Below are 57,671 nucleotides of genomic sequence, written 5' to 3'. Positions count from 1 at the left end.
ACTCGACACAGAACGCACAAATTAAACGTGGCAAAGCGCCAATGGCGGTCATTCCTCGCAGCATCGCAGGACCAACTGTGTTGGCGAAATTAATTTATGATAAGTTCATTCAATATTTACCACTATATCGCCAAGTAAAAGAATGGGAGCGTTCAGGGTTACTAACGAATGATAAAAACTTATCCAACTGGGTAATTCGTGTAGCAGAAGAATGGCTTTTACCAATCTATGACCGGATGAAGGAGGTACTCCTTTCCAAGTCGATTCTCCATATTGATGAAACTTACGCCCAAATCTTAAATAGATCGGACGGGAAACCAGGTCAATCGAATGCATACAACTGGGTATTTAAAACCGTTCCATCACAAGGTCCGGTTATTGTACTTTTCCAAAGTGCATTATCTAGAGGTCGTACTGTGTTGGAAGAATTCACAACAAACTTCAGAGGAACCGTCATTTGCGATGGCTATTCGGCATACGGTAAATTACCAAATATCACATTCGCAAACTGTTGGGCTCATGTTCGGCGATACTGGTTAAAAGCTGACAGTAAGAATGGACGGATTGGCGTTGGTTATTGTGATCAGTTGTATAAGTTAGAGAGCCAATTTAAAAAGTGTTCATCAAGCAAACGCCGAAAATTGCGAAACAAATATTCAAAACCCATAGTTGAGAAATTCCTGAAATGGGTTGAAGAATCGCCATTCTATGGGAAGAATGCTCTGGCAAAAGCAGCGGAATATACGTTGAATCGAGTGCAGGAATTAAAAGCATTCCTACAGGATGGGCGCATTGAAATAGATAATAACCCAGCTGAAAATGCAATTCGGCCAACTGTAATTGGGAGAAAAAATTGGCTTTTCTCTGTCAGTGAGGCTGGCGCAAAGGCAAATGCGGTCTGTTTAAGTTTAGCGGAAACTGCTAAAGCAAACGGCATTGATTTTTATCAATACCTAGTGAAGGTATTGACAGATCTCCCAAACTTACCGATTCATAATCAACCGGAAATTTTACATAACTACATGCCTTGGTCAAAAGCGATCCAATCTACATGTGTAAAATAATGCCTACAATCCAAAAATGAGTTAGATTGTAGGCTATTCGTCATGCATACCTTTCGGTATGCATTTTTATCTATTTCGGGCTTACGATCAATCCACTGATTGTATGAACTAATCCAAATGTATAAAAATTAAAGAATACATGATTCGTATATTGATTCAGTAGGGGGAATCCATAAATTTTTGAATTTGGATCTGTCGTTGGCCCACCTAAAGATTCAATAATGTCATTCTTATATCCATTGGCGAAATAGATAAAAATTCCGATCAAAATAATACCACTTACCAATGCAAAAATGCGATTCAGTTTGTCCTTTGCATTTCGTGAAAGCTCGGAGAAATATCGATATGTTGTAAATAAGCTTAGTAACAAGAAGGGAAGAACTAGTGCTATTCCAATTGCTCCAGAATTCCCACTACCAGATACGCCCTCAGGTTGAATTGTGAAAAAATGCTCTATAATAATAAATCCCAAAAGAGAGATTCCTAAACTAATTAGCCAACTTAATCTTAACAAAAAATTCACCCTTTCTACCCTTTAACTATACATGTCAAAAACTATCGATTCAATGAACAGTTTAACTTATAGATGAAGTTCTAATAATTGACATATATAATGAAGGAGACGATCCAATTCAATTTACATGAAAAGGGGAAATGAGTATGTTACACAAAGAGGATACAGTATTAGTATTGATTGATATTCAAGGGAAACTTGCACGAATAGTTGATAAGAGTGAATTTGTCATTCAAAACATCGCAAATGTAGTGCAAGGAGCGAAAGTGTTAGGATTACCGATTTTATGGCTAGAGCAGTATCCAAAAGGGCTTGGTCCAACTGTTGAGGAAATTGCACAACATTTAGATGGTCAACAACCAATTGAAAAAATTACGTTTAGTGCATATGATACGCCTGAATTTGTAGAACAACTCGAAGCAACAGGACGTAAAAAAGTATTGCTTGCAGGAATTGAAACACATATTTGCGTATATCAAACAGCAGCTCAATTACTTTTTAAAGGTTACGAAGTTGAAGTGTTAGCTGATTGTGTATCATCTAGGACTTCTTTAAGTAGTGAAATTGGTCTTCAAAAGATGGTGCAGATTGGAGCAAAAGTGTCAACAGTAGAAATGGCACTATTTGAAATGCAACAAATTGCTAAAGGTGATGAATTTAAATCCATTAGTAAAATTATTAAGTAATATAATTGAAAAATAGACTTGTATTTGTTAAAGAGAAAGCGAAATTTACTTGCTTTCTCTCTTTTTTTTCCAAAAAATTTATATAAAACATGGAAAATAGTATTGTGTTTTGGAAAAAACAAAAAATATTTTTATGTATTTTCAAATTCTATTTTACAAAGATGACAACTAAAGAACTATTGATGCGGCAAATTTTAAGACTGAAAGTAATTTTTATGTAATGATTACGCAACAATCGTGCCAAAATTTTTGCAATGAATTCAGTAGTAGACTGCTATTATCATAGAACTATACCAAATAGAGAGGATTGATTAGATGTTTAAGAACTTGAAAAAAGGAGCAATTGCTTCTGTTTTATCGTTATCATTACTTATTCCAGTAACAGCTTTAGCAGCTGGTTCATCATATACAGTAGTAAAAGGTGATTCACTTTGGAAAATCGCAGTAAAAACAGAAACAGGTGTACAAGAATTAATTAATTCAAATCCACAATTACAAAATCCGAATTTAATTTATCCAGGACAAAAAATTAACATTCCAACACAAGAAGGAGTGGCTTATGAACAAGAAGTTATTCGTCTTGTAAACGTTGAGCGTGCAAATGCAGGGTTATCAGCATTAAAATATGATTGGGAGCTATCAAGAGTAGCTGAGCATAAATCTCAGGATATGGCTAACAAAAATTACTTCAGTCACACAAGTCCGACGTATGGATCTCCATTCGACATGATGAAAGCATATGGAATTAACTACAGTGCTGCTGGAGAAAATATTGCAAAAGGGCAAAGATCTCCTCAAGAAGTAGTCAATGCATGGATGAATAGTTCAGGTCACCGCGCAAATATTTTAAACTCTAGCTATACGCATATTGGTGTAGGTTTTGTTGAGGACGGTAACATCTGGACACAAATGTTTATAAAAAAATAATAAGTAATGATCAAAGTCGGAGGGTATGAGATATATGCTTTCCGGCTTTTTAGGTGCATGAATTGCATGCGCGGTTATGGGATATTTTTTAGAATAATGGAGTATGTGAAATTGTCATGGACGATGTATTCTATTCTTTCGAGTATTGCGTTTCCGAATGAAAAATGCTGCAATTGTTATGGAAGCACCTCCAAATACAGAGTAAAATGTAAATTGCTCCATTAAATTGTGATGACCTTGGCTCCTTAGATAACCATTTGTGAAAACGGAACCCACACAAATTATAAAACCTAGCCATTCAATAATTTTTAACATTGAATTCCCCTCCTCTATAACTATATACAATTATCAAAACATATTGGATATTAGTAAATTCAAAAACATAATCAGTTTTGAGTATATAACAAATTAGCTTTAAATGGCTAATTTACTTTAAATAGGAAACTAAAGGGTGCTATAATTAATATGAGAAGTAAATTTTCTTTGAAAATCTATTATAAAGAAAAATATTTAGGAGAATTAAAATGTCTGGTACGCGGTTTAATGTAGGAGATATAATTGCAACTTCGATTACTTTAGGATTAGTAGTTGTTCTTATTGTATTAATTATTAAAATTTATAGTTATTTCAAACTAACTAAACAAAATAACGTAGAAAGATTGCAACTAGAAAAAGAAAGAACACAAATTTTGCAAAATGGAATGGACGAGATGAAAGAACGTTTAGAAACTATTGAAAGAAAATTAAATAATAAATCATAAAAAAGCTTCAAAGTCTATTTTCAACTGACTTTGAAGCTTTTCACAATGTTATCCTCGCTTTATTTTCACTAATACTTTAGCCTTCTCAGTATTGGCAAAGTGCCATTTTGAAATTGAACGTAAATATTCTTCTCCTCGTTCAATCCAAATACGGGCTGCCATTTCATCGACTTTTCCACTAGCACCCTTTTGAAGGGGATACCCGATTTCTTTGCTTAAACGATCCATTTCCTTTAAAAATGCATATCGGGCTAAAATCGAGGCTGCGGCAACAGAGACATGCAGCTGTTCGGCTTTAGTTGAGAACAATACCTTTTCACGAACAATGGTTTTTGTATTTTGCAAATATTTATAATAAGTATTCCGCTCTGCAAATTGATCAATGAGAATAAAGTCAGGATTTTCAGGTGCGATTTTATCTAAAACATGTTTTAATGCTTGGTTGTGTAGCATCGCTTTAATCTTCCCTTGAGAATAGCCGGAACCTTGAATCTCATTATATTTTTCATTGCGTAAAGTTAAAATACTATGAATACAAGAATTCATTATATCTGGTGCGATCTCCATCATTTTCGCATCCGTTAACATTTTTGAATCTTTTGCACCTAGTTCATTGATTAAATCAATTTTATCCTTCGGAACATAAACTGCTGCAACTGTAACAGGTCCGAAATAATCTCCTGTGCCTGTTTCATCTGAACCGATAACCGACATTTGCTGAAAGTTATCTGGAAGTTTATCTCCCTTTGTTTTGATTGAAGTAGCTCCATTTTGATTTGTGGACGATTTATCGACAACTGTACCGAACCGGCTCGCTTCACGGCTTGCACCATCCCCTTGAAACATAACCTTTCCCGATGAATAAACTGTAATTGCAGCATCTGGAAGCTTTGCTGCAAAGACAACGCCGGGCGCTTTTCTTTCAACTTTATTGGAAGCATAATGAGACTTTACTTTATTTTGGTCTTCAGCAGAAAGCTTTAACACGATATTATTCGACATAGCTCTATTTCCTTTCATGAAAGACATACCTTTCAAACAATGCGATCAATCTATTTTATCTTATTGTAATCAACAACCCTTCGTTATGGAAGAAAAGTGTGCAGTGGGCTCATTCTTCATATGTATTACAATATTAATAGTAGAATCCATGACAGCCTACTAGTATTGTTGCTATTATTAGCTATAAAGAATAGCGAAGTTGCTAGCTACCTATTGGAAATGTTATGATATGTATTATAAATTTTTCTAATAATTTTACTAGAAAAAGATTCATGTTAAGCTTTGTGATAATTAGTTTATGCTTAACGGTACGCAATGTATCTCAAATTCATCATGGATAGCTTTATTTCTTTATAAATACTGTAGTTGCTTACGCTTTGTGGGAGGTATCTCTTTTGGCTGAACAGGAAAAAAATCGAATATCGGTGGAAATATATGGTCATACTTATAAAATGGTAGGAACTGAGTCTACTGGGCATATGCGATTAGTAGCGTCAATAGTAGATGATAAAATGCGAGAAATTAGTGTTCTTAATCCAACGCTTGACAGTGGCAAGCTTGCGGTACTAACAGCAGTAAACACTGTTAATGAAATGCTTAAGCTAAGAGAAGAAGTTGAGAGGTTAGAAAACGAATTAAGAAAACTAAAGGATTGAATGGTATGCTAGATTTAATTTTAATAATTATATTTATTGCTAGTTTAATGGTTGGAATAAGACGAGGATTTGTCGTTGAAGCAATTCATCTTGCAAGCTTTTTTATTGCACTTTTAGTAGCTTATATTTTTTATAAACCGCTTGCAGATAACTTTGTTTTTTGGATTCCGTATCCAGGAATAAGTGCTGATAGTTCCACAACCCTAATGCTAGATATGATCGATGTTGATCAAACCTTCTATCGAATTGTTGCATTTGCGGTAATTTTCTTTGCTACAAAGATACTTTTACAAATTGTTGCAACTATATTTGACTTTTTAACATATCTACCTATTTTAAAATCGGTTAACCGACTTTTAGGTGCAGCGCTATGTTTTGTTGAATTTTATCTTGTGACGTTTATTGTGCTGTATGTATTAGCATTGTTACCAATTGATACGATTCAAAATCTTTTAGGTGGATCGTTTATTTCTGGATTAATGCTAGAACATACGCCGATTGTAACAAGCATATTCCAAAACTGGTGGTATATTTACACAAACTAATCATGAAATAATTACTTCTCTCACCATTGGGAGAAGTTTTTTCAATGAAGACGGCTAATTACTATAATCCATTCAAGTGGAGGTTTATTATGAATAAAAAAATTATTATTAAAACGTTAGAAAAAATAGCATTATACCTAGAACTTCAAGGGGAGAATCCTTTTAAAGTTTCAGCATTTCGAAAGGCGGCTGCAGCATTAGAGGGAGATCAAAGAAGTCTAAATGAAATGGAAGATATTACGCAAATTAAAGGGATTGGTAAAGGAACAGCAGCTGTTATAAACGAGCTTATAGAAACAGGTGAATCGACTCAATTAAAAGAGTTGGAAGAAAAGACACCAAAAGGACTAGTGCCGCTTATGAAACTACCTGGACTAGGCGGAAAAAAACTTGCAAAACTTTATCAAGAACTAGGGATTGATAGCGTTGAAAGCTTGCGTGCCGCATGTTTAGCGAAAGAGGTCCAAAAATTAGCTGGCTTTGGTGCAAAAACAGAAGAAAAGATTTTAAAAGAGCTTGAGCACTTAGGTGAACGTAGTGAAAGACATCCAATCTGGCAACTTGAGATGATAGTAATTGAAATCAATGAACTACTAAGTAATATAAAAGAAGTGCAAAAATACTCTGTTGCAGGTAGCTTCCGTCGAGTAAATGAGACAAGCAAGGATTTAGATTTCATCGTAGCGACAGATTTAAGGGAAAAAGTAAAAGAACGATTATTAACAGACCTAGCTATTCAGGAAGTTGTTGCTGATGGAGATACAAAGGTTTCTATCGTTCTTGATATAGACGATCCAGTTAACGTAGATTTTCGACTTGTTACCCTTGATGAATATGCAACATGTTTACACCATTTTACAGGGTCCAAAGATCATAACGTAAAAATGAGACAGCTAGCAAAACAACAAGGTAAAAAAATTAGTGAGTATGGTGTGGAGCAGCCAGATGGTACTGTGCAAACATTTAAATCTGAAGAAGAGTTTTTTGCCCATTTCGACTTACCATTTATTCCACCGACCATTCGGGAAAATGGTCAAGAGCTAGAACGACTTGATGAAATATCACAATTAGTTACTTTAGATGATATTGTGACAGACCTCCATATGCATACGACTTGGTCTGACGGTGCACACTCAATTCAAGAGATGGGAAAAGCTCTCATTGAACGTGGATATACTCATGGCGTCATTACGGATCATTCGCAATTTTTAAAGGTGGCAAATGGTTTAACACCAGAGCGACTTTTAAGACAACGACAAGAGATTTATGCATTCAATGATGATCATCCACAATTTAGATTATATGCAGGAACTGAAATGGACATATTGCCAAATGGATCATTAGATTTTGATAATGATGTTTTAAAATCGCTTGATTTCGTCATTGCATCCATCCATTCAAGCTTTACACAATCACAAGACAAAATTATGGAACGATTATGGACAGCGATTCAAAATCCATACGTTCATATGATTGCCCATCCTACAGGAAGAGTGATTGGGGAACGTGATGGGTATAATCCAGATATCCCTCAATTAATTAAATGGGCATCGGAATATGGTAAAATTTTAGAATTGAATGCTAATCCATATCGCCTTGACCTATGTGTTGAACATTTAAAGCTGGCGATGGAATACAATGTTCCTATTGCGATTAATACAGATGCCCATGCAATTGATCAATTACGTTTTATGGATGTAGGCACAAAATATGCCCAAAAAGCTTGGGTGAAAAAGGAATTAGTTGTTAATACATGGTCAACAGAAAAATTTGAAACCTTTATCCGCAAAAACAAGTAGATGAAATTGTGGAATTTGAAACTAGACAGGAGAGTGTTTGCTAGTGATCGCACAACGAGCATTGAAAACACTAGAATATGATAAAATTAGGGAACAAGTTGCTAATTTCTGTACTTCTTCTATTGGGAAGACACAAATTGAGCAACTCATTCCGGAAACTGATTATGAAAAGGTAGTAGAACTACTAGAAGAAATGGATGAAGGCCTATCAATCCTCCGTGTTAAAGGGAATGTTCCGATGGGCGGAATATTTGATATTCGCGCTTCTGCCAAAAGATCGCAAATTGGTGGAATGCTAAGTAGTAGCGAATTAATGGAAATTGCTAGCACAATACGAGCAAGTCGGATTCTTCGAAATTTTATTGAATCAATTGAAGAAGAAGAGGATATTAAAATTCCACATTTCATTGAAAGAAAAGAGCAAATGCCTATCCTAACGGCATTGCAACATGAAATCAATGATTGTATTGATGACAATGGAGCCGTATTAGATTCGGCTAGTGTTACATTACGCTCGATTCGTCAATCTCTTCGTTCAGAGGAAGCAAAGGTTCGTTCTAAGCTAGAAAGCCTTATACGAGGATCAAATGCATCGAAAATGCTATCAGATGCAATCATCACAATTCGTAACGAACGATTCGTAATACCAGTTAAACAAGAATACCGTGCTCATTATGGTGGAATTGTTCATGATCAGTCATCATCAGGTCAAACATTATTTATTGAACCTGAGTCAATTGTTCAATTAAATAATGAAATTGGCCGTTTGAAAGTGAAGGAACAGGTTGAAATCGAACGTATTTTATTAGAGCTATCTTCAAAAGTCCAAGAAGTAAGCCATGAATTATTCATCCTAATTCATATATTAGGGGACATTGATGTCATATTAGCAAAAGCAAAATATGGTCAAGCAAATAAATGTACAAAGCCAAAAATGAACGATGAAGGTTATATTCGACTAGTCCGAGCGAGACATCCATTAATTTCAATCGATGAAGCAGTACCAAATACGATTGAATTTGGTCATGATATTACGGCAATTGTTATTACTGGACCGAATACAGGTGGTAAAACGGTTACTTTAAAAACGGTCGGACTATGTACATTAATGGCACAGGCAGGAATTCCTGTACCAGCATTAGATGGTTCAGAGCTTGCTGTTTTTGACCAGTTGTTTGCAGATATTGGTGATGAACAATCGATCGAGCAATCATTATCAACCTTTTCGTCCCACATGGTGAATATTGTTGATATTCTAAGTAAAGTTGATGAACATTCCCTTGTGTTATTTGATGAATTAGGTGCAGGAACCGATCCACAGGAAGGAGCGGCTCTTGCCATTTCAATACTGGATGAAGTCATCGATTGTGGTGCGCGTGTTATGGCTACAACCCATTACCCAGAATTAAAAGCATATGGCTATAATCGCCCTAGTGTTGTAAATGCAAGTGTAGAGTTTGATGTGGAGACACTTAGTCCTACATACCGATTACTAATCGGAGTACCGGGTCGTTCTAACGCGTTTGAAATATCAAAACGCCTTGGCTTAAAAGAATCCATTATCAATAAGGCTCGAGGTTATACGGGAACTGACCGTCATGAAGTAGAGTCAATGATTGCTTCCTTAGAAGAATCAAGACTACGCTCTGAGAGAGAAGCTGATGAAGCCCATACGTTATTAGAAGAAGCCAATCATCTTCATAAAGAGCTAGAAGAAAAGCTCAAAACTTATGACGAGAAAAAAGAAAATCTAGAGAAAAAGGCAAAAGAAAAAGCAAGGAAAATTGTAGATGAAGCAAAAGCAGAAGCAGAAAAAATCATTGCTGAACTTCGTAAAATGAGAGAGGATGCTAGTCATGCGGTGAAAGAGCATGAATTAATTGAGGCGAGAAAACGTCTGGATGAAGTAGCTCCAATTGAAAATAAAGTGTTGAAAAAACAAGCTCAAATTAGAGAAAGAGCTCAAAATTTAAAAGTCGGCGATGAAGTAAAAGTACTTAGCTATGGTCAGAAAGGTACGCTTATTGAAAAAGCTGGAGACCATGAATGGGTCGTTCAAATTGGTATTTTAAAAATGAAGCTTGACGAGTCTGACTTACAATATGTTAAACCAGATAAGCAGCAACAAACCGTAACAATGACAAACGTGAAAAATCGAAATTCTCAAGTTAAGCTTGAATTAGATTTACGCGGAGAACGCTATGAAGATGCGATCCTTAAGACAGAGAAATATATCGATGATGCACTTTTAGCAAATTATCATCGTGTATCCATTATTCACGGAAAAGGTACAGGTGCTCTTCGTCAGGGAATACAAAACTATTTGAAGGGTCATAAAAGAGTTAAAACCTTCCGATATGGTGAAGCGGGCGAAGGTGGATTTGGTGTAACGGTTGTGGAGTTAAAATAATACGCATAAAAATGCCAATTTGAAGGGGGATGTTAATGTGCAAAGTTCGGGATTTTGGCATCATCCTGTTGTCGAGACTGCGGGATATTTCAGTGTTGTCGTGTTATGTTTAATCGTTTCAATGATATTATTTGAAATGGTCACAAAATATAAAAATTGGGAAGAAATCAAAAAGGGGAATGTAGCAGTTGCACTCGCAACAGGTGGTAAAATATTAGGTGTTTGCAATATTTTCAGATATTCAATTGAACGGCACTCATCATTGATTGAGATGCTTGGTTGGGGATTGTTTGGCTTTATCTTATTAATATTTGCATACTTATTATTTGAATTTTTAACACCACGCATCCCTGTAGATGAAGAAATAGCAAAAGATAATCGATCTGTTGGTTTTATATCCTTTACCATTTCAGTGGGTTTATCTTTTGTCATCGGTGCAAGTATTATTTAGGGGCGATAATATGGAAAAATTAGCAAAAGTACTTTTAGTAGTCTGTATCCTTTTTATCCTTGTAGGAGTTTATTATCTTGTAACTGCATAATATTCATTGTTAAATAAATTTATAATTATTTAAAAGCTAGTATGTGGAGAAATCTACCATTACTAGCTTTTTTATTTTGGGATAATGTTATTAAAAATTATATTTAAAAAACAAAAATCAATAAATTATTAAAAGATAAGTATTTTAACTGTAAATTAAAAAAGTGTTTAAAAATAGAAAAAACAAACGTTTTCTAGCGAAAAAATGAAAGATTGATAAATTTTGGTTGATATACAAATCTTTTTTAATTATAATAAAAGTAAGAAAATTCGAATTTTCTGAACAAAGGGGAGATGTTCATGACGGAGAAAGTTTGGCTTTCGCAGTATCCGGAAGAAATTCCAACCACTGTTACGTATGATGACATGCCTGTTCAAAACTTATTAACGAATGCATACGAGAAAAGCCCAGGCAAAGTAGCAGTTCATTTTATGGGTAGAAATCTTACTTATAAGGAACTTTATGAATCGTCGCTTAAATTTGCAAATTACTTGCAATATCTAGGGGTAGAAAAAGGGGATCGTGTGGCAATTATGCTACCGAATTGTCCTCAGGCGGTAATTGCTTATTTTGGAACGTTGTATGCGGGAGGAATTGTTGTTCAAACAAATCCGCTTTATACTGAAAGGGAATTACAGTATCAAATGGCGGATTCGGGGGCTAAGGTTATTTTAGCAATGGATATTTTATATCCTAGGGTTACAAAAGTGCTCAAAGATACGAAAATTGAAAACGTTATCATTACAGCAATTAAAGATTACCTACCATTTCCGAAAAATTTAATCTATCCATTTATTCAAAAGAAGCAATACGGATTTAGTGTCAAGGTCGAGCATAAGGGGATGACTCATCTATTTACTGAAATCATGCGTGTTGCCGAAACAAAGCCAATTAATCTATCAATAGATATTGAAGAGGATTTGGCATTAATCCAATACACTGGAGGTACGACAGGTTTTCCAAAAGGGGTTATGCTCACACATAAAAACTTAATTTCTAACACGAGTATGTGTGATGTGTGGATGTACAAATGTGTTGAAGGTGAAGAAGTAATTCTTGGAATGTTACCATTCTTTCATGTCTATGGAATGACAACAGTATTGTTATTAACCGTTATGAAAGCAAGTAAAATGGTGCTCATTCCAAAATTCGATGTTGAAGCAGCATTAAAAACAATTGATAAACAAAAACCAACGCTGTTCCCTGGAGCACCAACTATGTACATTGGGTTATTAAATCATCCAGACATCGGGAAATATGATTTATCTTCTATTAAAGCATGTATCAGCGGCTCAGCTCCTTTACCAGTGGAAGTGCAAGAGAAATTTGAGGAGATTACAGGTGGTAAGCTTGTAGAAGGATATGGCTTAACGGAAACGTCACCTGTCACTCATGCAAACTTTATCTGGGGCAAACGAGTAAGAGGGTCGATTGGGGTTCCATGGCCAGATACAGAGGCGACAATTATTCAATCCTCGGACGGAACAATATTGCCACCGAGGGAAATCGGTGAAATCGCGGTTAAAGGGCCACAAGTAATGAAAGGTTATTGGAATCGACCTGAAGAGACGGCAATGGCATTTGTTGATGGCTGGTTTTTAACTGGTGACTTAGGCTATATGGATGAAGAAGGATATTTCTACGTTGTAGATCGCAAAAAAGATATGATCATTGCAGGTGGTTTCAACATCTATCCACGTGAAGTTGAGGAAGTGCTTTATGAGCATGAAGCGATTCAAGAATGTGTGGTTGCAGGTATCCCAGATCCATATCGTGGTGAAACAGTTAAAGCTTACATCGTTTTGCGAGAAGGAAAAACGGTAACCGAGGAAGAATTAAATAAATATTGCCGTCAAAATTTAGCTGCCTACAAGGTGCCAAGATTCTATGAGTTTAGAAAAGAGTTGCCGAAAACAGCGGTAGGAAAAATTTTACGCAGGCAGCTTGTAGATGAGGAAAAGGCGAAGGTGGAAGAATTACAGGCACAATAGATATATTAATTGTTGACAGAAAATTTAATAAATTATAATATGAAAACATGAATGAACAGTCATTCATTTTATGTTTTCATATTTTTTTGTATAAAAATGATATTCAAATTACATCAATAAGTTAACAAGCCTATCCTCAAAATTTGCTTGGCGATAGGAAAGGTTTTGGATGGTGGTGAGTTAAATGAAACGAAATAAGCCTAAGTATAAACAAATTATCGATGCCGCTGTCATTGCTATCGCAGAAAATGGTTATCATCAAGCCCAGGTTTCTAAAATCGCTAAACAAGCTGGAGTTGCTGATGGAACTATCTATCTATACTTTAAAAATAAAGAAGATATTTTTATTTCCGTGTTCCAAGAAAAGATGGCAGTTTTCGTTGAAAATTTAAAAGAGATTATCCAACAAGGAAAATCATCAACGGAAAAGCTATCACAAATGATTGACAATCATTTTCAAGTATTAGCAAATGATCACCATCTTGCTACAGTGACTCAGCTAGAGTTAAGACAATCAAATAAAGAATTAAGAGTAAAAATAAATACGATATTAAAAGAGTATTTAAAATTACTAGATGAAATATTAATAGAAGGCATGACAAATGGTGAATTTGATCCAACGATGGATGTGCGAGTTGCACGTCAAATGGTGTTTGGAACCATCGATGAAAACATAACTACATGGGTTATGAATGAATTTCGCTATGATTTAGTCGAAATTGCGCCAAAAGTTAGAAAATTGTTGCTAAAAGGTTTAAAAGGGTAGATGATAAAAAGGGGGATGTGTGATGGAATACTTAAGTTGGAAGGTTGAAGATGGGGTTGCGGTTGTCACAATTCAACGACCGCCTGCAAATGCTTTGTCGCGACAACTAATAGTTGAAGTAGATGAAATGTTGGACGCAATGGAGTTAGATCAAACAATTCGAGTAATCGTTCTACATGGTGAAGGTCGATTTTTCTCAGCAGGGGCTGATATAAAAGAATTCACAGAAGTAGCATCTGGTGACGAATTTTCAAAATTAGCAGCAAGTGGACAACAAGTATTTGAAAAATTAGAATCCTTTCCTAAACCAATAATTGCTGCAATTCATGGTGCTGCTCTTGGAGGGGGACTAGAATTAGCGATGAGCTGCCATATCCGATATGTAGCAGAAGATGCAAAACTTGGACTTCCAGAGCTTAGTCTTGGTTTAATTCCAGGCTTTGCAGGAACACAACGTCTACCAAAATATGTTGGTACTGCAAAAGCTGCAGAAATGCTCTTTACAAGTGAACCGATTTCAGGGGCAGAGGCAGTTCAATGGGGATTAGCGAATAAAGCGTTCCCGGCTGATCAACTGCTTGCAAATACACTGGAACTTGCGAAAAAAATTGCAGAAAAGAGTCCTGTGGCATTAAAGGCGGCAATATCGATGCTGCAATATAGCAAGGATGCGTCTTACTACAATGGAGTAGAGGCTGAGGCAGACAGTTTTGGTACTGTGTTCGAATCGAAAGATGCTAAAGAAGGTATACAAGCATTTATCGAAAAAAGAAAGCCTAAATTTACAGGGAAATAAATAATTTGAGATTAGGAGGTAGTAGTATGAACATTTACGTTTTAGTAAAAAGAACATTCGACACTGAAGAAAAAATTGTTATTTCAAATGGCAAAATCCAGGAGGATGGTGCTGAATTTATTATTAATCCATATGATGAATATGCCATCGAGGAAGCGATTCAAGTTCGCGATGCAGAAGGTGGGAAAGTAATAGTTGTAACAATCGGCGGAGAAGATGCTGAAAAACAACTGCGAACTGCACTTGCAATGGGAGCAGATGAAGCGGTACTTATCAATACAGAGGACGACTTAGATGAATTAGATCAAGCGTCTACAGCTTATATTCTAGCAGAGTATTTAAAAGATAAAGAGGTTGACTTAATTTTAGCTGGTAATGTGGCAATTGACGGTGGAACAGGGCAAGTTGGTCCGCGCGTTGCTGATTTACTAGGTATCAACTATGTAACGACAATTACAGATTTAGAAATTGACGGTTCAGCAGTGAAAATCGTTCGTGATATCGAAGGAGACTCAGAGGTAATTGAGACTACTTTACCTTTACTAGTCACTGCTCAACAAGGTTTAAATGAGCCACGTTATCCTTCTTTACCAGGTATTATGAAGGCAAAGAAAAAACCACTTGAAGAACTTGAATTAGACGATTTAGATATTGATGAAGATGATGTGGAATTAAAAATAGAAACGGTTGAAGTATTTTTACCATCACAAAAATCAGCTGGGCGTATTCTAGAAGGTGAAATCTCACAACAAGTTAAAGAATTAGTCAACTTACTTCATTCGGAAGCGAAAGTTATTTAATCGTAAAGACTGGGAAATGGAGGGATACAAATGTCAAAAAAAGTATTAGTTCTTGGAGAAATTCGTGAAGGTGTTATTCGTAACGTGTCATACGAAGCCATTGCAGCTGCAAAGCAAATTGCTGACGGTGGGGAAATCGTAGGCGTATTGTTAGGGGATTCTGTAGAAAGCTTAGCTCCAAACTTAATTGCATATGGAGCAGACCGTGTAGTAACTGTGGAACATCCACATTTAAAATCATATACATCTGATGGTTATAGCCAAGCAATTTTAGCTATTTATGAACAAGAAAAACCTGAAGCGATTGTTTTTGGACATACATCATTAGGGAAAGATTTATCCCCAAAAGTATCTTCACGTATACAGTCTGGATTAATTTCAGATGTAACGGAAATTGAAGGTTCGGGTGATGATGTATTATTCATTCGTCCGATTTACTCTGGTAAAGCCTTCGAAAAAGTAAAAATTAAAGAAGGTATCGTTTTTGTAACAGTACGTCCTAACAACATCCCTGCATTAGAAAAGGATGAAAGTCGTTCAGGTTCAGTATCATCATTAACTGTAGATATTCAAAACTTACGTACAATTATTAAAGAAGTTGTTCGTAAAACATCTGAGGGTGTTGATTTATCCGAAGCGAAAGTTGTTGTAGCAGGGGGTCGTGGTGTTAAATCAGAAGAAGGCTTCGAGCCATTAACAGAATTAGCAAATTTACTAGGTGGTGCTGTTGGTGCATCTCGTGGAGCTTGTGATGCTGGGTACTGCGACTATTCTTTACAAATCGGTCAAACAGGAAAAGTAGTAACACCGGATTTGTATATTGCAGCAGGTATCTCTGGAGCAATTCAGCATTTAGCAGGTATGTCCAATTCAAAAGTCATCGTAGCTATTAATAAAGATCCAGAAGCGAATATCTTTAAAGTTGCGGACTATGGAATCGTAGGAGATTTATTTGAAGTCATTCCATTAATGATAGAAGAAATCAAGGCTTTAAAAGTAGGTTCATAATCGAATACTGATCAAGCATCTCTCCATAAAAATGGTGAGATGTTTTTTTGAATGGATATGTTATGCTTTTCATTTTGTTAATAAAATGTAAATATTTATCGTTTATTTAGTTCACTTTGCTACACCTTCATTTTTTATCGTGCTATACTACAAAAGATGTTAGATTTAAGGAGGCAATGTAAATGGCAATTGTACATGTAACAGACCAAAACTTTTCAGAAGAAATCGCTTCTGGCGTTGTACTAGTAGACTTTTGGGCTACTTGGTGTGGACCTTGTAAAATGATCGCACCAGTGTTAGAAGAAATCGACAGCGAAATGGGCGACCAAGTAAAAATCGCAAAATTAGACGTTGATAATAACCAAGTTACTGCTGCTGAATACCAAGTAATGTCTATCCCGACACTACTATTATTCAAAGATGGTGAACTAGTAGCGAAAACTGTTGGTTTCCAACCAAAAGAAGCTCTAGTAGAGTTCATTAACAACAATAAATAATTATGAGATGTTATTACCGTGTACTTAATTTGAGTGCGCGGTTTTTTTGTCCATTAAAGACAAAGGGACAGTGTCTTTGAATTCTGTTCCCATCAAGACAAAAACCCTCTCCGAAACATCTCCGTAATCGCGTGAACTCGATTCGTAGCATTTAGTTTTTTTACCGCTAATTTCACATATTGCTTGACGGTTAGTTCGCTAATTCCAAGAGTATCTGCGATTTCTTTTGTTGTATTTCCTTCAGCAATTCGAGACATTACTTCAAGTTCTCTTTTACTTAATATGTTGGAATCACCTTCAGAATGGAGAGATGAATGGATCATCTTTCCGACTCTATTTCCAAATCCCGTTAGATCAGCTAATAGATTTTGACCCATCTTCGCTGATTCTTTTAATCGTAAACTGTAAATATATCCATATACCATAGAACCTTTAAATAATGGTGTAATAAGAAAACAGGAAACATCACGGTCAATCACATAATGACTACTTGTTTTTTCGAATAATTCTAGTCCTTCATAATACATCGCCTTTCGCTTTTGAATTGGATCTAGAATCGTAGAAAGAGTTCGAACATCGTAACGATCATCATGTATGTATTGAATTTTGCCATCTACAAGTGAAATGACACCTTCAGCAAGAAAACCAATTGATGAATATCGAAAAAGATAGGCATCCTTTACAGGAAAACATTCCATATATAGCTCCATCATTTTCACAATCTGTCTTTCTTGGGAAGGACAGGTCTCCAACTCTTGTAATCGATGTAAAATGGTAGTTGAATAGTTCATCATTTCTACTCCTTTCGAAGGATGGGACTCATGCAAAAATGGTAATATACATAATATTAAGAATATTATACCATCAAACTATGAAAGCGCTAACTTTATAACTATAAAAATCTACGTTTTCATCTAATTATTCATGAAGGAGAGGGGAAATAAATGAAAGCACTTGTTATTGAAGATGTTAAAAAAGCAGTGGTTAAAGATGTGCCAGTACCTGAAATTGAGAAAGATGGTATCCTTATAAAAACAATGGCAAATGGCGTTTGTCGAAGTGATTGGCATGTGTGGGTTGGCGATCACGGAATTGTACAGCCTGTTATTGGACATGAATTTTGTGGAATTGTTGAAGAAGTTGGCCCAGATGTAAAGAATTTTAAACGTGGAGATAGAGTGATTGTTCCTTTCTCTGGTAGTGATGGGACTTGTCCTCATTGTATAGCTGGAAATACTCACCTTTGTGATTCATTTATCGTCCCTGGAACTGCATATCAAGGTGGCTATGGTGAATATGTTGCTGTGCCTAAAGGTGATCGCAATGTAATGCATTTACCTGAAGGACTAAGCTTCAAAGATGCAGCTGCATTAGGTTGCCGTTTTATGACTGCTTATCATGGGGTAGTGGATCGTGTACATGTCTTACCAGGTGAAAAAGTAGTTGTTTATGGTTGTGGTGGTATTGGATTATCCGCAATTCATATCGCATCTTCTATGGGAGCAACGGTTATTGGAGTAGATATAAACGATAATAATCTGGAACTAGCTAAGAAATTGGGAGCAGATTATGTGATTAATAGTCGCAATACAAACGCTGTTGAAGCGGTAAAAGAGATAACTCTAGGTGGTGCAGATGTATCAGTAGATGCACTTGGTATTACTGAAACTTGTTTAAATGGTATCAACAGCTTAAAGAAAGGTGGACGCCATTTACAAGTAGGTGTTACAACGAAAAAAGAAGGCGGCTTTATCTCAATTCCGGTAGATGATATGGTCCTTTCGGAAAAATCATTTATTACAACACTTGGAATTCCAGCTTTCCGCTTTAACACATTACTAGATCAAGTAGCGAAAGGAAAACTTCAACCAGGAAAAATGGTAACAGCCGAAATTAAACTCTCAGAGGTAGAGGGAATCTTTGAAGACATGAGTAACTTTGCAACAACAGGTACATTTGTAGTAACGGATTATTCTTAAACTCATATTGATTTTAAAAATGTTCATAGCCTTACTTAAGAAAAGACTATGAAAATAAGCTCATACCTTAGTTGGTATGGGCTTATTTATAGTATGAACAAAACTTAGTAAAAGAAAACGAACTAATTCGTTAACGATAAGCACTATCCCTTTTTGACTTTGTTTAAATTTTAATTAAGTTTGGTGGAGTATTTCCTTGCAGCCCAGCGACTAAATTAGTTGCGCCTAGCATTGCCATCTTCATTCGAGTTTCGTACGTAGCTGAGCCGATATGTGGCAGTGTCACTACATTTTTCATTGATAGTAGTGGATGATTTGGTTGTACTGGCTCTTCAACAAAAACATCGAGTCCTGCAGCTAAAATTTCACCTGTTTTCAAGGCATCAATTAACGCTTCTTCATCAACAGTTTTCCCTCTTGAACCATTTATGAAAATGGCTGTTTTTTTCATTAACTCAAACTCTCTTTTACCAATCATTTTCTCAGTAGCAGGTGTTAATGGGGTCATTAAGCATACGTAATCCGATTGTTGTAGTAATTCATCGAGTGAGCAGTATGTTGCACCGAATTTGTTCTCCGCTTCTTCATTTCTCGAACGATTATGATATAAAATTTGCATGTCAAATCCTAAATGAGCTCTTTTTGCAATAGCAGTTCCAACTCCGCCCATACCAATAATACCTAATACTTTATGATGGACATCTACTCCAAATAGATCCTCGCCAATCATGGACTCCCACTGGCCATTTTTCACAAATTGATCTAATTCAGGTATCCTTCTCGCAGTGGCTAATAGTAACCCAAAAATAGTATCAGCCACAGTATCATTTAAAACCCCGGGCGTATTAGTAGCCATAATTCCGCGTGCTGATAGTTCTGCCATATCAAAATTGTCGTAGCCAACAGAAGTATTACACACGATTTTTAAATTTGGCGCGTGGTCTAATAATTCCTTATCTACTTTTAAGACGGAGCCTAGTAATCCTTCGGCAGTCTTTAGCTCCTGAAGAAATTGTGGGAAGTTATTTGAATCTAGCTGATCGAAGCTAACAACATCGCATGTCGTCTGAATAAAATCTAATACCTGTTTATCTACTTTTTTATAGACAATTACTTTAGGTTTCATTTTTAAACTCCTCTCTTTAAGGGAAATTCAGTCAGTTTTCGGTTGACTTCAGAAGATTCTATTTTGTCTGACATCGTCATTAATAGTTTACCATTCTTTATATAAGGGACAAGCGGATTGATTTTATTTTTTTAGAAAATGAAGGGATTCTCCTAGTCTGTCTATTAAAAGAGTCGAGTCGTCTATTAACCGACATGAATTGTCTATAAAAAGGCTACAGTTGTCTATTAAATATGGCGTTGTCTATTAAATGCCACGAGTTGTCTATTATCCCCCAAGATTTGTCTATTAAACAATGGAATTTGTCTATTAAAATCTCGCAGTAAGCGAATTGCCCTATTAAAAACCGTCACTTGTTTATTATTCATCCCGCCTACTTAAACACATTACCCATCAATCCTTCACAAAAACAATACTTTTCCTCGCATTCATTACATAAAACCCCGTATAATATTAAAAAACCAACTATAGGTGATATGTATGAATGAAAACATTCAAAATAAATTGGCGATTCTGCCGGATGAACCAGGCTGTTATTTAATGAAAGATCGACAAGGCACTATTATTTATGTAGGGAAGGCAAAAATTTTAAAGAATCGTGTCCGGTCTTATTTCACTGGAAGTCATGACGGAAAAACACAGCGATTGGTCAGTGAAATTGAAGATTTTGAATATATCGTCACATCAAGCGATTTAGAAGCTTTAATATTAGAGCTAAATTTAATTAAGAAACACGACCCGAAATATAACATTATGTTAACGGACGATAAAACGTACCCTTACATAAAAATTACAAATGAGAAGTACCCGCGTATACTCACAACAAGAAAAGTAAAGAAAGATAAAGCAAAATATTTTGGCCCTTACCCGAATGCAGGCGCAGCAAGTGAAACAAGAAGGCTGCTTAACCGAATTTACCCTTATCGTAAATGTAATCGATTACCTGATAGGGTTTGTTTGTACTACCACCTAGGACAATGTTTAGCGCCATGTGTTAAGGAAATCGATCCGAAGGTTTTTGATGAAATGACTGAGGAGATTTCAAAATTCCTGCAAGGTGGTTATGAGGAAGTAAAGGAAAATATCGAAAAGAAAATGTTAGAGGCTGCTGAAAAGCTGGAATTTGAACGGGCAAAGGAATTCAGAGATCAAATTCAACATATTGAAACAGTGATGCAAAAGCAAAAAATGGTTTCTGGAGATATGTCGGATCGTGATGTATTTGGTTATGCTGTGGAAAAAGGCTGGATGTGTGTGCAAGTATTTTTCGTGCGCCAAGGAAAATTAATTGAACGCGATGTATCCATATTTCCGATTTACCGAGATCCTGAAGAAGAGTTTCTTACATTCATCGGACGTTTCTATGATATTCCAGAACATATAAAGCCTAGGGAAATCTTTATACCAAATAACATAGAGAAATCACTACTTGAAAAGCTACTAGAAGTGAAAGTGATCATCCCTAAACGCGGATCGAAAAAAGAGTTAGTGGATTTAGCTATGAAAAATGCCAAAATCGGTATTCGAGAAAAATTCCAGCTTATGGAACGTCAAGAGGAAAGAACAGTTGGTGCATGCGAAGAGTTAGGGGATGCGATGAATATTGAGCCCCCATTAAGAATCGAAGCCTTTGATAATAGTCATATGCATGGAGCGGATGCTGTTTCAGCGATGGTTGTATTTATTGATGGTAAACCAGCAAAAAAAGAATATCGAAAATATAAATTAAGAGAAGCCGCTGCCCACGATGATTACGGTGCAATGCAGGAAGTCATTCGAAGAAGATATACTCGTGTTTTAAAAGAAAATCTACCGTTACCTGATTTAATTATTATTGATGGTGGGAAGGGGCAAATGGAGGTCGCTCGTGAAGTAATAGAGGATGAGCTCGGATTATATATTCCAATAGCAGGACTTGCGAAGGATGAAAAGCATAATACATCTCAATTATTGTACGGTGAACCACCCGTTCCTGTTGAAATGAAACGGACAAGTGACGGTTTCTATTTGCTTCAGCGTATTCAAGATGAAGTACACCGATTTGCTATTACATTTTTACGCCAACAGCACGGAAGCCATTCGATCCAATCCGTATTAGATGAAATAGAAGGAATAGGACCGAAAAGAAAGCAACAGTTATTGAAACATTTTGGTTCGGTTAAGAAAATTCGTGAAGCAACGATAGAACAATTAATAGAAGCTAAAATTCCAAGCAAGTTAGCTGAAACGATTCATGATTATTTCCGGAAAGATACATTGCCAATAGAATAATTGTATGATAATGTAAAACAAAATATGGATATTGTGTTTAGATAGAGGTGCAAGATTCAAAAGTAGCTAGCAGGAGGAGAACAATTCCTAAGAATGCAGGTGAAAGGGAAGCCTTGCCGAAGCAGTAAATTGATTGTTCCAATTTATATGCTGGTGTTGCATTTAATAGATGTAACATTGTCAGAGTCAATTTTAGATTCTGGAGAGCTATCTCATAAAAAATATGACCTTTTTAGGTATATTCATTGAGGCAGCCTTTCACGAATTTCGTCGAAATGCTGCTTTTTTTCGGAAATTTTGCCTTACGCATGATTAGATAAAGGGGGAACACCAATGGCCAATATTGTCATAAAGTTAGACGAGCAAACACTTACTTCACCAGACAAAATTGAAAACGTTGCGAAGAAAATTATCGAAGAGAAAAAACGAGGATTAAATGTTGTTGTCGTCGTCCCATCCATGCAATTAATCGATGAACAGTTAAATCAATATGCCTATTCACTTTCTAACAATCCTTCAAACCGTGAAATGGACGTTATACACTCAACAAACACACAAGTTGCTAGTGCTTTACTTTCGATTGCAATCAATCAACAAGGATTTAAAGCGATTTCTTTAACAGGCTGGCAAGCAGGTATTGAAACGGTTGCATCTAAACGAGCTGTTTTGATTGATTTCATACAATCGGAATATATAACCGAACATTTAAAAAAGGATAAAATTACAATTATCGCTGGTGGGCAAGGGAAAAGTGAGGATAACAACATCACGCTTTTAGGAGACGGAGGTCCAGAAACGAGTGCTGTTGCCATTGCCATAGCGATTGATGCTGAACGTGTTGATATTTATACAAATTCAATAGGCTTATTCACTGCAGACCCTACTGTTGTAAAAAAGGCAAGAAAATTGAAGCAAATTACTTATGATGAAATGCTAGAGCTTTCACATCTAGGGTCAAAAGTAGTTCACCCACGAGCAGTGGAATTAGCAAAGAAATATAATTTGCCATTAAACGTTTGTTCAAGTACTGAGAATGTGCCGGGTACATTGATAAAAGGGGAGATTGAAATGGAAAGAAATTTAATTGTTCGTGGAGTTGCATATGAAACAGATATCATACGATTAACAGTAGGATATGAATCTTATGAGCAAGCTTCATTAGCTAATTTATTTACAACATTAGCTGAACATCGAATCAATGTCGATATCATTGTACAAGCCGTTATTGATGGTGTGAAACCAACAGTATCGTTCTCAATTGAAAAGGAAGTGTTTGCAGAAGCCATTAAAGTATTGGAAACGAATAAATCCTCTTTAGGCTTTGCTTTTGCAGATTTTGAAGTAGGGTTATCAAAGGTTTCTATCGTTGGTTCGGGTATGGTTTCAAATCCTGGAGTAGCAGCTCGAATGTTTGATCGATTAAGAAAAGAAAACATTGAAGTGAAAATGGTTAGTACCTCGGAAATAAAAGTGTCAGTAGTTGTACCACAGGACGATATGGTGCGCGCAGCGAACGCATTGCATGATGAATTTAATTTAGTTGAAGAATTAGCATAATTAAAAGGAGCAACTAAAGCCGAATTGTTAGTTGCTCCTTTATGTTTACTTTTCAATTTTTTCCTTCAAATCTGTTTTGACAGTGAAAAGGACTGTGTTTTGCTTTTCTTTTTTCTCATCGTAGCATTCTGTTAAAAATCCTTTAAAGGATTGAATCTGTTCTGCAATAAAACCCGCTTCTAATCGAAAAGTCCGATTTTTAATATTTAATACTTCAGGATCGTTTGTTAAATGAAGAATATATCCATCCTTGGATTCCTTTTCAAGGGTTAGTAAGCCCCATCCCGCATCTTGAAAAAATGCAGTAATCAATTGAATGTCCCCGCAAGGAAATTTACGGGCCAAATCTTTTCCTGCCCAGTAAAGCACATCTTCTTCGTGTTTTCCTAAAATGGATGAAAGTATATGATCTCTTAAAATTTCATATCCAAACGCAGGAATCATTTTGTTTTGAGAAGTCATTTTCGCTCCCTCTTTCTATTAAAAATAAAAATTAATTTAAAAGCACTTATTAATCGTTTTTACTATAGGAAAATATTTTTTAAAGTATGTATAAAAAATTGGAAGTCAGCTTGACGCTCCTTCTCGATGAGAGTACAATGGACATGTCATAATATTGTACCATGATGAAATATGCAGTCAATGTTTGAACGTTTACAATATCGTGAAGATATTGAGTGCATAATTTAATGTACTTTTTAAGGGGGGTAATAATCTTGTCGAAGAATCATGAGTTTTATTGGCGCCGCTTACATTCTCTATTAGGGATTATTCCAGTAGGTTTGTTTTTACTGGTGCACTTTACCATCAACTTTACTGCAACACAAGGAGCAGAAGCTTATAATGCCGCTGCAGGAATGATGGAGTATGTTCCTTTCCTGATTATTGTTGAGTGGGTAGTTATTTACATACCACTATTATTCCACGGTTTATACGGTGTGTATATCGCCTTTACAGCAACAAATAATGTAAAACGCTTTGGTACATTCCGCAACTGGATGTTTGTATTACAACGTTTTACAGGGATTTTCCTTGTTGTATTTATTGCATGGCATATTTTCCAAACTCGTATTCAAAAAGCGCTTGGTGCTGAAGTTAACTACGATATGATGTCTGATATCGTTGCAAACCCTTGGATGTTAGCGTTTTATATTGTTGGTATCCTTGCTGCAACATTCCACTTATCTAATGGTATCTGGTCATTCCTAGTTAGCTGGGGTATTACACAATCACCTAAATCACAAAAAGTTGCTTCTTATATCACAATGGCATTCTTTGTAGTATTCAGCATCGGTTTCGTGGCTGCAATTCTTGCATTCGTGTAAGTAGTTTGGTAGTAGTACATCCAATAGTTAAATTATGAGGAGTGAGGAATAATCATGGCGAAAAGTAAAGTAATCGTCGTAGGTGGCGGTTTAGCCGGCTTAATGGCTACTGTAAAGGCTGCCGAAGAAGGTACTGAAGTAGAATTATTCTCATTAGTTCCCGTTAAACGTTCACACTCTGTTTGTGCTCAAGGCGGAATTAATGGAGCAGTTAATACAAAAGGTGAAGGGGATTCTCCTTGGATCCACTTTGATGATACAGTTTACGGTGGGGACTTCTTAGCAAACCAACCACCAGTTAAAGCGATGTGTGATGCTGCACCTGGTATCATTCACTTATTCGACCGTATGGGTGTTATGTTTAACCGTACACCAGAAGGTCTACTTGACTTCCGTCGTTTCGGTGGTACACTTCACCACCGTACAGCATTCTCTGGTGCGACTACAGGTCAACAGTTACTTTATGCTTTAGATGAACAAGTTCGTCGTCATGAAGTAGCTGGATTAGTAACGAAATATGAGCACTGGGAATTCCTTGGTGTTGTTCTTGATGATGAAGGAACATGCCGTGGTATCGTAGCTCAAGATATGCGTTCTGAAGAAATCCGTTCATTCCGTTCAGATGCTGTAATTATGGCAACTGGTGGTCCTGGTATTATCTTCGGTAAAACAACTAACTCAGTAATTAACACTGGTTCTGCTGCATCAATTGTTTACCAACAAGGTGCTTCTTATGCGAACGGTGAATTCATCCAAATTCACCCAACAGCGATTCCTGGTGATGACAAAAACCGTTTAATGTCTGAATCAGCTCGTGGTGAAGGTGGTCGTATTTGGACATATAAAGATGGTAAGCCTTGGTACTTCTTAGAAGAAAAATATCCAGCTTACGGTAACTTAGTACCTCGTGATATCGCGACTCGCGAAATCTTCGATGTATGTGTTAACCAAAAATTAGGTGTTAACGGCGAAAACGTTGTATTCCTAGACCTTTCTCATAAAGATCCACACGAATTAGACGTTAAGCTTGGTGGTATTATCGAAATTTACGAAAAATTCGTAGGTGATGATCCACGTAAATTACCAATGAAAATCTTCCCTGCAGTTCACTATTCAATGGGTGGTCTATGGGTTGACTATGATCAAATGACAGAAATTCCTGGTCTATTTGCAGCTGGTGAATGTGATTACTCTCAACACGGTGCTAACCGTCTTGGTGCAAACTCATTATTATCTGCTATCTTCGGTGGATCTGTAGCTGGACCAAATGCTGTTAAATATATTAAAGGCTTGAAAAAGCATGCGGAAGACCTTCCACAATCACTATATGATGCTCGTGTTCAAGAAGAACAAGAGAAATGGGAAGCTATTCTTAAAATGGATGGCAATGAAAACGCATACTTACTTCATAAAGAACTTGGCGAATTAATGACTGACAACATGACTGTTGTTCGTTATAACGATCGTCTTGAAAAAACATATGATAAACTAACTGAACTTCAACAACGTTGGGAAAACATTAACATTAACGATACGCAAAAATGGAGTAACCAAGGTGCCCACTTTACGCGTCAGTTAAAGAACATGTTATACCTAGCTAAAGTTATGACAAAAGGTGCACTTTTACGAAACGAATCTCGTGGTGCTCATTACAAACCAGATTTCCCAGAACGTGATGATGAAAACTTCTTAAAAACAACAATGGCGAAGTTTGATCCTAAAACTGGTGAACCTGAAATTAGCTACCAAGAAGTAGACGTTTCATTAATTCCGCCACGTAAACGTGACTATTCTTCATAATAAAAAAGGAGGTCATTAAAGATGACTACTCAACAGGTTAATGCTGTTAAAACGGTTAAACTTGAAATCCTTCGTCAAGATACAGAAAACGGCCCTACTCGTTGGGAGAAATTTGAAGTTCCTTATCGTCCAGGTATGAACGTTATTACGGCATTAATGTTCATTCAACAAAACCCTGTGACAACTGATGGACAAAAAACATCTCCTGTAACATGGGAAATGAACTGTCTTGAAGAAGTATGTGGCGCTTGTTCTATGGTGATTAATGGTCGTCCACGTCAATCATGTTCTACACTGATTGACCAATTAGATCAACCTATTCGTTTAGAACCAATGAAAACTTTCCCAGTTATTCGTGACTTACAAGTAGACCGTAGTCGTATGTTTAACGCTCTTAAAAAAGTTAAAGCTTGGGTTCCAATCGATGGTACTTATGATTTAGGTGAAGGACCTCGTATGCCAGAACGCAAACGTCAATGGGCTTACGAATTATCAAAATGTATGACTTGTGGTGTATGTATGGAAGCATGTCCAAACGTGTCTGAAAGCTCTTCATTCATCGGACCAGCTCCACTTTCACAAGTACGTTTATTCAATACACACCCAACTGGAGCAATGATTAAAGATGAACGTTTAAATGCGATCATGGGTGATGGTGGCCTTGCAAACTGTGGTAACTCTCAAAACTGTGTTGCTGCATGTCCAAAAGGTATTCCATTAACAACTTCAATTGCTTCATTAAACCGTGCTACTACTGTTCAAATGTTCCGTAACTTCTTCGGATCTGACCATATGGTAGACTAATTTAATACAATTTTGTACTTCTGTACAAAAAGTTAAGGACATCCACCGTCAAATTTTTGATATCGGATGTCCTTTTTTTATGTCTTGCATACTATAAAAATAGTACTCTTATGAAGTTGGAAATATCTATTTACATTCGATATAATTTTGGAAGACATTCAAATTACAAAGGGGAATGTACTCTAAAATAAAGGGGATATGATAAGAATGAAAGCAAATTACATTGATGATTTAGTAAAATGGGAAGAAGATTTTACATTTTACGAAGAGGTAAGAGTACGATTTTCAGAGACGGATATGTACGGACATTTGAATAACACTGTACCATTCGTTTATTTTGAACAAGCGCGTATTGAATTTTTTAAACACATTGGCTACTTCGATTGGACATCACCAGAAAGTGATAAATTTATAGTAGTAGCAGATCTTCAATGCGACTTTATAAAACAAGTTTATTTCGATGAAATCCTCAAAGTCTATGTAAAGGCTGCTCGTGTTGGGACATCTTCAGTAGATATTCATTATTTAACTAAGAATACGGATAATGAAATTGTATTCACAGGTAGAAGTTCGATTGTACAAATAAACAGAGCAACTGGAAAGGGAACTCCTTGGACAGAAAAAGAAAAATTAATATTGATTGGGAAATAGTGAAAATGCCCTCACGCACCTATCACTCTCAACATACTTTACATAGAAGAGGAGATAGGAGGGTGTTGCCTTATGAATAGCCCGCAGCATCGTTCGCTTTTGACGAAAAGAGAACGTGAAATTTTCCAATTATTAATTTTAGATTATTCAACGAAGGAAATTTCGCAAAAGCTGAATATTAGCGAAAAAACGGTGCGTAATCATATTTCAAACACGATTCAAAAACTAGGTGTATCAAGCAGATCACAGGCATTGATTGAATTGCTGAGGCTAGACGAATTATCATTACACTGATAGATGCTTGCTATTTCAGGTGAAACGCTTCAAAATAGATTTGGCTTCGTTTCTATATGAAAAGACATTTATGGTATTACCAATGGCAGTCCCTAATTAAATGGGATTAAAATATAGATGAAGTAATGGAGCTCTTGTATCCTCAATTTGATGGAAATGGGAACTGTTCCTATGAACAAAAAATAGTAGATGGATATTGAGGCAAGTACTTAATGAAGCGTGAACTTGTAGCAAGTTGAATAAATAGTTAATTCTAATAGCTAACTTAAAAGTGAAACTTCGCTACTTATCATTAAACAAATCTATATTTCACTTAATAGTCGTACTAACTCTGTAACAAGTCCTCAGTAATACAGTCACATTTATTGGTTACATGAATCGGGCGATATGACTATCGGGAAGTTTACAAATGCAAATGCTTTTGAATGTAAGCTAATCGACATTAAGTCGGAAAATTAAAAATTTGAGTAGTGCATATTCGTTTAAGTACCGCCAAGAGTTTCATTCGTGTTAAAGTAGATAAGTAAAAATGATTTAAATAAACATAATTCAGATTTGATCAAGGTCGAATCTGATTGTTTCATGTAAAAGGATAGAGGCGGTTTTATGAATGCACCAATAGGCGTAATTGATTCTGGTGTTGGTGGTTTAACAGTTGCTAAGGAAATTATGAAGGTTTTACCACAAGAAACAATATATTATATCGGCGATACTGCAAGGTGCCCTTATGGACCTAGAGAAAAGCAGGAAGTACGATTATTTACTTGGCAAATGGCAAAAGCATTACTAAAAATGAATGTTAAAATGTTAGTCATTGCTTGCAATACAGCAACTGCGGTAACATTAGAGAGTTTACAAAAAAACTTACCAATTCCAGTTATTGGCGTCATTAACCCAGGTGCAAGAGCTGCTGAGAAAAAAACAAAGAAAAATGAAATTGTTGTCTTAGCTACTGAAGGAACGATTAAAAGTGGAGCTTACGAAGATGCACTGCTTTCTTTAAGTTCGAAGGCGAAAATAATTCCTCTTGCTTGCCCAACATTCGTCCCCCTTGTTGAAAGTGGTGAATACGAAGGGCAATTTGCATTCGACTTAGTAGCAAATGGATTAAAACCACTGCATGATAAAAGATTTGATACAGTTATACTAGGATGTACACATTACCCTATTATTCAAGAACACATTGAAAAAGTAGTAGGACCAAATGTATTTGTTCTTTCTTCAGCAGAAGAAACTGCAAAGGAAGTAAAAGAACGATTAGAATATGATCATTTACTTTGTATGAATAACGAACAATCACAGCATACATTTTTTACAACTGGATCTGTGCCTATTTTTAAAATGATTGCTGAGAAATGGTTACAACAAGAAGACTTAAACATTCGTCGTATTAAACTATAAATTACGGTATTCAGGTACAATGAAAATTAGTACATGGAAAATGTTTTAAGTCTAAAATTAAATGTAAAAAGTGCCCAGCATTATACTGTGCTAGGTGTTGTAATAAAAGTGCCTGGCATGTTTATGCTGGGCATGATTTTATGAGGAGGACAACCTATGTCAAGACACGATGGAAGAAATTTTAACGAACTGAGAGAAGTAAAAATCGAGCCAAATTATCTAATGCATCCTGAAGGATCGGTATTAATTCAAGTTGGAAATACAAAAGTGATTTGTACTGCAACGATAGAAGATAAAGTGCCTGGGTTTTTACGTGGACAAGGAAAGGGTTGGATAACAGCTGAATATTCAATGCTTCCTAGAGCAACAGCCGAAAGAACTCAACGTGATGCTTCTCGCGGGAAAATAAATGGCCGCACAATGGAGATTCAACGTCTTATTGGACGAGCATTGCGTTCCATCGTCGACTTAGAAGCAATTGGAGAAAAAACAGTATGGATTGACTGTGACGTTATTCAAGCTGATGGAGGTACACGTACGGCATCGATAACGGGTGCTTTCGTAGCTTTGACGCAAGCAATTTCCAAAATTCATGCAGAAAAGCCTTATAACAAGTTTCCGATTATCGATTATTTAGCTGCTACAAGTGTAGGCTTTATTGATGTAGTTGGAGCTGTCTTAGATCTAGATTATATCGAAGATTCAAAAGCGAATGTAGATATGAACTTAGTAATGACTGGTAGTGGTCGATTTGTTGAAATTCAAGGTACAGGTGAAGAAGCAACATTTTCTCGAAATGATTTAAATGAATTATTGGATCTTGGAGAAAAAGGGATTTCAGAATTAATCGAGCTCCAAAAAGAAGTTTTAGGTGATGTAGCGAATTTAGTAGCTATGTTAAGCAAATGACAAACAGATAGGCTTACATTTGCTGTTGGAGCCATTGAAGGTATGTAGAGGGAGGAAACAATAATGAAACAAGTAGTCATTGCAACAAAAAATAAAGGAAAAGCAAAGGATTTCGAAGCGTTATTTAATCCACTAGGATATGAAGTTGTAACAATGTTCGATGTTGCACCAAATATGGAAATAGAAGAAACGGGAACAACCTTCGAAGAAAATGCAGTATTAAAGGCAGAAACATTAGCTAATAAGCTCGGTAAAATCGTAATTGCAGATGATAGCGGATTAGCAATTGATGAACTAAACGGAGAGCCTGGTGTGTATTCTGCTCGCTATGCAGGGGATCATGATGATGAAGCCAACATCGTGAAAGTGTTAGAAAAATTACAGGGTGTCCCTGAGGAAAAACGTACTGCAAGATTCTGTTGTGCATTAGCCATTGCAGGTCCAAACTTAAAAACTTTTACAGTGTTCGGGACGTGTGAAGGAGTAATTCTTAATGAGAAACGTGGAACAAATGGCTTCGGATACGATCCTATTTTTTATGTACCAGCGTTGAATCGTTCAATGGCAGAGTTAACGCCCGAAGAAAAAGGTGCAATTTCTCACCGTGGAAATGCTATCCGCAAATTGGCATTGGAGTTACCGAATTTGTTAAAATAGGGTAGTACGAGACTTTGTTCATAAATAGATTTCGTAGTCTATTAGAAGCTGAGGATTTTCTATTTAAAGATGAATCGTATCTAATAAAATGTAACGAACGTCGATAAAATCGTGGAGCCGTCTAGGATTATTAAATATTAATTTCGAACTTTCGTTATTGAAGATAATTTAATATGATGACTATAGGAGGTGCTTCTTTGCGTTTATTAGTAATGAGTGATACACACGGTGATACAGAAGTTATCAAAACAGTTCGAGAGCGTCATATGGATGTAGATGCAGTAATTCATTGTGGAGATAGTGAGTTACCATTTGATCATGAATATCTTGAGGGCGCAAAAAGGGTGCGCGGCAATTGCGATGGAGATGCGCGTTTTCCCGATGAAGAGATCTTTGCAGTGTCTGATAAAAAGATATTTGTAACACATGGTCATTTATTTAACGTAAAATCTACGACAATGAACTTATTTTACCGTGCCAAAGAAGTTGAAGCGGATGTAGTATTTTTTGGCCATTCTCATGTATTAGGCTGCGAGCTTTTGGAAAATATATTATTCGTTAATCCGGGAAGCCTTCTAAAGCCACGTGGAATTGATGATAAAAGCTATGCGATAGTAGAATTTAGTGAAAGTACTTGGACTGTTTTCGGATATAATGATGTAGGCAAAGAAATTTTCTCGAAAATATTACATGTTAAGTGAAAAAATCTCAATAACGAAAAAATTTTCATAAAATCCAAATTATTTTTCAAAATCCGTTGACTTTCTCTTATATACTATATATAATAAATCTTGTCTCTCATGGAATATATCCATGAAGGTCATGTCTCAGTAGCTCAGCTGGATAGAGCATACGCCTTCTAAGCGTACGGTCGGGGGTTCGAATCCCTCCTGGGACGTAAATAAAACGTTGATGAACCCTTGCTAGATAAGGGGTTGTGAGAAATTAGGGATTCGGTCGGGGCTTCGGTCATCGATGCAGAATCCCTTTTTTATTACCCTAAAAATTATGTTTATATAGTACCGAAATTATCTTCCAATTCAATTGAAATGGAGGATTTTTTTTATGACTAAAAAGACAGGTTTGTTTGATGTAGATTTCACTTTGGGAACCAAAGAACTTAATTCTACTATTAAAGGTGAAAAACCAATTGCCGTTCGTTACAAATCCTTTTCAGAAGCGTTAGGAACTGTTATTAACCAAATGCAAGTGAGCGGCTATCGACCACGTACAATCAAGGATTACAAAACAATCATGATGAACTTTCAGAAGGCTACTGCTATAACCTATTTAGAAGAAATTACAGTAGATACAATATACTCATGGCTTGATTCCATGCGAGTAGTAAACCAAACGAAATTAACACGCTTAAAGGTTGTTAAATCGTTCTTAGGTAAGTGCTTTGACAATGGATGGTTAAGTATGAACTTTTGGAAATCCATCAATGTGAAGGTAGATAAAAAGGTTAAAAAGGGAGCAAAGCCAAATGACATCGCAATCTTAGTGTCGTTAATTGATAAAAGTACATTTATTGGTTTGAGGGATGTAACTGCAATTCTGACGATGTATAAGACAGGCGTTCGCATTAACACATTGGGGCAGCTAGAAGAAAACCATATTGATTTTGATAATAGGGTACTTGCCTTAAATGGAGCAATATTAAAAAATCATCAGTTGTTGAAATTACCGATCGATGACCAATTAATACAGCTTTTTCAAGTTCTAATTAAGCAGAATAGAAAAATAAGGGAGTATTACGGAGAAAGTAATACGAATATATTCGTTTCAATTAAAGGTACAGCATTAAATACTAAATCAACGAATAATGCAATTTCAAAGCAACTTACTAAGTACAGCAAAAAGTTTGGCTTAGAGAATATTAATGCTCATGCCATTAGAAGAGCGTATGCCAAGAATTTACTCGACAAGGGAGCAAGCATTGCTTTAATTAGTAAAGCATTAGGTCATGCAAATCTAGAAGTTACTACTCAATATCTTGATTTAGATGTTGAGGAAGTAGCAAAGGATTTGAGAGAGTATTTGTAAGATAAGGATTCGAGATAAGATTGAATAAATGTATAGTACTTATTAAATTTAAAGAGAACAGTCAATGGCTGTTCTTTTGGCTTTTATAAAGTTTACAATATTTATCTGCATAGCGATTTAGTGCACATTCTAAAGTATTGCGTTTGTAAAAACTATTAAAAGCAATTATAATTGCAATACTTTTGTTTAGTCAGAATATTCTGTTTACTTTTAATTCAGTATAGCTTATACTGTTTTTCGGAGGTGAAGGAGCTATGAAAGAATGGGATGGAATAGAACGAATGGGATATAAAATTCCAGAAGATGATGGAGTAGTAATGATTAGTGACTATAAGCAAAACGTTAAAGAGAAAGCAGGTGTTTATCGTATTTATAACGAGCAAGATAGAATCATGTATGTCGGGCAATCTCATAATTTAAAAAGACGAATCGGAGAGCATTTTAGGGGGAAGAGAAAAGGTTACTACATCTACAGGGTCAGGTATTTTTATGTTGAACACGAGAACAATTTTATATTAAATTCGTTTTTAGATTTATACGAAACCTTGTTAATTAGAAAATTAAATCCAAGATATAATAAACAAAAATCTTCACCAATGAGATATATTTAATCGAATGGAGTAAGTGTATCTTTTATCTTCATACATATGAGTGTAATTCTTGTGCAAGATATTATTATACCCCATAGCAAGTTGTATCATTTACATTAATAGATCTCTAACTCAGTAGCTAAAATGGAGAAAGTGGCTCTAGAGGCATCCATAGTGAGCAAATAGAATGAGAGAAGTCATTGAAGTCATTGAAGTCATTGAAGTCATTGAATAATTTAGTAGTACTTTTTTATAATTGGCTTTATTGTTTCTGCTCCTAATAGGGAATATGATTCCAGCTCATTCCACACAACACGGTGTAAAAAAAAACGACACGATAAGGATATTGAAATTGAAGATGATAATCCTTGATTAGGGAGGCAAGGTTTTTCAAAGTAAATCTGCTGCATGATGATAAATATAAATGCATAAATATGTTTAAATAAGGATAGTCAAAGAAAATACTAGCATTTTTTCGATAGCAATAAAAAGTATATTGCCAATAATTACATCTTGTTAATTAGTTGAAATTATAATATGATTTTGTTATCAACTTAAAAATAATATAAAATTTAACTATGCTAGGAGTGAACTACATGCAACCGCCTCATATAGAGGCACACTAATACTGTTTTAATACCTATGATTGATAATCAATAGGTTTAGGCTTTTTTAAGCCTATTTTTGACAGGGTTAAGTGTGTTTTCTATTGGAGGAGTGGTTGTGTGTAGATTCGCTCCTTTTTTGTGCTTTTTAGGGAAAGGTTGGATTCAATAATATTAAATATCTAAAGCGGTATTTTAATTCAAATAGGAGGGATTTAACATGCCAACAAATTTAAAAAGTAAAGTCTCATAGGCATGAATGAGTAGAAGGAGAAAACAATGAAAGAATTTGAACAACTTACTAATAATTATGAAATGGTACAGGCATTAAAAGAGAAGAGTATCCATTATAACTGTATTATCACAGGCTTTGAAGTTCATAAGGATAGCCACCTTAATATTACAGGGAATGATGTATGGGTATCGTGGTGGGACTACAGAGGTCGTCAAAAGCGAGTAGATATAATATTAAGTTGTTCCAATGAAAGAGAACAGGAGAGAGTTTATATTCGATGGTGGCAATCAATTGAAATTGTAGGTGGCAAAAGTAGAAAGGATCGTGAGGAAGAACAAGAGGAAATAGATAAACGTAATCGTGAATTTGAAGAGAAGAATGAGAACGTTGAAATTGAAAAATGGATGAAAGCCTTAGGATTTTAATAATAAAAAGATTCTAAGATAATATCTAAAACAATGGGGAAAAAATAGAGAGTGTAACCCGAATCTAAATGATGCTAAGGAGGCTATCAATTTAGAAGGGAAGCATAATTGTGTTACAGCATGAAAAAACAAAGACATGTAGCAAATGCAAGGCTACAAAGAGTATAGAAGAATTTAGTAAAGACAAGAGCAAAAAAGATGGACTAACAAGTGCATGTAGAGAATGTAATATTAAGCGAGAAAAAAAACGAAGGGAAAATGGCGGGGATTTCACCAAGGAGCAAAAACAAGCAACCTTCGAAAAGTATGGTTCATTCTGCCAAATTTGCAATAGCATAAGTAACTTACAAGTAGACCATAGACTACCACAAAATGTCTGTAATCCTAATACAGCTAGTATAGAGGATAATGCTTGGATATTATGTAAAGGTTGCAATATTGCTAAAGGAACAAAAATCCTAATAGAAGTTATTGAAATCATACCAAGGAAGATTTTAGGACCAATGCTATTACAAGAATATGCTAAACCAATTACACAGGGGAGCTTTGACAAAGTAACAGTAGAGATTGGTAGAGAAAATTATACGGAAGTAAAACTCAAGTAAATTACTGTTTAAATCAAGTAAGAAATTTTAGGGAACGGAATCTGGGTATGGTTTTTTGAAAATGCGTAAAAATATACCTGAAATTGGGGTTGAGTAGAAAAAAATAATACCTAAAAAACAGGTATCCCCCTAACTTTAAAAGCACTAGTCTTAGACTGTCTGTTCACGAGATCTCAGAGGGGGAATAGATAGAAGAATACTAGATAGAAGAAAATATAATAGATACAAATGAGGGCGGAAAGTCGGCAATGCCTCCTTTTCTCCCCTCAAAAAGCACCTATTAAATCTTTCTATATATGTGGAAATATTACAGGAAGGAGAATGAAAAGTGAATACAGAAACAAAATCAACTATAAAGCAAGAAAGGGAAGAATCGTTTATTAAAATATCTAAATCACTAATGGAAACTAAAAAATTGGGCAAAAGTGGTGAATTAGATATTTACCATTTAGTAATAATAAAATCTTTAGCAAACAACTTTCTAGGAGTCGCTTTTACTGGTGTTACTCATTTGATGAAATTCATTGGTATGAATACGGAACAAAGTAAAACAAAGGCAAGAACTAAAGAATCCTTACTTAGATTGCAAGAGATGGGACACATTGAAATTTACGAAGATTCAATAATGGACAATTTAGTTGACGATTTAAAGCCCTCTAACAACTACTTTATCAAACCAACTGGAAAGGACGAACAATGGGGTTTTGCTAAAGTGTTTTACAAAGATATTCAAAAGATAGTTTCGATGCAAAGCGATTATAAGCCAAAGATTTTTGCATGCTACCTCAATATGGTTGGTAATATGTTTTATGATAGTTCGGATTCAAATAAGAATGTTCCACTATCATATATTGGCATCGATAAGATTGTAAAAAATACAAAAATAAACAGAAAAACGGTAGTCGAATACCTCAAAGCTTTGTATGAAAAAGAATTCTATACTTTGTTCATTTTCATATTAACAATACAACAACAAAGAATTTCTGTACAAGATGGATTCATAAGGAACATACTGCTGAATGGGCGGTTTCGCAGGCAGAGTACATTTATAGAACTGATAGAGAGAAATTTAAAGGTGCAGATATCGGTGTATCAGACGAATAAGAGAAACTGAATAAAAAGATGGAGTGATTTAATTTGAAGAATAAAGAAAACGCAAGATTTATAAGAAGAGAAAATATAGAGGTAAGTAAGTCACTAACTATTAGTATGGTTAAGACTAAGCTATATTGTATGTATGATCTTATGATTATTCCCGGTCCTTATAATCGATCATTAGATGTGGAGATTTTGAGAGATTTATTAAACGGTAAATTAGATGAAATTATTAGTAAGGAAATATCTGATAAAAAATTATCGCTAAATTCGTATGAATATGTATTTCAACAACTATCAAAGAGGTTAAATAAACAATTTAATATATTTATGAAAAATGATAAGGATTTTAAGTACGAAATGAAAATGTTTTTACCGGTACTCAAACTAAGATTGTTGGAACAGTTTGATACAAAATTATTATATGGAGCATTTACCGAAGAAACTGTCTTAGTTATGGAAAGAATAGCAAAAGGAGATTTTGATGAACTTTTCCTAGATTTTTTAAAAGAAGAAAAAAATAATCTTACTATAGATAATTGCATACTGAGTATAAATTCATTTATCAGTTTAATAAATGAGGATATAAAAAATGCTATGTAAAGAAAGGAAATTCAATAATTTAAAGATTTACCGGAGTATTTAGGGCGGAGGAGAGTCTCTGATTTGATGATCTTCTTCTTTTTAAAAATATATTAACATTACATAACTAATAAAACTGTGATTTTAATAAGTATAAAGAATCAAAAAATCCATGAGATATGTTTTCTCATGGATTTTTAATTAACTATTATTTAGCATCAGTAGTTTCTACTGTAGCTGTATCATTTGTTGTTGTAGGTTCTTCTACAGTTGGTTCTTCTTCAATCTTTTCAGCAGTGAAACCCCAACCATTTTTAGAATCATTAGTAACTACAAGTTTAACATCAATATCGTCAAATGTAATTTCGCCTTCATTTTTGAACTCGAATACATGTTTGTATGATAATAGAACATCATAATCGCCTTGAAGCATATCAGTTGAAGAGTATAAATAACTCATAGTGTTATTATCTTTAAGTGACTTCACTTTTTCATATGCAACTTTTTCTGATACACCTAAGTCTTTAAATAGTTTAACAATATAATCATGGTCAAAAGCATTGATACTGATATTTTCCATTTTAACTAGCATATTAGCAAACTGTGAACGCTTGATAGGTGCGTTAGGCTTGAAGCTACCATCACCGAAACCACTCATGATTCCAATAGTTTCAAGTGTAGCAAGTTCATCTCCCCACTGACCTTTAAAATATGTGCCACTATAAATGTCAGAAGCTTTCCCTTCATAATCTGTAGTATCGATTTCCTTGATATCATAAGCTTTAGCTAAAATTCCTGCCATCTGACCACGAGTTAAAGGTTCATTGATGCCAAAAGTACCATCAGCCTTACCTCCGATGATGCCCTCATTCGCAAGTGCTGAAACATATTTATAGAATTGGTGTGTAGTAGGAACATCCTTAAAGTTTGGGTTTTCAACGTCAGTAACATCTAAACCTAAAACCTTTGCAAAGATACTAGCAAACTGTCCACGAGTGATATTTTCGTATGGTCTGAAATTAGGTATTGTGCTACTGATTGCATTCTTTTCTAGTAAATAGTCAACTGAATTATAGAAGTTATCAGATTTGTTCACATCTTTGTAGTGTACTTCTGATGCTGATGCTCCACCCATTGAAGAGAATAATACTGCACTTGCTAATCCTACTGTTGATAATGTTTTAGTTAATTTGTTCATGTCTTTCCTTCACCTCAATTAATAATGATAGTATAAAACTGTTGTATTAGACAGTTCCAAAATGTGGCAAATGTAGAGTGGTAGTAAGAGACTGTTGAACTTAAGTAGTGTCTAAAAAGAGATGTCAAAATTACAGAGATCTCAGTTATTTGAAGATGTTATTAACTATAAGTTTGTAAATCTAGAGCGTGCTTTAAGTTTACAACTTGTATATATTGAAATTTTGTAAATTTAAAGTAATAAAAATAATATATTTTACAAAATGTAAATGGTATTATGGATTCTAAATTTGCAATATGTTATCTTTAATTCATCAGATTAGTAAAGAGGGAAAGATGAAATGAATATGGCATACATAAGAGTATCAACTATAGAACAAAATGAAGCAAGACAAGTAGAAGCTATGAAACAGTATCAAATAGATAAGGTATACCAAGAGAAGGTTTCGGCAAAAAATACGGACAGACCAAAGCTTCAAGAAATGTTAGAGTTTGCTAGAGAAGGTGATACGATTTATGTGGCAGACTTCTCAAGACTAGCACGTTCCACAAAAGACCTGTTAGAATTAGTTGAACTTTTAGAATCAAAAGGTGTGCAACTAGTATCGATTAAAGAACAGATCGATACCTCAACAGCAACAGGCAGACTAATGCTAAAGATGATTAGTGCTATTAATGACTTTGAACGTGAAAATATGCTTGAAAGACAACGTGAAGGCATTGCAATTGCTAAAGCAGAAGGGAAATATAAAGGTCGAAAAGAAGTGTCAATCCCAGACTTTTCAAAACATTATCACAGATATATGAATCGTGAAGTATCAAAGTCACAACTTGCAAAAGAACTAGGAATATCAAGACCAACCCTTGATAAATTAATTAAAGAACACCAACAAGTAAGTTAGTTAGGGACCCCAAAAGGGTCTCTTTCTTTATGTTTAGGTACGGGGTATATTTCCACATTTTTCTGGACCATTGATTGAGGGTAAACCCATAGTCGGTTAACTCACACACCATGAAATAGTAATAATATTGGTGAATATTATCTTTCGATATTAAATATTGGTAGAAAAGATACAGTGCATAATTCTTATAACTAATGCAGTAAAAAATATAGACTTTATTAAGCCATTCTTTGGTTAAAATTGAATGTTGGTTTTAATAAATTGTTAATCTTTGGTATAATTCAAGGTGAAGTGTAGGTTGATTGTAACGGATAAATGATTATAAGTTATAATTTCGAAATTTTTACACAAAAATTTTATAGGGAGGAAGTACAATGGGATTACCCCGGACTTTTGTTGGATTTAGTAGTACTGATATTACACAATATAGATTAATGTTAGCTTGGAAAAATAATACGAATATTGATTTTAACTTTACTAATTGTCAGCTTCATACAGAGATTCATTCTGATAATGAGTCTTATATTAAGAGGAAATGCAGGGAAAGAATCAATCTTGCTGGTAAATATATATTATTAATTGGAAAGGATACGAGATATAAGTACAAATACGTAAAATGGGAAGCTGAAGTTGCAATTGAGAAGGGGTGCACAATTATTGGGGTTAATTTAGATGGGTCACGTGAAATGGTAAGAGAAACTTGTCCACCGGTAATTCGTGATATAGGTGCTATTTTCGTACCATTTTCACCTAAAATAATAAAATATGCTTTAGAAAATTACCAGATGAATAAAACTGGTAACTATTCCTATAAAAATAGTGTCTATACTAAACTAGGTTATTAATATTGAGGTGGAGAAATGATGAAGGAGAAAACTTGCTTTGTAATCATGGGTTACGGTATTAGAACCGATTTTAGTAGTGGAAGAGTTCTAGATTTGGATAAAACTTACGAAAATATTATTAAACCCGCAGTTACAGAGATGGGTATTATTTGTAAAAGAGCAGATGAAATAAGGCATTCTGGAAATATAGATATTCCCATGTACAAATATATATTGACAAGTGATATTGTTATAGCAGATCTTTCAACTTACAATCCTAATGCGTTCTATGAGTTGGGGGTAAGACATGCTCTTAGACCGTATACTACAATTGCCATTTCAGAGAAAGAATTAATCCCACCTTTTGATGTTAGTCATACTCTTATATATCAATATGAACATCTTGGTAAAGATATCGGATATAGTGAAGTAATTCGTTTTAAGAAAGAGTTACAGAAAACAATTAATAAGATACTTGAGAATCCACAAGTAGATAGTCCTGTTTATACTTTCCTTAAGGATTTGAAATTTCCAGAATTGAAATTCTTGGATCAACAAAATGTTAATGATGAAGGCATCCAACATACTTTAAGCAAAATAATAGAGAATGCCAATCATGCTATGAATCAAAGTAATTTCATTGAAGCGAAGGCACTATTTAGATCTGCATTAACTATTGATAATAAAAATAGTTACCTTAGACAAAGACTTGCTTTAACAACTTATAAATCAAAATACCCGGATCATAAAAGTGCATTATTAGAAGCGTTAGAGACATTAAGACCGTTAAACATTGAGGAAACACATGACGTTGAAACATTAGGATTGGCAGGAGCAATTTATAAAAGGTTATGGGAAGAAACGAAGGAATCTATTTACTTGGATAAATCGATTATGTTTTACCAAAAGGGTTTTGTTATTCAAAATGACTACTATAATGGGATAAATCTATCTTATATGTTAAATGAAAGAGGATATCAATCTTCTGGAAATGATGCTATAGCAGATTTTGTTTTAGCTAAAAGAGTTCGTATGCAAGTAATAAAAATATGTCAAAAGTTATTGGACAGTGACTTGGAAAATCGAAACGATAAGTATTGGATACTAGCTACTTTGGAAGAAGCTTTTTTTGGTTTAGGAGAATTAGAGAAATACAAAACAATTAAGAAACGAGCAGAAGAAGTCGCTAATGGAAACTGGCAAAAAGAAACGACAGAAAATCAAATAAAGAGATTGGAAATGCTTCTATCTAAATCGCCATTAATATCTGATTAACGAGATTATAAAAAATTTATAGATATATAGTATAGGTAAACTATTTAGATGGCAGAAGTTAATAAGATATAGACCATTAAAACCAAAAAGGTATTATTTATTATAATTGGATTTCAAATTTGTTGTAAATAAATAAGAAAATTGTTTATATTGGAAACCCAATAGGGATTGAGCTTGATTACATGTTTTATAAGTTTGTGATAACTTCTTTGGGAGTAAATGGAATGTATATGACTTATAAAACTTTTCAAGAAATAACTTATCGGGTGAATGAAGGGGAAGTTTAAGAAATCTTCCCTATTCATTTCAAAATAATAGATATCTATTTACAGCTAGATAAACAATATTTTTTTATTCTATTTTTCCGCATTTTGGATATTATTTAAACTAGCCCAATTTACGTTTTCTTTGGATATGATACTCTCTACTCGCTCAACAAGTACCTTAAATGGGTTTTCATTATCATACACGCCTGTTCTAGTTAAATACATGTACTTCTCATGTTTTAATGTTTCACAAATACTTCTATACTCAATCCAATGTTCGTGGTATTTAGTTATACCTAACCAAGCTTCAATTACAGCAATACTTACCCCAATAGCACTGACGACAATTTCCCAAAACTCAAAATCTGAGATAAAACCTACAAAAAATGGAATAGAAGCTGAAAGGAATATTACTATACCTTTAAGACTCTTATATAATTTTTGGGATCGAGCACTCTTTTTGTCGTACCAGTTGATTTGGTCGTCTAATCTTTCTTGAAAATATTCCTCCTCACTAATGTTCAATTGAAGATCACCTCACTTCTCCAATAGGAGTCCTTATAAACATTCCAATATTCCATTAACTCAATTATCTTACAAAATTAGTTGAAGGGCAAAGTGTTTTTCACGAATGTAATTAATCAATAGATACAATGAATGTATTTAAAGGTTGTGGGAACTTTGCGTAGCGTATCTGGTTCTCTTTTAAGAGAAAAGTTATATCGTGAAATGAAAATAAATAATAAATTAGTATCTACTATAATAAGGGCTTTTGAAATTCTTACGTGAGAAGAAATAATAATATTGCAATATTAAATAAGTGATTAAACCTTTTTATGTACACTAATTATTTTAAAAGGTATAATTTTGTTAATATTTGTTTAATAAGGAAGAGATGATAGAAATGACTTTAATTTTTATAAGCCATTCCTCTAAAGATGGAGATTTGGCAATTGCATTAATGGATTTACTTCAGAATCAATTTAATTTACATAGAGAGAATTTCTTTCTTACTTCTGATGAAGAGCTTAAAGTGGGCGAAGATTGGATTGAGAGTATCAGAAAAGGAATGGAACAAGCTAATATAGTCTTACCATTAATAACACCTAATTTTTTGGAAAGTCAATTTTGTTTATGTGAATTAGGAGCTACATGGATAAATCAAAAAGCTTTAGTACCTGTAATAATTCCTCCCCTTAAACACAATGCATTACAAAATACTCCTTTTAGTTCTTGGTTGCAAAATTTAATTTTAAATTCTGAAGAGGATATTGTTAGATTAGCTCAAGCAATGATTGATAGAGGAGTAGGTACTGTAAATATTCCAAGGTTTACCAAAAGGGCTAATACATTTTATAAAAGTTACTTAGAACCATTTAAAGTTGCTATGCAAAATAGAGTAGTCATATCTGCAACGACAGTTGAAAAACTACAAAAAGATATAGAACAATATAAAGAAGCATATGAACTTGCTGAAGAAGAGTTAGATAGATTGAAAGAAGAAAATGAAGCATTAAGACAAATGAAAAACAAGAAAGAAATCAAAGAGTACGATTACTCTAAAATGGATGAATGGGATAGATTCGAAGAGAAGTCAAATAAAGTAGCAGCGATTATTAGTAAATTACCTCATGTGCTTCCAAGTGTACTTTTTCATGCATATAGATATGATGCAAGAAAAAGTGATGAAAGAGGGTTATATTCTCCGAGTGCAAATGATGAACTAAAAAAACTTGAAAATAGGGGGTTTGTGAAGTTCGAAGACGGTTGGGAACCCAATGAAGAACATCCACAAATTCGGAAAATAAATGAAGAAATATGGGAATTTAAAAAATTCTTAGATGAGAATATTACTGAAAAGTTGGAAGGACGCTTCTATGAAGAGTATGAGGGGATTATATTTGATTTAGCTTACTCAGATTTTTGGGAAGAAATATTTGGAGTGACTATTTATCACTCAGGGGAATAATTTAAATCAGACTATTATGAATCGCATATACAGGATAAGAATCAATATGCAATTAAGAGCTACACTTATTGTTTCCGATATTAGGTGAGGTATCTTATATAGATATTTTATTAACCTAATGCACTCTCAGGGAATGAAGGAATCATGATTTACTTTAAACTTCAATAATGTTACCATTGATTCCAAGATACTTTCGGTCTAAGAACGTAATTTGACCGAATCCCTAAATTCAAAGAAACGTAGTTGTCTCAGTAGCTCAGCCGGATAGAGCATACGCCTTCTAAGCGTACGGTCGGGGGTTCGAATCCCTCCTGGGACGTACAGTTTTATAACGTTATACTTAGAGAAATAAGCACTTTCGCTTATGATTCAATTTTACAGGGCTCGGTCAGTCGAGTTTCTGTACTAATGAGTTGTATGTGGAGGTGCTTTTTTCTTTTGTCTAAAAAGAAGGGGATTTTTGACGCTCAAATTGAACAGCCGTTAATTCAAATGAAAAAGCAGCAAGAAAAGCGAAATAATTTAAATTGAACAAGCATTTTCAGTTATTCTGAAACAGCTTTGGATTCACGAATAAAAATATTTTGTTGATCCAACTATATTGGGCAAGCTAAATCTAAAAAGGTTTATTGATTTAAAGATAAAAAAATCCACGAGAAATTATACTCTCATGGATTACATTTAACATATTATTTTGTTTCCGTAACAATAGTCACGGTATCATTAGTTGTTGTATTCTGTACTTCACTTTCGATCTTTTCAACAGTATATTCCCATCTACCGATAAGTTGTGGAATAATTTTATTCTCAACAAATTCAACTGTAATTTTGAGATTATCAACGGTAAATGTACCTTCTTTTAGGTTAAAGATATATACGGGTAAATTTCTTCCTAAAGGATAACTATTATATATTTCATAATCATCAATGAATGTTATTACATCATTATCAAATGATTTTATCAACTTTATAGCTTCTTCTTCAGTTAAGCCTACTTCTTCAAACTTCCAATTAATACTACTGTGACCAACAAAAACTATATCTGATTCCTTAAATTTTTCAATATTATGCATTATGTTAGCAAATTGCGAGCGCTTAATAGGTTCATTAGGTTTAAAACTACCATCGCTATAACCACTCATAATCCCTAAATAATCAAGGGTTGCTAAAGCTTCTCCCCATTGACCTTTAAAGTCTTTACCATCAAAAATATCAGATACTTCACCGCCACGTTCTCCATATAATTCATTAGAAATAGCTGGAAGGTGGTAGTTTACTATAATACCAGCTAATTGACCACGAGTTAAAGAATCATTCACCCCAAATGTATCTGCCCAATAACCATAACCACTCATAATTCCATTTCTAACTAGCATATCAATAAACTCATAATATTGGTTAGTTTTTGGAACATCATTAAATTTAGTATTACCTAAACCTTTTAATTGGAAGGTATGATGATATAGTTTTGAGTAAATACTAGCAAATTGACCACGAGTAATATTTTCATATGGTCTGAAATTAGGTAATGTTTTACTAATTGCATTTTCTTCTAATAGATATTCTACTGAATCGTAGAAGTTATCAGTTAATTTTACATCTTTATAATGGACTTCTGATGCAGATGCGGTGTTATCCCCCAGTGAAGAAACTAGTATTCCACCGACTAGTCCTAATGTTACAACTGTTTTAGAAACGTTTTTGATTTTCCTCATTTTTTCACCTCTAACCATAATTGTAATATATTAGAGGTTTATTGTGTGTTGGTAATTAAAGGGGATTTATTTATATACAAACGGGGTATATTAAGAAGTTTTATTATTTAAATAAATAAACTCCTACCTTCATTTAAAAAATATCCATTTTCATGAAGAAATTCAAGCGAAAATGAATCTAATCACCTCCATATCCTTATTTAAACCAGGGGGGATAATATGAAATATTTATTGATTGGATGTTTATTCACTTTGTTAGGTGTGACAATGGCAATATTAATATGGGGTGTTGAAATGGTTCCTACTATTACAGGTGGCATTGGGTGTTTTTTCTTGGGGTAGCTTGTCTCTTATCAGGAGTATTTGTAAGTGGAGATCGTTTGAGAGCAAATCTTTCTACCGAATCAGATGAAGATAGAGTGCAAAGAACTAATAGGAGCCTGCAATCCGTTTTAATCGGACTCCCAAGCATTGTAGTCGCATTATTTTTTTATCTTAATTGAACCAAATTAATTGAAAATAGTTGTGTTCCATGAATAAGCTAATAATCTATGATTAAATCATTTTATCAACTCTAGTGATATCCTATTAATCAAAGCATCGGTAATGGTGCATACAGATGTGCTCATTAATGACGTAACGTCCCAGGAGGGATTCGAACCTCCAAACCTCCAAACCGTACGCTAAGCAGGGTATGAGCTGTAAAGAATAGAAAACACTATAGCCCTGTCTTCATCTCTTTTATTTCTTTTTCCAATGCTACAATCCGTTTTTGCATCTTATATAATTCAGTGGATTACGTAATTAAAATAATATTTCCCCAAATCGAAAAGATATTGATTTAAAGAATAAACAATTAGAAAATGAGCCTTTTCTACTTAACTTTCCACATTAACCTTCCACATGAGGAAGGTTTTTATTTTACATTTATGTTACAAAATCGTAGAATCCCTACTTTATAGGCCTGACGAAATAGGGTAGTAGTGGCAGTAATCAAGCATTGGCATATGATAAACCAAAAGGTGATGAATGATGGTTAAAATTGGATATGATGCAGGCCATGGAATAAATACCCCTGGAAAACGGACTCCAGATGATGAACGTGAATGGACTTTTAATGATCAAGTTGCTCGGGCATTTGCAAAAGAATTAGAATTATATGATGATGTAACACTCAAACGATTTGATGATCCAACAGGAGAAGAAGACGTACCGTTAGATGCAAGGACGGATGGTGCAAATTCTTGGGGTGCAGATTACTATATCTCTTTCCATCATAACGCTCTTTCAGGTAATGGGTGGGGTACACATACTGGTGTAGAAACTTATGTATATACAGATCCTGGTTCTGAAAGTTTAAAATTAGCAGAAGCAATTCATCCTGCTGTTGTGAAAGCATATGGGTTAAGTGACAGAGGGATTAAACGTGCAAACTTACACATTGTGCGAGAAACGTTAATGCCGGCAATATTAATTGAAGGTGGTTTCATGGATTCTAGTATTGATATAAAAAAACTGCGAGATCGGAATGTGTTAGAAAATGCAGGTAAATTGATTGCTCAGGCACTTGGAAAGTTTCTTAGACTAAGTCGAAACGGAGTTGTTGATGATTTGGATTTTTACTCACCAACGATGAGATATAAATATTTAATGCGCGTAATTTCACCAGCTACTAAACAATTATTAGTAGAAAAAGCAGTTGAGGAATTAAGATATCAGCCACAATGGATTGAAAACCATAACAAAGGTATCTTGAAGCCTGGTGATTATACTGCCATTGCCTATGAACTTGCTGTACATTATGCGAAGCTTGATCGATAATTTAGTAACAAACTACACAAGGCAGTAATAATTGAGTTTAGTATCTAAAGAGTTACGCACCTTTAACTAAAAAATAGTTAGAAAGCTTCTTAAATCTTTTCTTTCAAAGCTTTAAGAAGCTTATTCTATTTTTTTAGAAAACTAGGAAAATTATATGTTTCTTATATAATTTTCGTTTTTAAGTATTTCCTTTGAAACACCTTCACAAAAAATGGAATTTCAAAAATAAAAAACATGTCAGAAAAGCTTACAAGGAAATGGCGCTATTTATTAACTATTGCTACTATTATTGTATTAGCTTTTCAAGGAGCTGGTAATAATGATAATCCAAATTTCTAATAAAGATGTCGCACGTCTAAACATAAAAGTATATCAAGAAATTTTTGGTGTTGGAGTACATGATCAGAAAATTGATATATCTGATAATAAAATCATTATTCTAGCAGGAACAAAGCGAATTGTCGCTTTAGATTCGTTAAGTGAAGAGTACGGTGAATTAGTATCGGCTTTAGATGCTGCATTATCAACAAAGTACAAAAATAGAATCAAAGAAGAATTAGAAGCACTCTACAATATTAAAGTAATAGGATTATTCGGAGACTATGATCCAAAGGCAGTGATGTCTTGTATTGTAGTTTGCTTTGAAATAAAATAGGAAAACATTAATTGTAGAAAAAGCGTTATAATCGTTTTTTCTATAATAGATGATTATTCGGAAGCTTACCCTCTGTTTACGGAAGGAAAGAGCCGTGAAGGTAGAAAGATTTTTCTGCCTTTACGGCTCTTTTTTTATATATATAAATCTTAAAAATGAGGTGATACAAAATTTAAAAACTTTAGCTATTTAATATAAATACAAACTAAAAATAGGGAGGACGTTAGTATGAAAAAGTTTTTATTCATAATTTCCGTTTTACTATTAATAATCCTTACAGCATGCTCAAATAGTGAATCTAATCTAACGAGTGAGAATACGACAAAAGAAAGCACACAAGTGGAAAATGAAGAGCTGGCAAAGGTATCACAGGTTACGAACTGGTTTGCAGAAGCAGAACATGGTGGATTATATGCTGCTATGAACCAAGGTTATTATGAGGATGAAGGTCTTGAAATGACAATTGAATCAGGTGGACCACAAGTTTCAGCAATTCAGCTTGTTGCAACTGGTCAGCATCAGTTTGGAATGGCAGATGCAGATCAAATTTTAATTGCTAGATCAGAAGGAATCCCTTTAGTAGCCATTGCAACGATTTTTCAGAAGAATCCGCTAGCTTTATTTACACATGAAGGCGATGTATTAAATACACCTACAGATTTATCAAATAAAACATTATATAAAATTCCTGGCCTCCCATATTGGGAATTTATTAAAACAAAATTTAATCCAGAGAATGTAAACGAAATGACTTACACGGGTTCCTTATCTCCATTCATGACAGAAAAAGGATCTGCTAATCAAGGCTATATAACAAGTGAATCCTTCTCTCTTGAAGCAGAGAATTTTGGATATGAAAGCAATCTAATTGCAGACTTTGCAGGTTATAACCCATATGTAATGACCTTGTTTACAACAGAAGATTATATGAATAAACATCCAGACATTGTAGCGGCTTATGTAAAGGCGTCTGTGGATGGTTACAACTATTACAAAGATCACTCAGAAGAAATAAATCCTTATATTCAAGAGTTTAATCCTGATTATTCTTTAGAAATGTTCAATTATAGTGCAGATCAATCTAGGGAATTTATTTTTGGGGGGGATGCAGAAACCAATGGTATGGGCTATATGTCTGGAGAACGATGGAAGATATTAAAAGAACAATTGGTAGAAGCGGGTTTACTTGAAGATTCATTTGATGAAACACAAGCATTTACTACAGAATTTTTACCAAAATAATAGACTTTGAAAGGAGAAAAGAAGAATGAGTGAACGAAATTTAGTAGCTGAGGGAAAACAATATCACATTGCTTGTGGGAAGGGCGATGTTGGACGTTATGTATTTTTACCAGGGGATCCAGGCAGAGTTCCAAAGATTGCAAAATACTTTGATCATGCAGAAAAAGTTGCTGAAAATAGAGAGTATGTTGTCTACACAGGTTATCTTGATGGCGTGAAGGTATCTGCGTGTTCTACTGGTATTGGAGCCCCATCCGCTGCGATTGCTATGGAAGAATTAATAGAAATCGGAGCAGATACCTTTATACGAGTTGGAAAGTCTGGTGCACTTCAAAAGGAACTTATACCAGGTTCGCTTGTTATTAGTACAGGGGCAGTTCGTGATGATGGTACATCACCTTATTATTTACCAGTTGAGTACCCAGCTGTAGCTCATTTAGATGTGGTGAATGCTTTGATTCACGCATCCAAACGATTAAATATGCCTCATACTTTTGGGATTATTCAGTCAAAAAGTGCTTTTTATACTGAGATTAGACCGGAAACATTTCCGATGGTCGATGAGATTGTTGCACGTTGGAATGCTTATCAAAAGGCAGGAGTTCTCGTATCTGAAATGGAAGCAGCAGTGCTGTTTACAATTGCTGATATTAAAAAAGTTCGGGCAGGTTGCTTAGTGCAAGTTAGTGATAATCAATTTGCAGGTGAACATCTAGGAAAAGAGATATCAATGGACGATGCTATTAAAACAGGTATAGAAGCGGTAAAAATCATGATTCAACAGGATATAGCCAATAAATAATAATAAGGGGAATAATCAATGCGAAATATAACAGAAATGAAAGAGGAATTACTTGCTGTAAAAGGGCTTGAGTTTGCAGATTTGGTATTGCTTAATGCCAAAGTTGTATTTATCCATACAGAAGAAGTGCTTAATAGTGGTTGTGTATATATAAAAAATGGAAGAGTTATCGCAATTCATCATGAACATAAACTTAAAGCAAAGGAGGAGTTTGATTGCAAAGGAAAATATTTAATCCCGGGGCTAATAGATGGACATATTCATATTGAGCCAACTCTTTTAACACCAGAAGCGTTGGGTGATGTTATTGTACCACACGGAACAACTACCTTGCTTACGGATGCAATGGAAATTGGTAATGTGGCGGGTCTTGAAGGTGTAAGAGATTTAATGAAGGCTTCAGAAGGACAAATAAAATATAATATGTTTTTAGAAGTTCCATCCCGTGTCCCGACTGCACCAGGCTTAGAGACTACTGGTGGTGTCATGGGACTGGAGGAAGTTACGGAATTATTAGGAGAAAGCTATTCTGTTAGCATGGGTGAGCTTGATCCTTCAAAGGTCTTAGGAATGAAGGAGGAATATTTAGAGAAAATAAACGCAGCTCACAGATTAGGCAAAATTGCAAATGGTCATGCAGCTGGACTTCAGTGGGATGACCTTAACATATATGCATTAGCGGGTCTTACCGATGATCACGAATGTGTTTATTACGAGGAGCTTTTAGAACGTATTCGTCTAGGAATGACGGTTATGATTCGAGAAGGAAGCACAGAAAGAAATATAGAAACTTTGATAACTGGAGTGTTAGAACATAAATTACCAACAGAATACATTCTTTTTTGTACAGATGATAAACATGCACATGAAATCAAACATGAGGGCCATATCAATTACATGGTAAACAAAGCAATTGAGCTTGGATTGGATCCATTAAAAGCTTTAAAAATAGCTACTATTAATACGGCTAAGCATTTTAGAATTGATCACATACTAGGGTCAATTACGCCTGGGAAGTGGGCAGATATTTTATTGGTTGAGGATTTAAAGAATATAAGCCCTACACATGTATTTTTCCATGGAGAACTAGTCGCTGAGAATGGAAAGATTCTTGAAAATTCAAAGCAAGGAATATATCCGGAGTATTTACTTAAAACAGTAAAATTAAGTGATGACTTTGGAACAAATAAATTCGAGGTCCTAGCAATAGGAGATAGCATTGAAGTAAAAACAATAAATATTTATCCTGATCAAATTATTAATTTTAAAAGTATAGAAAATCTACCTATTAAAGATGGAAAAGTGTGTACTGATTTAGAAAAAGATATTCTTAAACTAGCTGTTGTTGAAAGATATGGTGTAAACGGTGATGTTGGAGTCGGCTTCGTCCGTGGATTTGGATTTTCAAATGGTGCCTTAGCCTGCAGTGTTGCTCATGACCATCATAATATTGTTGTTGTCGGTTCAAATGATGACGACATGGCATTAGCAGTTAAAACGGTTGAAAAGTATCAAGGGGGACTCGTTGCTGTAAGTGATGGGGAAATAAAAGGTGTACTTCCACTACCAATCGCTGGTTTGATGAGTGATTTAGATGCTCCAGAAGTAATTGAAAGAATTGAAGCACTTAATGAAATTACCTATGAAATGGGTTGTAAAATTCCTTCGCCATTCATGAGCCTATCTTTTATTTCTCTTCCAACAGTACCAGAGCTGGGCTTAACAGATAAAGGATTAGTAGAAGTAAAGTCTCACAGCATCATTTCACTTTTTGAAGAAAATAAGATTATGAATTAGAAATAACATGAGTGCCAAATTCAAAAGAAGAGATCCTCGTTCTTTGGTTAATACTTCTGTCATATAGATTTTCGATGACTTTTTATAATTTAAGATTCCTTGTTACTTCAACTTTTGAATTATTTCGATATTTTATATTCCTCCTTCACCCAATTCCCAATACATAAAACCAAAAAGTAAAGGCAAAATAATTGGGAAGTGATAAGTAAAGGAAGGGAATAGATGGTTAGTTTAAAAAAATTTTTAGTCTTAGGAATAACTGTCATACTACTAGTGTCCTTAGCAATGCCAGAAATTCAGGCGAATGGGCAAAAGATTAAACAGCCTGAGCTAGGATTTAAAATAAAAAAGACGTTGTCAATTGATGGACTAACATTCAAAGATTTGAATGGAAATAAAACACTCGATCCATATGAGGATTGGCGTCTTTCAGCTTCTGAGCGTGCAAAAGATCTAGTATCAAAAATGACGCTAGATGAAAAAGCTGGTTTATTATTAATTCCTGAGTTTCCAAAATTCGAAAACGGGCTACTAGCACAACCAAACGAACAGTTAGACCAAGGAACACGTTATTTTATTATTCGTGATTCAGTAAGAGCAGATGTAATAGCCAACTATCATAATCAGTTACAAGAGGCAGTTGAATGGTCTAGGTTAGGAATACCCGTTGTAATGATTTCCTATCCTCGAAATCATATTTCAAGTTTCAATCAGACAGTCTCACCACTACAAGGAAATAGTGGACAATTTTCATTTTGGCCGAATCCTCTAGGTTTAGCTGCAACACGAGACCTAAAATTAATAGAGGATTTTGCACGTATTACAAGCCGAGAATTTCGTGCAACGGGTATTCGTAAGCTTTTTGGTTATTCTGCAAATGTTGCAACGGATCCACTGTGGTTTAACGTTGAGGAAACCTTTGGGGAGCATCCCGCTTTAACATCCGATATTATTTCTAGAATCGTAAAAGGGTATCAAGGAAATAGAGTATCAACAACGATAAGTCATTTTCCTGGCGGTGGTGTCCGTGATTTTGGAAAGACACCGCAACTTGAGGAAGAGTTATACAATCGTTACACAACTGAAGGTAGTCTATTAAGGTACCATATAGTTCCGTTTAAAGCCGCGATTCAGGCAAATGCTGCATCAATCATGCCTTACATCGCGTATCCAAGCAATGAAAGTGTTCATCAAAATTTAACCCCAACAAATGCAAAAGAACAATTTGAAGAAGTTAGTTTTGCTTTGAATAAATTCTTTATCAATGATTACTTAAGAGGGGAATTAGGCTTTTCAGGCTATGTCAATTCAGATTTAGGGACGGTACAAGAAAAGGCATGGGGGGCAATGGATTTAACCCCAGAAGAGAAATATGCAAAAGCATTAATAGCAGGTACGAACTTATTTTCAGGTGCTACAGATCCTATGCCAATCATTCAGGCTGTTAATCAAGGACTCGTCAGTGAAGAGTTAGTCGACCAATCTGCGCAATACTTGATTACGGAAATGATGGAACTAGGCTTATTTGAAAATCCATATGTTGATCCTGAGAAAGCTCTTGAAATTGTAAATGATTCAAAATCGCAAGAAAAGGCAGACGAAGCTCATCGCAAATCAATTGTTTTGCTAAAAAATAACGACAATGTACTACCACTTACAGATGATAAACTTCAACATATAAAACTTTATGTTGAAATGTTTCCAGCAGGAGAAAATGGTCAAGCAACATTTGATTTAAAAACAATCTTCCAAAACTATGCACCGAACATTTCCTTAACAGATAATATTGATGAGGCGACTCATGCGTTTATTTTGGTAATGCCAAAAATCGATCCACTTAGTCAAAATGAAAGTACTTTAACGATTGGGCCAGATACTGGTATTGAAAATGTCTATCGAATAAATGAAATTCAAAAGAAAATACCGACGATTTTAGCGATTGATTTTAAAAATCCATGGTTGATTAATGAATTCGAACCGAATGCTGCAAGTATTGTAGCAACTTTTGGTGTAAAAATAGAAAGTTTAATTGATGTTTTAAGGGGGAAATTCAATCCAGCTGGAAAATTACCATTTACTATACCAGCCGATTCTAAAGCTGTAAAAAGAGATTTAGGTGACGTACCAGGATTTAGAGAGGACCCTTCCTATATTTATCGTGATACGAATGGAAATGAATATAAATTTAACTATGGTTTGTCCTATTAAAACACAAAAAGCTCAGGCGTCCCTGAGCTTTTTTCGTGTACAATGCTAAAAGAACTTTTTTTGCTTATTAAAATAAACCGTAATATCTCCCTTTATCATTTTCTTAAGAAAGACTCCATTTTCCTTTTTTAGTTCATCATTTAATTGATCTAATAAAATCTTAAATGAGGGCTGTTTTTCATCATTTTGTACAAACTCGATTCCATAAACAAATAAGTCCTCTTTCATTTCTTCTTTCCAAATAACTTTCCCAATTAAGCGAATTGCTTGATCTAAAATTTCAGTATCAAATTGCAGGTGGATATCCCCACGTACAGGTAAATTAAGATTTGTTATACAACGTAACCCACCAATACTCACGTTTTGTATTAATGCATGCGATTTTCCTAATTGTAATGATTGGCCAGCGAAGGAAACAAGTCGCATTTCTGCTTCAAGTGGATATGGTAATTCAATACGATTATATTTTCTTTTATTCTCAGCACCTTTTACACTTGGATCAAGTGGTTTTAAAGATTTTTTCTTTAATAAAGAAATAAACTCTTCAATCGGCACAGGTTTACTAAATAAGTACCCTTGAATTTCATCACATTGTTCTTCCTTGAGAAGCTTTAATTGTTCAAGCGTTTCAACACCTTCTGCTACTACCTTAATATTTAATCCCTTTGCCATGAAAATAATTGATTTTACTATAAATAAATCCTTTTCATTAATCACCATGTTTTGGGTAAAGGATTTATCAATTTTTATAATATCGAAAGGGAAATGTGTTAAATAGGAAAGTGATGAGTAGCCTGTTCCAAAATCATCTAGCACGATTTTAATCCCTAAGCTTTTAAGAGCATTCAGCGTGTGTTGAACAGAATCGTCATTATTTAATAGCAGGCTTTCTGTTATTTCAAACTCTAAATCCTTTGAATCAATTCCGTAGTCTTCAATAATGGAAGCAACTTTTTCTTGCCAATTATAAACGGAAAAGTGAACAGCAGAAATATTTATTGAGATTGGGACTGTTAATATTTGACGTTCTTTTAATAACTTCATTTGATGGCAAACTTCATTTAGCACCCAATTGTCAACATCTTCAATAAATCCGTTTTCCTCAGCAATTGTTAAAAATTCAATGGGAGAAATGATTCCCCATTCAGGATGGTTCCAACGAATTAATGCCTCTGCACTAATGATTTCATTTGTAAAAGCATCCACTCTTGGTTGAAAGTGAAGGACCATTTCATTATTTTCTAAAGCTTTTTTCAAGTCTCGTCCAAGGCTGAAGGATTTAAAAGATTGGATACTACTTAAATGGGATATGATATGATATTTGTTTTTGCCTGCTTTTTGTGATTTATATAAAGCAAGATTTGCATTTCTTATTAATTCAATGCTATTATTCCCATTTTCAGGAAAAGTGCTGACGCCGATGTTTGCTGTTGCATATAGCTGATAGTTCTCGATGTAAAAAGGTTCTTTAAAAGCATTGATCATTCGTTCTGCAATTGTTGTAATAGACTCGATAGATTCGATTGTGTCAATTAATATTGCAAACTCATCCTCACCGTATCGAGCCAATAAGTCATATGGTGATAATAAATTATTAAGTCTAGAAGCTACTTCTTTAAATAATTCATCAGCAATTTCATGTCCAAGAGTATCGTTAATGAATTTAAATCTATCCATATCAATAGTCATGACAGCGAATTTACGATTTTTATCCTCGTATTTATGAAAACGAGTCTCAAGGGCATTAAAAAATTTTCTACGATTAGGTAATTTCGTATAAGGATCATATTCTGATAAAAATTTCAGCTTCTCTTCCATTAATTTCTGCTCGGTAATATCTGAAGTGATACCATCAATTTTAATAAGCCTACCATTAGTATCAATTGTTGGAATTGTAAAATCTTGCAGCCATTTAACACGACCGTGTTTATCAATAATTCGGTATTGTTGTCGTGAAATTTTTCCACTTTCTAAATACTTGTTATTTTCAAGGAATTTAGGTAAATCTTCTGGATGTACAAGAGAGGTCCATTCTATTTCATTTTCTAATGCTTCTTTAGGATATCCTGAGATATATTCGATACCTCTAGACATGACTGAATAGTTCTCTGTGTCAATCTCAAAACACCATATACCAATGTCCGTATTTTCGTAATGAGGAAGTAAGCTGTTTATTAAATTTTGATCATTTATATGAAGAGATGGTTCATTGTTGTAGTGTTCTAAGTTTTCATTTAAATTGTCATTCATGAAAATCCACCATTCAATTCTGAATTCTTTCACATAGATGTTTAAACCTATTCCATTATTAGCTTTCCCCAAAAGAACACAAAATTTTCTATATCTCCTATCGAAAAGAAATTGTTTTTATCAATAAATAGAAGAAAATACCTATTGATGTAATAATAGTAGGTCTAATTAACTGACGATATGACACCGACATATAGTGTTTCGGTAATATGCCCTTGAAATATCGGTATTACCCTGTCGTAAAATAATAATTATTCGTGTTAAATTTATTATGAAGAGTTTTAGCCTCAGGAGGGGATTTTTAATGATCGTCATAAATACGTATATTGAAGACGTACAAGGTGTATCTTTTCCTAATTATGTTCCAAAACAAGAAGAGTTAATTAGAGTAGATAATACTTTAAAAATGAAGCAAATTTCATCTAAAATATCGAGCATTTATAACCGATACTGTATAGAAATTATTCAAGATGGGAAAATTCTAAGTCCAGTGAAAATTTTAACAACTGAACCATGGGTATCCTATTTATGGCTTATGAAAAATTATTTACATGCAGGATATTCAGAGATTCTCGATTTAACACAACCAATAGTCTACTATCTTGTTAAAGAAAGAGAAGGGAATCTTACATTTAAAATACAAAACCAACTAAATCAAACTCAAGTATTTAAGTCTCGTTTTACGGAAGAAGAGTTTTTAAGTGCTTTATTTCAAAACTTAGTTTTTTATCTTCAATATATGCGCGCTTACAATACAAATTATGTGAATTACTGGATGAAAAGGTACGGAAAAGAACTTTACGAAGTTGCAATTGAGCTTGAGTCACGATACTTAGTTACTAACTACAACGATGATTTCATTCCCCTTAATATATAAAAAACAGTCTCAAAATCATATTTGAGACTGTTTTTTTTATATCAAATTTTTTTCTTTTGCAGCTAATACGGCTTCTGTTCTTGATGCAACATTTAATAAATTGTAAGCGTCAAATAACCCACACCTTCTAACATCTCCGATGTTTTGTGA

General features: G+C 34.6%; 56 protein-coding genes, 2 tRNA genes and 1 riboswitch (1 of these 59 running past the window's edge). Of the genes, 48 read left to right on the top strand and 10 right to left on the bottom strand.

Annotation, left to right across the window (positions count from 1 at the left end; genetic code table 11):
- Nucleotides 1–1,064: the 3' portion of an IS66 family transposase gene (gene tnpC / locus CD30_RS05970; RefSeq protein ID WP_088350728.1), read on the top strand. It extends 514 nt beyond the left edge of the window; only the last 1,064 of its 1,578 coding nucleotides appear in the window; its start codon lies off the left edge, out of view; the stop codon is at nt 1,062–1,064.
- A 70-nt stretch (nt 1,065–1,134) separates the two neighbouring features.
- Here the strand turns inward: tnpC and CD30_RS05965 are convergent, their stop codons facing one another.
- The gene (locus tag CD30_RS05965) at nt 1,135–1,578 is read right to left on the bottom strand and encodes a hypothetical protein (RefSeq protein ID WP_036173829.1); all 444 of its coding nucleotides are present in this window, start codon (nt 1,576–1,578) and stop codon (nt 1,135–1,137) included.
- 146 nt (nt 1,579–1,724) lie between these two features.
- On the opposite strand from CD30_RS05965, the gene CD30_RS05960 reads away from it, so the two are divergent.
- Both CD30_RS05960 and safA read left to right on the top strand, forming a co-directional pair.
- Complete coding sequence (locus CD30_RS05960) at nt 1,725–2,264, top strand: hydrolase (protein ID WP_036173826.1); 540 nt, start codon at nt 1,725–1,727, stop codon at nt 2,262–2,264.
- A 315-nt stretch (nt 2,265–2,579) separates the two neighbouring features.
- Nucleotides 2,580–3,191, top strand: coding sequence for a SafA/ExsA family spore coat assembly protein (gene safA, locus CD30_RS05955; protein ID WP_036173823.1), 612 nt, complete (start codon nt 2,580–2,582; stop codon nt 3,189–3,191).
- A gap of 114 nt (nt 3,192–3,305) precedes the next feature.
- On the opposite strand, the gene CD30_RS05950 is transcribed toward safA, so the two are convergent.
- Nucleotides 3,306–3,506, bottom strand: a complete 201-nt coding sequence (locus CD30_RS05950; RefSeq protein ID WP_036173820.1) for a hypothetical protein — start codon at nt 3,504–3,506, stop codon at nt 3,306–3,308.
- Between the two features lie 209 nt (nt 3,507–3,715).
- Here CD30_RS05950 and CD30_RS05945 point away from each other — a divergent pair, with 209 nt between their 5' ends.
- Complete coding sequence (locus tag CD30_RS05945) at nt 3,716–3,952, top strand: hypothetical protein (protein ID WP_036173816.1); 237 nt, start codon at nt 3,716–3,718, stop codon at nt 3,950–3,952.
- A gap of 48 nt (nt 3,953–4,000) precedes the next feature.
- Here CD30_RS05945 and rnhC read toward each other — a convergent pair whose 3' ends face one another.
- On the bottom strand, nt 4,001–4,954 hold the full coding sequence (rnhC, locus tag CD30_RS05940; protein ID WP_036173812.1) for a ribonuclease HIII: 954 nt from the start codon (nt 4,952–4,954) through the stop codon (nt 4,001–4,003).
- Between the two features lie 395 nt (nt 4,955–5,349).
- Between rnhC and zapA the strand changes: the two genes are divergently transcribed.
- The 11 genes from zapA to trxA all read left to right on the top strand — a co-directional run bounded on the left by zapA (nt 5,350) and on the right by trxA (nt 16,764).
- Nucleotides 5,350–5,610 carry a cell division protein ZapA gene (gene zapA / locus CD30_RS05935; protein WP_036173809.1) on the top strand — a complete coding sequence of 87 codons (261 nt, stop codon included), beginning with the start codon at nt 5,350–5,352 and terminating at the stop codon, nt 5,608–5,610.
- Nucleotides 5,611–5,615: 5 nt separating this feature from the next.
- Nucleotides 5,616–6,155, top strand: coding sequence for a CvpA family protein (locus CD30_RS05930; protein WP_036174009.1), 540 nt, complete (start codon nt 5,616–5,618; stop codon nt 6,153–6,155).
- A gap of 89 nt (nt 6,156–6,244) precedes the next feature.
- The gene (gene polX / locus CD30_RS05925; RefSeq protein ID WP_036173806.1) at nt 6,245–7,954 is read left to right on the top strand and encodes a DNA polymerase/3'-5' exonuclease PolX; all 1,710 of its coding nucleotides are present in this window, start codon (nt 6,245–6,247) and stop codon (nt 7,952–7,954) included.
- Between the two features lie 43 nt (nt 7,955–7,997).
- The gene (locus CD30_RS05920; RefSeq protein WP_036173803.1) at nt 7,998–10,364 is read left to right on the top strand and encodes an endonuclease MutS2; all 2,367 of its coding nucleotides are present in this window, start codon (nt 7,998–8,000) and stop codon (nt 10,362–10,364) included.
- A 37-nt stretch (nt 10,365–10,401) separates the two neighbouring features.
- Nucleotides 10,402–10,815 carry a DUF350 domain-containing protein gene (locus CD30_RS05915; protein ID WP_036173800.1) on the top strand — a complete coding sequence of 138 codons (414 nt, stop codon included), beginning with the start codon at nt 10,402–10,404 and terminating at the stop codon, nt 10,813–10,815.
- A gap of 390 nt (nt 10,816–11,205) precedes the next feature.
- Nucleotides 11,206–12,897, top strand: coding sequence for a long-chain-fatty-acid--CoA ligase (locus CD30_RS05910; RefSeq protein ID WP_036173798.1), 1,692 nt, complete (start codon nt 11,206–11,208; stop codon nt 12,895–12,897).
- Nucleotides 12,898–13,081: 184 nt separating this feature from the next.
- On the top strand, nt 13,082–13,663 hold the full coding sequence (locus tag CD30_RS05905; protein ID WP_036173796.1) for a TetR/AcrR family transcriptional regulator: 582 nt from the start codon (nt 13,082–13,084) through the stop codon (nt 13,661–13,663).
- 22 nt (nt 13,664–13,685) lie between these two features.
- Nucleotides 13,686–14,459, top strand: coding sequence for an enoyl-CoA hydratase (locus tag CD30_RS05900; protein ID WP_036173793.1), 774 nt, complete (start codon nt 13,686–13,688; stop codon nt 14,457–14,459).
- A 26-nt stretch (nt 14,460–14,485) separates the two neighbouring features.
- Nucleotides 14,486–15,259, top strand: a complete 774-nt coding sequence (locus CD30_RS05895; RefSeq protein ID WP_036173792.1) for an electron transfer flavoprotein subunit beta/FixA family protein — start codon at nt 14,486–14,488, stop codon at nt 15,257–15,259.
- Nucleotides 15,260–15,289: 30 nt separating this feature from the next.
- Nucleotides 15,290–16,267, top strand: a complete 978-nt coding sequence (locus CD30_RS05890) for an electron transfer flavoprotein subunit alpha/FixB family protein (RefSeq protein WP_036173791.1) — start codon at nt 15,290–15,292, stop codon at nt 16,265–16,267.
- Between the two features lie 182 nt (nt 16,268–16,449).
- Nucleotides 16,450–16,764 carry a thioredoxin gene (trxA, locus tag CD30_RS05885; protein ID WP_036173789.1) on the top strand — a complete coding sequence of 105 codons (315 nt, stop codon included), beginning with the start codon at nt 16,450–16,452 and terminating at the stop codon, nt 16,762–16,764.
- A gap of 92 nt (nt 16,765–16,856) precedes the next feature.
- On the opposite strand, the gene CD30_RS05880 is transcribed toward trxA, so the two are convergent.
- The gene (locus tag CD30_RS05880) at nt 16,857–17,555 is read right to left on the bottom strand and encodes a response regulator transcription factor (RefSeq protein WP_036173787.1); all 699 of its coding nucleotides are present in this window, start codon (nt 17,553–17,555) and stop codon (nt 16,857–16,859) included.
- Nucleotides 17,556–17,708: 153 nt separating this feature from the next.
- Here CD30_RS05880 and CD30_RS05875 point away from each other — a divergent pair, with 153 nt between their 5' ends.
- The gene (locus tag CD30_RS05875; protein WP_036173785.1) at nt 17,709–18,743 is read left to right on the top strand and encodes a zinc-binding dehydrogenase; all 1,035 of its coding nucleotides are present in this window, start codon (nt 17,709–17,711) and stop codon (nt 18,741–18,743) included.
- A gap of 163 nt (nt 18,744–18,906) precedes the next feature.
- Here CD30_RS05875 and CD30_RS05870 read toward each other — a convergent pair whose 3' ends face one another.
- The gene (locus CD30_RS05870) at nt 18,907–19,869 is read right to left on the bottom strand and encodes a 2-hydroxyacid dehydrogenase (protein WP_036173783.1); all 963 of its coding nucleotides are present in this window, start codon (nt 19,867–19,869) and stop codon (nt 18,907–18,909) included.
- 480 nt (nt 19,870–20,349) lie between these two features.
- On the opposite strand from CD30_RS05870, the gene uvrC reads away from it, so the two are divergent.
- The gene (uvrC, locus tag CD30_RS05865; protein WP_036173781.1) at nt 20,350–22,140 is read left to right on the top strand and encodes an excinuclease ABC subunit UvrC; all 1,791 of its coding nucleotides are present in this window, start codon (nt 20,350–20,352) and stop codon (nt 22,138–22,140) included.
- 34 nt (nt 22,141–22,174) lie between these two features.
- A riboswitch (Lysine riboswitch) is annotated at nt 22,175–22,358 on the top strand.
- 115 nt (nt 22,359–22,473) lie between these two features.
- Nucleotides 22,474–23,697: an aspartate kinase gene (locus CD30_RS05860; protein ID WP_036173778.1), complete on the top strand. Its 1,224-nt coding sequence runs from the start codon at nt 22,474–22,476 to the stop codon at nt 23,695–23,697.
- A 45-nt stretch (nt 23,698–23,742) separates the two neighbouring features.
- Here CD30_RS05860 and CD30_RS05855 read toward each other — a convergent pair whose 3' ends face one another.
- Nucleotides 23,743–24,159 (bottom strand): YslB family protein, encoded by a 417-nt coding sequence (locus CD30_RS05855; RefSeq protein ID WP_036173775.1) that lies wholly within the window; start codon nt 24,157–24,159, stop codon nt 23,743–23,745.
- A 254-nt stretch (nt 24,160–24,413) separates the two neighbouring features.
- On the opposite strand from CD30_RS05855, the gene CD30_RS05850 reads away from it, so the two are divergent.
- The 16 genes from CD30_RS05850 to CD30_RS05775 all read left to right on the top strand — a co-directional run bounded on the left by CD30_RS05850 (nt 24,414) and on the right by CD30_RS05775 (nt 37,742).
- Entirely contained in the window at nt 24,414–25,022 is a 609-nt protein-coding gene (locus tag CD30_RS05850) for a succinate dehydrogenase cytochrome b558 subunit (protein WP_036173772.1), read from the top strand.
- Between the two features lie 54 nt (nt 25,023–25,076).
- Complete coding sequence (gene sdhA, locus CD30_RS05845; RefSeq protein WP_036173769.1) at nt 25,077–26,822, top strand: succinate dehydrogenase flavoprotein subunit; 1,746 nt, start codon at nt 25,077–25,079, stop codon at nt 26,820–26,822.
- 21 nt (nt 26,823–26,843) lie between these two features.
- Nucleotides 26,844–27,626 (top strand): succinate dehydrogenase iron-sulfur subunit, encoded by a 783-nt coding sequence (sdhB, locus tag CD30_RS05840; protein WP_036173766.1) that lies wholly within the window; start codon nt 26,844–26,846, stop codon nt 27,624–27,626.
- A gap of 207 nt (nt 27,627–27,833) precedes the next feature.
- On the top strand, nt 27,834–28,277 hold the full coding sequence (locus tag CD30_RS05835) for an acyl-CoA thioesterase (protein WP_036173763.1): 444 nt from the start codon (nt 27,834–27,836) through the stop codon (nt 28,275–28,277).
- A gap of 72 nt (nt 28,278–28,349) precedes the next feature.
- Nucleotides 28,350–28,571: a helix-turn-helix domain-containing protein gene (locus CD30_RS05830; RefSeq protein WP_036173760.1), complete on the top strand. Its 222-nt coding sequence runs from the start codon at nt 28,350–28,352 to the stop codon at nt 28,569–28,571.
- 606 nt (nt 28,572–29,177) lie between these two features.
- On the top strand, nt 29,178–29,972 hold the full coding sequence (gene racE, locus CD30_RS05825) for a glutamate racemase (RefSeq protein ID WP_036173757.1): 795 nt from the start codon (nt 29,178–29,180) through the stop codon (nt 29,970–29,972).
- Between the two features lie 156 nt (nt 29,973–30,128).
- Nucleotides 30,129–30,881, top strand: a complete 753-nt coding sequence (gene rph / locus CD30_RS05820) for a ribonuclease PH (RefSeq protein WP_036173753.1) — start codon at nt 30,129–30,131, stop codon at nt 30,879–30,881.
- A 63-nt stretch (nt 30,882–30,944) separates the two neighbouring features.
- Nucleotides 30,945–31,538 carry an XTP/dITP diphosphatase gene (locus tag CD30_RS05815; RefSeq protein ID WP_036173751.1) on the top strand — a complete coding sequence of 198 codons (594 nt, stop codon included), beginning with the start codon at nt 30,945–30,947 and terminating at the stop codon, nt 31,536–31,538.
- 197 nt (nt 31,539–31,735) lie between these two features.
- On the top strand, nt 31,736–32,239 hold the full coding sequence (locus tag CD30_RS05810; RefSeq protein WP_036173749.1) for a metallophosphoesterase: 504 nt from the start codon (nt 31,736–31,738) through the stop codon (nt 32,237–32,239).
- Nucleotides 32,240–32,362: 123 nt separating this feature from the next.
- Nucleotides 32,363–32,436, top strand: a tRNA-Arg gene (locus CD30_RS05805).
- Between the two features lie 167 nt (nt 32,437–32,603).
- On the top strand, nt 32,604–33,584 hold the full coding sequence (locus CD30_RS05800) for a tyrosine-type recombinase/integrase (protein ID WP_036173747.1): 981 nt from the start codon (nt 32,604–32,606) through the stop codon (nt 33,582–33,584).
- Between the two features lie 254 nt (nt 33,585–33,838).
- Nucleotides 33,839–34,195, top strand: coding sequence for a GIY-YIG nuclease family protein (locus CD30_RS05795; protein WP_036173745.1), 357 nt, complete (start codon nt 33,839–33,841; stop codon nt 34,193–34,195).
- 863 nt (nt 34,196–35,058) lie between these two features.
- Nucleotides 35,059–35,439 carry a hypothetical protein gene (locus CD30_RS05790; protein WP_036173743.1) on the top strand — a complete coding sequence of 127 codons (381 nt, stop codon included), beginning with the start codon at nt 35,059–35,061 and terminating at the stop codon, nt 35,437–35,439.
- A 110-nt stretch (nt 35,440–35,549) separates the two neighbouring features.
- On the top strand, nt 35,550–36,044 hold the full coding sequence (locus CD30_RS05785; RefSeq protein ID WP_036173740.1) for an HNH endonuclease: 495 nt from the start codon (nt 35,550–35,552) through the stop codon (nt 36,042–36,044).
- 328 nt (nt 36,045–36,372) lie between these two features.
- A complete protein-coding gene (locus CD30_RS05780) occupies nt 36,373–37,158 on the top strand; it encodes a hypothetical protein (RefSeq protein WP_036173737.1) in 786 nt (261 codons plus the stop codon).
- 23 nt (nt 37,159–37,181) lie between these two features.
- The gene (locus tag CD30_RS05775) at nt 37,182–37,742 is read left to right on the top strand and encodes a hypothetical protein (protein WP_036173733.1); all 561 of its coding nucleotides are present in this window, start codon (nt 37,182–37,184) and stop codon (nt 37,740–37,742) included.
- Between the two features lie 187 nt (nt 37,743–37,929).
- On the opposite strand, the gene CD30_RS05770 is transcribed toward CD30_RS05775, so the two are convergent.
- On the bottom strand, nt 37,930–38,919 hold the full coding sequence (locus CD30_RS05770; RefSeq protein WP_052126064.1) for an S-layer homology domain-containing protein: 990 nt from the start codon (nt 38,917–38,919) through the stop codon (nt 37,930–37,932).
- A 346-nt stretch (nt 38,920–39,265) separates the two neighbouring features.
- Here CD30_RS05770 and CD30_RS05765 point away from each other — a divergent pair, with 346 nt between their 5' ends.
- From CD30_RS05765 to CD30_RS05755, 3 genes are all read left to right on the top strand, one after another.
- Entirely contained in the window at nt 39,266–39,820 is a 555-nt protein-coding gene (locus tag CD30_RS05765; protein ID WP_235802007.1) for a recombinase family protein, read from the top strand.
- Between the two features lie 374 nt (nt 39,821–40,194).
- Nucleotides 40,195–40,665 carry a TIR domain-containing protein gene (locus CD30_RS05760; protein ID WP_036173727.1) on the top strand — a complete coding sequence of 157 codons (471 nt, stop codon included), beginning with the start codon at nt 40,195–40,197 and terminating at the stop codon, nt 40,663–40,665.
- A gap of 18 nt (nt 40,666–40,683) precedes the next feature.
- Nucleotides 40,684–41,919 (top strand): TRAFs-binding domain-containing protein, encoded by a 1,236-nt coding sequence (locus tag CD30_RS05755; RefSeq protein ID WP_036173724.1) that lies wholly within the window; start codon nt 40,684–40,686, stop codon nt 41,917–41,919.
- Nucleotides 41,920–42,275: 356 nt separating this feature from the next.
- On the opposite strand, the gene CD30_RS05750 is transcribed toward CD30_RS05755, so the two are convergent.
- Nucleotides 42,276–42,710, bottom strand: coding sequence for a DUF4231 domain-containing protein (locus CD30_RS05750; protein ID WP_052126063.1), 435 nt, complete (start codon nt 42,708–42,710; stop codon nt 42,276–42,278).
- A gap of 379 nt (nt 42,711–43,089) precedes the next feature.
- Here CD30_RS05750 and CD30_RS19410 point away from each other — a divergent pair, with 379 nt between their 5' ends.
- Nucleotides 43,090–44,154 (top strand): toll/interleukin-1 receptor domain-containing protein, encoded by a 1,065-nt coding sequence (locus CD30_RS19410; RefSeq protein ID WP_052126062.1) that lies wholly within the window; start codon nt 43,090–43,092, stop codon nt 44,152–44,154.
- Nucleotides 44,155–44,399: 245 nt separating this feature from the next.
- A tRNA-Arg gene (locus CD30_RS05740) sits at nt 44,400–44,473 on the top strand.
- Between the two features lie 370 nt (nt 44,474–44,843).
- On the opposite strand, the gene CD30_RS05730 is transcribed toward CD30_RS05740, so the two are convergent.
- Entirely contained in the window at nt 44,844–45,869 is a 1,026-nt protein-coding gene (locus CD30_RS05730; RefSeq protein WP_052126061.1) for an S-layer homology domain-containing protein, read from the bottom strand.
- Between the two features lie 219 nt (nt 45,870–46,088).
- Between CD30_RS05730 and CD30_RS20625 the strand changes: the two genes are divergently transcribed.
- The 8 genes from CD30_RS20625 to CD30_RS05695 all read left to right on the top strand — a co-directional run bounded on the left by CD30_RS20625 (nt 46,089) and on the right by CD30_RS05695 (nt 54,394).
- A complete protein-coding gene (locus CD30_RS20625; RefSeq protein ID WP_268871081.1) occupies nt 46,089–46,211 on the top strand; it encodes a hypothetical protein in 123 nt (40 codons plus the stop codon).
- A complete protein-coding gene (locus tag CD30_RS20715; RefSeq protein WP_170215806.1) occupies nt 46,193–46,372 on the top strand; it encodes a DUF5316 domain-containing protein in 180 nt (59 codons plus the stop codon). Before CD30_RS20625 ends, CD30_RS20715 begins: the two co-directional genes overlap by 19 nt.
- Before the next feature lie 529 nt (nt 46,373–46,901).
- Entirely contained in the window at nt 46,902–47,690 is a 789-nt protein-coding gene (locus CD30_RS05720) for an N-acetylmuramoyl-L-alanine amidase (protein ID WP_052126060.1), read from the top strand.
- 319 nt (nt 47,691–48,009) lie between these two features.
- Nucleotides 48,010–48,345: a Na-translocating system protein MpsC family protein gene (locus tag CD30_RS05715; RefSeq protein ID WP_036173718.1), complete on the top strand. Its 336-nt coding sequence runs from the start codon at nt 48,010–48,012 to the stop codon at nt 48,343–48,345.
- Nucleotides 48,346–48,573: 228 nt separating this feature from the next.
- Nucleotides 48,574–49,587, top strand: a complete 1,014-nt coding sequence (locus CD30_RS05710) for an ABC transporter substrate-binding protein (RefSeq protein WP_036173715.1) — start codon at nt 48,574–48,576, stop codon at nt 49,585–49,587.
- Between the two features lie 25 nt (nt 49,588–49,612).
- Entirely contained in the window at nt 49,613–50,389 is a 777-nt protein-coding gene (locus tag CD30_RS05705) for a nucleoside phosphorylase (RefSeq protein ID WP_036173712.1), read from the top strand.
- An 18-nt stretch (nt 50,390–50,407) separates the two neighbouring features.
- The gene (ade, locus tag CD30_RS05700; RefSeq protein WP_036173708.1) at nt 50,408–52,186 is read left to right on the top strand and encodes an adenine deaminase; all 1,779 of its coding nucleotides are present in this window, start codon (nt 50,408–50,410) and stop codon (nt 52,184–52,186) included.
- A 222-nt stretch (nt 52,187–52,408) separates the two neighbouring features.
- Nucleotides 52,409–54,394 (top strand): glycoside hydrolase family 3 protein, encoded by a 1,986-nt coding sequence (locus CD30_RS05695; RefSeq protein WP_052126059.1) that lies wholly within the window; start codon nt 52,409–52,411, stop codon nt 54,392–54,394.
- A 45-nt stretch (nt 54,395–54,439) separates the two neighbouring features.
- On the opposite strand, the gene CD30_RS05690 is transcribed toward CD30_RS05695, so the two are convergent.
- Nucleotides 54,440–56,644 (bottom strand): EAL domain-containing protein, encoded by a 2,205-nt coding sequence (locus CD30_RS05690; protein WP_052126058.1) that lies wholly within the window; start codon nt 56,642–56,644, stop codon nt 54,440–54,442.
- A 304-nt stretch (nt 56,645–56,948) separates the two neighbouring features.
- On the opposite strand from CD30_RS05690, the gene CD30_RS05685 reads away from it, so the two are divergent.
- Nucleotides 56,949–57,521 (top strand): hypothetical protein, encoded by a 573-nt coding sequence (locus CD30_RS05685; protein ID WP_036173705.1) that lies wholly within the window; start codon nt 56,949–56,951, stop codon nt 57,519–57,521.
- Nucleotides 57,522–57,671 lie beyond the last annotated feature (150 nt).

It is taken from the genome of Ureibacillus massiliensis 4400831 = CIP 108448 = CCUG 49529 (genome assembly GCF_000772965.1).
GTDB classification, from domain to species: Bacteria; Bacillota; Bacilli; order Bacillales_A; family Planococcaceae; genus Ureibacillus; species Ureibacillus massiliensis.
This window is presented reverse-complemented; position numbering and strand designations above follow the sequence as displayed.

What these genes read in the sequence shown, in the direction of transcription:
- ade (WP_036173708.1), top strand. Translation starts at nt 50,408, where the DNA reads ATGCGAAATATAACAGAAATGAAAGAGGAATTACTTGCTGTAAAAGGG.
- CD30_RS05875 (WP_036173785.1), top strand. Translation starts at nt 17,709, where the DNA reads ATGAAAGCACTTGTTATTGAAGATGTTAAAAAAGCAGTGGTTAAAGAT.
- CD30_RS05760 (WP_036173727.1), top strand. Translation starts at nt 40,195, where the DNA reads ATGGGATTACCCCGGACTTTTGTTGGATTTAGTAGTACTGATATTACA.
- CD30_RS05950 (WP_036173820.1), bottom strand. Translation starts at nt 3,506, where the DNA reads ATGTTAAAAATTATTGAATGGCTAGGTTTTATAATTTGTGTGGGTTCC.
- CD30_RS05770 (WP_052126064.1), bottom strand. Translation starts at nt 38,919, where the DNA reads ATGAACAAATTAACTAAAACATTATCAACAGTAGGATTAGCAAGTGCA.
- rph (WP_036173753.1), top strand. Translation starts at nt 30,129, where the DNA reads ATGTCAAGACACGATGGAAGAAATTTTAACGAACTGAGAGAAGTAAAA.
- polX (WP_036173806.1), top strand. Translation starts at nt 6,245, where the DNA reads ATGAATAAAAAAATTATTATTAAAACGTTAGAAAAAATAGCATTATAC.
- CD30_RS05705 (WP_036173712.1), top strand. Translation starts at nt 49,613, where the DNA reads ATGAGTGAACGAAATTTAGTAGCTGAGGGAAAACAATATCACATTGCT.
- uvrC (WP_036173781.1), top strand. Translation starts at nt 20,350, where the DNA reads ATGAATGAAAACATTCAAAATAAATTGGCGATTCTGCCGGATGAACCA.
- CD30_RS05905 (WP_036173796.1), top strand. Translation starts at nt 13,082, where the DNA reads ATGAAACGAAATAAGCCTAAGTATAAACAAATTATCGATGCCGCTGTC.
- CD30_RS05765 (WP_235802007.1), top strand. Translation starts at nt 39,266, where the DNA reads ATGGCATACATAAGAGTATCAACTATAGAACAAAATGAAGCAAGACAA.
- sdhA (WP_036173769.1), top strand. Translation starts at nt 25,077, where the DNA reads ATGGCGAAAAGTAAAGTAATCGTCGTAGGTGGCGGTTTAGCCGGCTTA.
- CD30_RS05880 (WP_036173787.1), bottom strand. Translation starts at nt 17,555, where the DNA reads ATGAACTATTCAACTACCATTTTACATCGATTACAAGAGTTGGAGACC.
- CD30_RS05795 (WP_036173745.1), top strand. Translation starts at nt 33,839, where the DNA reads ATGAAAGAATGGGATGGAATAGAACGAATGGGATATAAAATTCCAGAA.
- CD30_RS20625 (WP_268871081.1), top strand. Translation starts at nt 46,089, where the DNA reads ATGAAATATTTATTGATTGGATGTTTATTCACTTTGTTAGGTGTGACA.
- CD30_RS05755 (WP_036173724.1), top strand. Translation starts at nt 40,684, where the DNA reads ATGAAGGAGAAAACTTGCTTTGTAATCATGGGTTACGGTATTAGAACC.
- CD30_RS05855 (WP_036173775.1), bottom strand. Translation starts at nt 24,159, where the DNA reads ATGACTTCTCAAAACAAAATGATTCCTGCGTTTGGATATGAAATTTTA.
- CD30_RS05690 (WP_052126058.1), bottom strand. Translation starts at nt 56,644, where the DNA reads ATGAATGACAATTTAAATGAAAACTTAGAACACTACAACAATGAACCA.
- CD30_RS05730 (WP_052126061.1), bottom strand. Translation starts at nt 45,869, where the DNA reads ATGAGGAAAATCAAAAACGTTTCTAAAACAGTTGTAACATTAGGACTA.
- CD30_RS05815 (WP_036173751.1), top strand. Translation starts at nt 30,945, where the DNA reads ATGAAACAAGTAGTCATTGCAACAAAAAATAAAGGAAAAGCAAAGGAT.
- safA (WP_036173823.1), top strand. Translation starts at nt 2,580, where the DNA reads ATGTTTAAGAACTTGAAAAAAGGAGCAATTGCTTCTGTTTTATCGTTA.
- CD30_RS05945 (WP_036173816.1), top strand. Translation starts at nt 3,716, where the DNA reads ATGTCTGGTACGCGGTTTAATGTAGGAGATATAATTGCAACTTCGATT.
- CD30_RS05870 (WP_036173783.1), bottom strand. Translation starts at nt 19,869, where the DNA reads ATGAAACCTAAAGTAATTGTCTATAAAAAAGTAGATAAACAGGTATTA.
- CD30_RS05695 (WP_052126059.1), top strand. Translation starts at nt 52,409, where the DNA reads ATGGTTAGTTTAAAAAAATTTTTAGTCTTAGGAATAACTGTCATACTA.
- sdhB (WP_036173766.1), top strand. Translation starts at nt 26,844, where the DNA reads ATGACTACTCAACAGGTTAATGCTGTTAAAACGGTTAAACTTGAAATC.
- CD30_RS05790 (WP_036173743.1), top strand. Translation starts at nt 35,059, where the DNA reads ATGAAAGAATTTGAACAACTTACTAATAATTATGAAATGGTACAGGCA.
- CD30_RS05910 (WP_036173798.1), top strand. Translation starts at nt 11,206, where the DNA reads ATGACGGAGAAAGTTTGGCTTTCGCAGTATCCGGAAGAAATTCCAACC.
- CD30_RS05830 (WP_036173760.1), top strand. Translation starts at nt 28,350, where the DNA reads ATGAATAGCCCGCAGCATCGTTCGCTTTTGACGAAAAGAGAACGTGAA.
- CD30_RS05900 (WP_036173793.1), top strand. Translation starts at nt 13,686, where the DNA reads ATGGAATACTTAAGTTGGAAGGTTGAAGATGGGGTTGCGGTTGTCACA.
- CD30_RS05710 (WP_036173715.1), top strand. Translation starts at nt 48,574, where the DNA reads ATGAAAAAGTTTTTATTCATAATTTCCGTTTTACTATTAATAATCCTT.
- CD30_RS19410 (WP_052126062.1), top strand. Translation starts at nt 43,090, where the DNA reads ATGACTTTAATTTTTATAAGCCATTCCTCTAAAGATGGAGATTTGGCA.
- CD30_RS05720 (WP_052126060.1), top strand. Translation starts at nt 46,902, where the DNA reads ATGGTTAAAATTGGATATGATGCAGGCCATGGAATAAATACCCCTGGA.
- CD30_RS05895 (WP_036173792.1), top strand. Translation starts at nt 14,486, where the DNA reads ATGAACATTTACGTTTTAGTAAAAAGAACATTCGACACTGAAGAAAAA.
- racE (WP_036173757.1), top strand. Translation starts at nt 29,178, where the DNA reads ATGAATGCACCAATAGGCGTAATTGATTCTGGTGTTGGTGGTTTAACA.
- CD30_RS05960 (WP_036173826.1), top strand. Translation starts at nt 1,725, where the DNA reads ATGTTACACAAAGAGGATACAGTATTAGTATTGATTGATATTCAAGGG.
- CD30_RS05835 (WP_036173763.1), top strand. Translation starts at nt 27,834, where the DNA reads ATGAAAGCAAATTACATTGATGATTTAGTAAAATGGGAAGAAGATTTT.
- CD30_RS05715 (WP_036173718.1), top strand. Translation starts at nt 48,010, where the DNA reads ATGATAATCCAAATTTCTAATAAAGATGTCGCACGTCTAAACATAAAA.
- CD30_RS05800 (WP_036173747.1), top strand. Translation starts at nt 32,604, where the DNA reads ATGACTAAAAAGACAGGTTTGTTTGATGTAGATTTCACTTTGGGAACC.
- trxA (WP_036173789.1), top strand. Translation starts at nt 16,450, where the DNA reads ATGGCAATTGTACATGTAACAGACCAAAACTTTTCAGAAGAAATCGCT.
- CD30_RS05930 (WP_036174009.1), top strand. Translation starts at nt 5,616, where the DNA reads ATGCTAGATTTAATTTTAATAATTATATTTATTGCTAGTTTAATGGTT.
- CD30_RS05685 (WP_036173705.1), top strand. Translation starts at nt 56,949, where the DNA reads ATGATCGTCATAAATACGTATATTGAAGACGTACAAGGTGTATCTTTT.
- CD30_RS05860 (WP_036173778.1), top strand. Translation starts at nt 22,474, where the DNA reads ATGGCCAATATTGTCATAAAGTTAGACGAGCAAACACTTACTTCACCA.
- CD30_RS05890 (WP_036173791.1), top strand. Translation starts at nt 15,290, where the DNA reads ATGTCAAAAAAAGTATTAGTTCTTGGAGAAATTCGTGAAGGTGTTATT.
- rnhC (WP_036173812.1), bottom strand. Translation starts at nt 4,954, where the DNA reads ATGTCGAATAATATCGTGTTAAAGCTTTCTGCTGAAGACCAAAATAAA.